This is a genomic window from Kitasatospora sp. NPDC029312, from assembly GCF_055569215.1.
Genome location: NZ_JBVHXY010000012.1, coordinates 54,125 through 108,381 on the forward strand (window position 1 = coordinate 54,125; position 54,257 = coordinate 108,381).

Here is a 54,257-nt window from a genome sequence, read left to right on the forward strand (position 1 = left end):
TCCCGGTAGAATCGCGACATGGCAGCGAATTTTGACGACGTCGACTGGGCGATCATCGACGAGTTGCAGCGCGAGGCACGCATCTCCCTCAGCGAGTTGGGGCGACGCGTGGGCCTCAGCCCGTCGGCCACCACGGAACGGGTGCGCCAACTGGAGGCAACGGGCGTCGTTACCGGCTACCACGCCGTGATCGACCTGGCCAAGGTCGGCTACCCCGTGCTCGCCGTCGTCCGCTTGAAGTACCCGGGCAACCACCACCAACCGTTGCGCCGCCTGCTCACCGAGCGACGGGAGATCCTGGAGTGCCTGCGCACCACCGGTGACGACTGCTACACCCTGAAGGTGTCCGCGACCTCCATGGAGCACCTGGAGACACTCATGGACGAACTGGCCGGCTTCGGCAGCACGACCACCAGCGTCGTCTACCGCCAGACGCTGCCCTACCGCGGACCTACCCGACCCTGACCGACAGCCGACCGACCGCCGCTTTCCCCCGCGTCAGCGGTGGAACGCAGTCGAGGTCTGGGTGCACCAGGCCCGACGACATCCGCAAAAGCCCACACCAGCACCCTGGGAACCCCAACCCGCCAAAGCCACACAAATCTGTCGCCTATTCCGAACTGCACCCGTCGAGGATCGCGGCGCCTGGCGGGCATGCAGGCCACGTCCGCGGAGTTCGCGGAGCAGGGCAGCCGGGCGTACCTCCCGCTCGCCGATTGACATGCGCTGAGCGCCGTCCCGAGGGCTTTCCAGTCTCGGGGCGGCGCTCAGCAGTCGTGTCATCGAGTGGACGTCGAGGCCGGTGCCGGCTCGGGCTAGGGCGATGACACGGCCTCCAGCGTGCGACGGATGACCGCCGAACCCTGCTCGACGGACTCGGCGATCGGTGTGGCCAGAGCGTCGGGCAGGACGTCGGTGTGCCACACGAATCTCGTCCGGCCGCCGGCCTCCGGAAGGGCCTGCATGGAGGCGTGGTGGTGGGACGGGTGGAGGCTGCCGCCGATGACCGTGTAGGCGACCCGCATCGCCTCGTGATCGAGGTCGACGAGCCGTTCGAGCACGATCGTGCCATCGGCGAAGGTGACGGTGCGGGTGTCCGAGCTCAGGCGGGTGTCGGTGACGAACCCGGGCGCCAGCCGCTCGTGCACCGCGCCGTAGTCGCTGAGCACCGCCCACACCGCTTCGGGGCGGGCGTCGATGACGAATTCCTTGTGGATCGAGGCCATGGGTGATCGACTCCTGGTCAGGCCGAAGTGATGCAGAACAGGTGACCCTCAGGGTCGGCGAGAACGGTCCACTCGCCTTCGCCGGGCTGGAACTCGGGCTTGGTCGCTCCCGCCGAGAGCAGTTCCTTGGCCGCGACCTCCAGGTCGGCGACCTTGAAGTCGAGGTGGGCATGCTTGGCGGTGTCGGGCCAGCTGGGTCCCCGATATCCGGCGACCCGCTGGAAGGCCAGCTGGACCGGCCCGTCGCCCAGGTGGACAAAGTCGTCGTCGGCCTGCGTGACGTCCCATCCGGTCACCTTCCGGTAGAACTCCGCGAGGGCCCGGGGGTCGGCACTGTCGATGGTGATCGCGGCGAGCTCGGCGTGGACGGCCATGTGATGGCTCCCTTCGTGTCGTCAGGTGAGCCCAAGCATCCGGGGCGGCGGCCATGAAGGTCTTGAAGATCCTTGCGGGCCGCACTGTCATACCCGGCGCGTACTGTCCGGAGCATGCTGTCCGTCACCACCCTCGCCGACCGGCCCGAGTTCACCGTGGCAGTGGTGGATGCCGCTCTGACCACACCCGGTGGTCTCAGCTGGAGACCCGGGAGGACTACCGCCTGGTGCTTGTGCGACGCGGCAGGTTTCGGCGATCGACCGACGGCACCGATGCCGATCTGGACCCGACCATGGCCTACCTGGGCGCGCCCGGTGAGGAAGAGCGCTTCGCGCACCCGGCCGGCGGCGATGTCTGCACGTCGGTCAGCTTCAAGCCCTCCGTCCTCGGACGCCCTCCCACGGCGACGACCGTGTACGTGGACGCGGCGTCGATCTCGCCCACCGGCGCCGCCAACGTCTGCCCTGACCCACGTCGACCGCACCATCACCCACGGCCTGCCCGCCTACGCCCACCCAGGCCCCGATCAAGCGCGAGCAGGCGCCGCGCCGGTCTGCGCCCGTGAGGGTGGTGGGCCGTTGGGCCGACACATGAAGAACAGCCGCCTGGTCAGCCGGCCAGGTGTGGGGCGAGGGCGGTGCGGTCGAACGGGCCGCCGTGTGCAGCGGCGTACGCGATGGCGTCGTTGACGGCATCGAGGCCGAAGGCCCGGACCCGTTCGGGGGCGAGGTCCAGGGTGCCCGAGGCGAGGAGCCGGATGATGCCGGCGTTCGCGGTGCGCGGGTACATCCACTGGCCGCGCACGGTGATCGAGTTGCGCATGATCCACGGGTACGGGAGTGCGAGGTCGTCGCCACCGAGCATGCCGATGCCGCCCATGAGGACGACGCGGCCGTACTCGCGCACGGTCATCGCCGCCGTGCGTGCCGCCGAGCTGGGTGCGCTCGGTGGGAGCAGGTCGATCACCATGTCGATCGGGCCGTCGGCCGCTGCGGACATCGCCGCCCGGTCTGCGGCCTCGTCCCCGGTCAGCGGGACCGGGCGCACCCGCGGGCCGAACCGGTCGGCGAGGAGGTCGAGCACGGCACGGTTGCGGCCCGGGGCGACCACGCGGCCCGCCCCCATGGCGAGCGCGACCGCGACCGCACTGCTGCCGAGGTTCCCGGTGGACCCGCTGACGAGCAGCGTCTCACCGGCTGCGAGCCCGCCGGCGAGCAGCCCGCCGTAAGGGATGACGTGCACGCCGAGCGCGGCCCAGCGGGCCGGGTCCTCCCCCGCCGCTGCGGGCAGCGGGTAGACGTTCTCCGTCGGGACCCGCATGAACTCGGCGAACGATCCGTCGTGCAGGTACCGGGCGAGGCGAGCGCCGCCCTCGCCGCGGGAGCTCCAGCCCTGGAGCGTGATGTCGGGTGTCAGGGCGTCGTCGCGCGAGCGCACCGTGGAGTCGCACCACACCAGGTCGCCGGGGCGCAGCCGGGTGGCGTCCGGGCCCGCGTGGACGACCCGTCCCACGCCGCCGATCCCGGGCACGACGGGAGGGACCAGGGGGTAGTTCCGCTCGCCGCTGAAGACCTCGGCCGCGTACGGGGCCACGTAGGCGGCGAGCACCTCGACCACCACTTCTCCGCCGCCCGCCTCGGGGTCGGGCACCTCCCGCACCGTGAGCGGGGCGCCGAATTGCGTCAATACCGCTGCTCGCATGTGCTGACCTCCCAAAGTCCGTCTGTGTTCGTCGAGATCGACACTAGGAGTCCGGCAGGCATGCGGGAAGCGACGATCTGGCATCTGTGGTATGCGTACGACGCATGGACATCTCCAGTACAGGTCTGCGGGTCCTGCGGCAGATCGCCGAGTCCGGCAGCTTCACCGCCGCAGCCACCCGGCTCGGCTACACACAGTCGGCCATCTCGCGCCAGGCCGCCTCCCTCGAACGAAGCGCGGGCACCGCCCTGTTCGAACGCCGCTCCGACGGGGTACGGCTCACCCCCGCGGGTCTGACCCTGCTGCGTCACGCCCGCACGATCCTTGACTCCGTCGCGGCAGCCGAGCGCGACCTCACCGGCACCGCCCCGCAGACCGAACTGGTGCGGCTCGGGGTGCTCCTGAGCGCGGGCGCGGCGATCCTGCCCGCCGCACTCGCCCGCCTCGCGGCAACCGACCCACACATCACGGTCACGACGATCGAGGGCACGACGCCCACCCTGAGCCGGGCGCTGCGTGCTGGCTCGATCGACCTTGCCCTGCTGACATCCCGTCCGCCCCACCGTCCCTCGGACGGGGAGTCGCCGCGCCTGCACGTCGAGACCATCGCGGACACCGAGTTGGCCGTCGCGGTGCAGTCGACCGGAGAGTTCGCCGGCCGCGCCACCGTGCACATCGACGAGCTGGTCGACGCCCCGTGGATCGCCACCCCGTCATCGAGCTCCGAGCCGCTGCTCGGCGTCTGGCCCGGCCTGCCCGGACGGCCGCGGATCGTCCACTCAGCGCGCGACTGGCTGACCAAGCTTCAGCTGGTCGCCGGCGGCTTCGGCGTGACGACGGTGCCGTCCCAACTCTCGCCCGCGCTGCCGTCCGGGATCAGCCTGCTGCACGTCGAGGGTGCACCCCCCGAAATCCGCCGGGTGCTCGTGGCGCGCCTCCCTGGCCGCCCCGCACCTGCGATCACGGCCGTCACCAGAGCGATCACCTCGACCACCTGATACGTGCTGCCGGGCCGTCGGATCCGGTGCCGTAACTCGTCCGGAACCGACACCAGTGCGGCCACCAACTGACGCTTGGTCGGAACCGGCAACACCAACGGGCTCAACTCCTTCGCGGCACGGTCCCGCTCGCACGTCGGGCACTCCAGCCGGTCCGGACCGGCCTTCTCCCACAACTCCAGCTCCGGGCCCGCCTTCCCGCCGATCGAGCCCCGACACGTCCAGCACGGGCACAGCGCAGCGTTCGCGGTACGGGCGGTCTCCAGCTGTTCTTCGGCCTCCCGTTCCAGGCGCTCCTCGCGGTCGTGGTGGCAGGGCCGGCAGCGGCCGCCGGGGCGGCGGGTCCACTCCTGGCTGCCGTACACCCAGGTGCTGTCCTCCTCGGGAACGTCGCCGCAGTCGATGCAGGCCAGGGAGTTCATCAGCTCCTGGTGGGCCTTGTGCTGCTCGTCCTCGCGGGCGGCCTGGCGCTGGTCGTAGGCGGCCCGGTTGTTCGGGTTGTCGAATGCGTCGATGAGGGAGTGCCGGCCGGGGCGGCCGAAGCGCCACCACACCGGCCCGAGCGGCCCGTGCTCGGCCGGCAGCTCCAGGGTGGTCACGAACGATGGGCACGGCGTCGTCGTACTCGCGCCACCCGTCATCGTCGTTGTCGTGGGTGCGGATGGTCCACCAGCTACCGCCCCAGGCGTCGCGCGCCGAGATCGTCCGCGCGATCCCGTCGTACGTGGGCGGATGGGTTCATCGACGCGGCTCCAGTTGGTGGACCTTGTGTGCGTCGCGCAGCAGGCCGGGCGCCAATCGGCGGTGTATCGTGCCGATCTACAGCGCGCTGGCCGCGGTCTGGCGGCACCGGGAAAGTTCTGTGCCGGGCCAGCCGGACCTGCCGGAGCCGGTCGCCGCGACCACCGTCGCGCGTCCGCCCTCCTTCACCTCCCGCACCGCGGTCGCCACCGCGTCCTTCTGAAACCAGTGCAGCGGCAGCGGATTCGCCACGGCGGCGCCGGACGGCTGCGCCGGGACGGCCGGCGTGCCGGTCCGTACGTCCTGCCCAGCGGTGGCGGTGGTGGTCTACACGGCGGGTGGATCTCCTTGGGATGCTGGGACGGCGAGACGGTGCGCTCGGGGCTGTAGGAGGGTCAGGGCCGGCGGCCTCTCCCCGGGGCCAAGTCATGGACGGGGAGAGGCCGACTGTGACTGAGCGCTTCAGTTGGCGAGTTGAGCGTTGACTGGGGGGCGGGACCGGTCTGGTCGCGTACTTGCTCGTTGGGTGGTCTTCTGGTTCCTTACGAGATCCCTGCCCAGGCGGTCGAGCGGCTCGGGGCGACCGAATGTCGGCGTTTCGACCGGTGTCGTGCCGTCGCCCGGCGGTTGGGGATTGCTGGTCAGGCGAGTGCCGTGCGGGCCAGGGCGCACAGTTCGGCGCGGTCGTCGATCACTTCCGTCGGGACGCTGTAGTAGGTGCGCACCACTATCTCGCGGCCTGCGGCGTGGTAGGTGAACGGTGTGGCCCCGGCCTTCTCGTAGGAGGGGCGGGCCGAGCCGTCGACGCGGAGATAGAGGGTGTCCATCACGATCGCGAACTGGATGGCGTGGCTGCGCAGTGCCCAGCCGCCGAAGTAGCGGTGGACGGTGACCTCGCCGAGCGGCGCCAGCTGATCTGCCAGGTGCTCGGCGAGGCTGCGGGATCCGCTCACGCGGGCAGGAAGAACCCGGTGATGTCGGCGAGCCGGCCGTCGCGGTGGAGCGCGGTGCTCACGCCCGCCATGGCGGGCTCGCCCTGCTCGCCGAGCTGGGTCCACCGTGCGAGCGACCGGTCGTGGTGCTCGAGTACCTCGTCGATGTGGAACCGGTGGCCAGGGAAGGCCCCGGCGAAACCGGCCATGTAGGTGGCCAGCTCGGTCAGCCCGCCGACCTCCGTGCCCGGGTCCCGGTAGGCGACGTCTTCGACCGCGACCGCACCGAGTGCGGCAAGCCGCTCGCCAGGGTCGGCCGACCAGCACGCGGCATAGTCCGTCCAGAGCTGCTGTGAGTCACTCATCGCTGTCCCTCTTTCTCGGAGCCGATCGACGCCATCGCGCCGTCGGTGATCGTGTGCAGTTTCGTGACGGGGGTGCCGGCCCGGACCAGCACCAGCAGGCCCTGATAGAGCGCCAGCAGATGGGCTGCCGAAACCTCGACGTCCAGATCCGCGGACAGCAGGCCCAGGGTGCGGGCGCGCGTCAGTGCTTGGGTGAAGCCGGACTCGATCGTCTCCAGCCCTCGGCGAACCGCGTCGGCGGCCTGCGGAACGGTGAAGGACTCCACGGCGGTGTTGGTGAGCAGACATCCCGGATCGGGATCGAGGCCGGTCTCGAACGTCGAGGTGAAGAACGACCGGATGCCTGCCACAGGGTCCGCCGGTTCGAGGAGATGGGCCCGGACGCGGCCCTGCACCACCTGGTCGTTGTAGGCGTCCAGTGCCGCGCAGAACAGGCCGTCCTTGCTCTGGAAGACCCGGTACAGGCTGCCGGGGTGCAGCCCGGTCGCCTCCTCGATGTCCCGCAGTGAGGCCCCGAGGTAGCCGCGGCGACGGAACAGCCGCATGGCGGAGGCCAGTACCTCCGCCCGATCCCAGAGCTGCTTGCGTCCCACCGACACTCCCATAGTTGAACGATCGATCACAAAAATAGCATGCCGGCCCGCCCTGCCGCTCCCATGGCTCCGCCAGACCCTGCACCAACCGATCCACGAGGATCGCAGTCCCCGGCAATCGGGACTGAGCACGCGACCTTTCCTGGGGCACACCGACCCGCACGTTCGCGGTGAAACACCTTCAGAAACAACGAACTTGCGGCGGAGTCGCTGACACCGGCTGGGAGCCGACCCGGACGTACGAGCATCTCGACCGGCTCGAGCGCGACGTCGCCCAGCCCGCCGGGATCCCCCTCCTGCGCGCGTGTAGGCCACCCCGAACGAGGGCAGCAGCCGTTATCTGCGCAATCACTTCCCCCTGCTCGACCTATCCAGCCCCACCGACGCCGGCCGTGGCTGGTCCCGCGCCAACTCCCAGCGCGACATGTGCAACCACGGCTGGGAGAGCACCACGAAGTCCGCGCGCATCGGCTGCCCGTTCCACGACGCCGCCGCCTGGTGGGAGCTGCCCGACTACCACCGCGCTGAGTGGGCCGACGCCCACATGCTCAACCCGCCCGCGTAGCGCCGCTGCGGCACTCGAGGCGGTGCACGGCGTCGACCTCGACCCCCTACGCCGCGCTCCTGACCCGGCTGCGCCTGGTGGTGTGTGACTGAGCGTTCCACTCGGCGGATGTGCACTTGATTCGGCGGGGCTGGTGGCGGGGGGTGAGACTGTCAGTCGCCGGGTCGCGGCCGGTCGATGAGGTAGAGGTAGTGGGTCCGGTCATCGGCCGGGTTGTCCGGCTCCAGGTCTCCGACCCCGACCCGGTGCAACCCAGCCCGCTCAAGCGTTCGCCATGAAGCGCGGTTGGCTGCCACCACTGGGACGAGAATGCACGGGGCGGCCGGGTGTTCGGCCCAGGTTCGCACGATGGCGGAGTGGATCATCGCCGTCCCGATGCCCTGGCCGGTCTGGCGGGGATCGCCGATCAGGTAGTCGATGGTCATCGCGCCATCAGGTACAGGGACGATGGACGCCAGCTCGGCCAGGTACTCGGGGTAGTCCCGCAGCCGTGAGCGCTGTACCAGACCGACCGGAAGGCCATCGAGGAATGCGAGGAGATCCTCCGAGGGCTCCTCGCCCCGGGCAGCGGGGCCGAAGTCGCGCGACACCGCCTCCGCCGTTGTCTCGTGATTCCACCAACGCTTCACGTGGCGCTGCTGCAGCCACGTCCGCAGCAGCGGGAAGTCCCGCTCGTCGATCCGACGCCACGTGATCACCATAAGCCCGCTCCCGGAATACTCCGCCGCGCCTGCGCACTTCCCTAGGAGGCTACGTGCGGCGCCGGCAAGTCCCAAGGCCCCCGCCAACCCAAGCGCTTCATCCGCCAAGTGGAGTGCTCAGTCACATGGTGATGGCCTCGGCAATCCTGCGCGCCGACGGAGGACGCCGGGGACGGGCCGTGCCCAGGCCGTGCGAGGCCGCTCCGCAACTCGGGGCCGGACAGGACGTCAGAGCGCCGTAGTGCCTCGGCAGAGGCTGTTTGTGAACAATGCGCGACAAGACAAGGAGGCATTTCGACAGGGTGTTTGGTGTTTGGGAGCCCTCTCGACATGTGGATCACGACCCACTACTGAGCCGTTCAGGTGGGTGACGTGACGGCGTGCCCGTGATCGGCAGAAGAAAACTGAGCCAGCCCGATCGGGTGACATGAGGCCGGTGTTGGCGCGGGCGTCTCGGACCGTGGGGAGCAGGCGGATAGGTTGAGCAGCGACTACTGGAAAAGTGATGCCGACGAGGCCAGATCGCCGGCCGCCGCAGTCCACTCGCAGCAGGGGAGCGCCACCATCAGCATGGACGTTCTCTTCGTCACGAGCGTGGCGGTGGTCGTCGCCGACCCGCCGCAGAGCCGCAAGCTTTTCATCGAAGCTCTCGGTCTCCCCCTGGAGGGGGAAGGCAACGGCTACTACTCGAGCGGGAACATCCCTGGCAGCAAGCACTTCGGCCTGTGGCCGCTCTCGCAGGCAGCCGAGGCATGCTTCGGCATGGCTCAGTGGCCTGCCGACCGGGTGGTCCCGCAGGCATCGATCGAGTTCGAGGTGGCGAACGCGGAAGCCGTCGCAGCCGCCGGTGCCGAGCTTCAGCGCGCGGGCTTCGAGCTGGTGCACCAAGCCCGCACCGAGCCGTGGGGGCAGACCGTGGCCAGACTTCTCACGATGGACGGCTTGATCGTCGGCATCTCCTACGTCCCCTCATTGCACGACGACCAGCCAGCCTGAAGGGGCCGTCCGTGATCCCTGCCGTCCTGGACGGGCCGGGCCCGGCCGGGCCGTCCAGGGTCCCGCCGGGGGCGAGGTAGGCGAGGAGGCGCCGGTACGAGCGGTTCCAGTCCGGCTCCAGGCGCCACAGCTCATCCAGCGCGTCCAGCTTGGCCGGCTGGGCGGGGGTGAGGAATCTACGATTTCCGCGACAAGACCGTCGGGCACAACAGCAGTGGAGCGAGGAAGACACGCATCAAGGTCGTCGTACGCCACGGCAGGGTCGTCACCGCATACCCGTATTGACAGCAACCCGCAGGTCACCATGGGACTGGATGTCTTCTGGCATTCGGAACGCCCCGATCCGACCCGATGGGAATCACTGCAGAAGACCAACCCGACACCGGCTGAGAACCCCTCAAAGCCAGGGAGAACACGGCCCGTGCGGCCAACGACCCGGGCCCGACACCCGACATGACCTGCGAATCATCCCGAGATCGCTTCGCGAGCGGTGACGGAAGGGCGGGTGGCCGGGCGCCGGGGCTCGGGGCGCCAGGTGGCGATCAACGCGGCGGCCAGGAGCAGTTCGGCGATGTCGCCGCCGTAGTACATGATCTCGGCGCCCGTCTGGACCTGGGGGACGGGGGCGTGGATGTCGACCCAGAATCCGCCGTACATCAGCTGCGAGATGACCGCATGGGCCGCGATGGCGACGCCGAGGTAGACCAGCCGTGCGCGTACGCCGGACCGGGAGGGGGCGGGATCGGGGCCGGCGATGACGTGGGCGAACAGGTACCCGGACAGCAGGAAGTGGGTGTGCAGCAGCCAGTGCGCTGCCGGGGTGCTCATCGTCGCGTTGTAGAGGGGGGTGAAGTAGAGGATCGCGAGGCTGCCCGTGGACAACGTCAGTGCGACCGCGGGGTGGGTGAGGACGCGGGCGGGCGGGCTGTGCAGCACCGCGGTCAGCTGCCTTCCCCGGGCTGCGGGCAGGGTGCGCAGCAGGAGGGTGACGGGGGCGGCCAGGACGAGCGCGAGCGGTGCGTACATGCCGATGAGCATGTGCTGGGCCATGTGGCCGCAGAAGTTCTCATGAGCGAAGGGCGCCAGGGGCGGCAGCAGGGCGGCGCCGAGCAGGGCGGTGCCGGTCAGGAAGCTGGTCGTCCGCAACCTGCTCCAGCCCAGGGCTGGGTTGCGGCGGCGGGCCCGGCGAGCGAGGAGCAGGTAGGCGCCGATGGAGGCCAGCAGGACGAGTGCGGGCGGCAGCCACTCCAGGATGCTGCTGCCCGCGTCGTGCCCGCGAGTGGGCATGTCATGGTCCATCAGGCGCGCCGACCCTCACTCCGCCCGGCCGGGGTGCCCGGGTCGAAGGTCTGGCCGCCGCGTTGGAGCAGGTACCCGCCGATCAGGAGCAGGCCGCCCAGGATGAGGAAGCCGGCGTCCCACCAAGCCTGGTAGGGGCCGTCGTGGACGTGGTGGATGCCCAGGATCTGGTGGTCCAGGAGTCCCTCCGCCAGGTTGAACAGCCCCCAGCCGGCGAGGATCCATCCCCACAGGACCCGCGAGGTCCACACCGCCCGCCGATTGTGCGTGACGCGGGAGTACAGGATGGCAAGGCCCGTAAGGACGGCGATCCAGCACACCGCGTGGAAGATGCCGTCCCACACGGTGTTCATCTCCAGTCCGGAAACCGTGTGGGGGTTGTAGTACTTCACCCCGATGCGGTCGTGGTTGGTGCTGCTGAGCATGTGGTGCCACTGCAGCAGCTGGTGCAGCAGGATGCCGTCGACGAACCCGCCCATCCCCACGCCGAGCACGATGCCCGGGAACCGGATGCTCGCCGGCTGTGCCATGCCGGCCCTGGCCTCGCCCATCGTGGTGGCCATCACCCGTCTCCGCTCCTGGTGCTGGGACTTCGCTGCCTCAGCCGCAGGTTCCCCTCTCTGCCGCACCCATGCTCGTGTGAGCCCTCCATCCGGCCCAACCGCAGCCGCGGCCTGGGATAACGCCATGGCGTCCTTCCGGTGGAAGCAGCCCGTCATGTCTCGTTCGACGGCGTACCGGGGCCGGGCGCGGGTTGGGCCGTTGCGAGTGCCCGCTCGAGCCCGTCGAGGATCAGGTCGAGCCCGAATACGAACTCGTCGCCGTAGTCGTAGCCGGGGCGGAGCACATGCCCGACCGTCAGCTCGGCCAGGTGCGGGTACTGGTCGGCCGGGGCCTGCGCCAGGATGGCCTGCGCGAGTTCAGCGGTGTCGGCGGGAGTGTCGAACGGCAGGCCGCGCTCCTGCAGGGCGAACCCGTAGATGTAGCTGTCGAGTGCCGAGTACGCGTGTGCGGTGAGCGCGAGGGAGAAGCCGGCCGCGCGGAGGCAGCCGAGGACGGCATCGTGGTGGCGCAGCGTCGCCGGACCGGGCGAGGCCCGCGATTCCATCAGCCCGATCGCCCAGCGGTGGCGGGAGAGTGTCGCGCGGACCGACATCGCCCGCCGGCGCATCGCCGTCTTCCAGCCGTCCTCGCCGGACGGCAGGTCGATCTCGCTGAACAGGATGTCGACCATGCCGTCGAGCAGGTCGTCCTTGTTGGCCACGTGGGTGTACAGCGACATGGCCTCGACTCCGACCGCCTGGCCGAGCTTTCGCATGGTGAGCGACTCCAGTCCACTCTCGTCGGCCAGGGCGACCGCGGCGCGTAGCACTCGGCCGCGAGTGAGCGGCACACGGCGCGCCCGGGCGCGCGAGGCGGGCGGGGTCATCTGGAGTCCTTCCGTCGTCGATCTTGACAACCTTACGCCGTAAGGACAACCTTACGGCGTAAGGGTCGGCTGCACCGAAGGAGAACACATGAGATCGATCGTCCAGGACCGGTACGGGCCGCAGCCCGAGGACGTCCTCCGGCTCGCGGAGACCGCCATGCCCACGATCGGGCGCGACGAGGTCCTGGTGCGGGTGGGGGCGGCCAGCGTGGACCGGGGCACCTGGCACCTGATGGCCGGCCTGCCCTATCCCATCCGGATGGCGGGCTTCGGCGTCCGCCGTCCGAAGAGCGCCAACCCCGGTCGCTGCCTGGCCGGCACGGTCGAGACGATCGGCGCGGAGGTGACCGGGGTCGAGCCGGGTGACGAGGTCTTCGGTGTCTGCGCCGGCTCGTTCGCCGAGTACGCGAGCGTCAGGGCGGACAAGCTCGCAGCGAAGCCGGCGAACCTCACCCTCGGCGAGGCGGCCGCCGTGCCCGTCTCCGGACTGACCGCCCTTCAGGCCGTGCGCGATCAAGGCCGGGTCCGCGCCGGGCAGAAGGTGCTGGTCGTCGGCGCGTCGGGGGGCGTCGGCACCTTCGCCGTGCAGATCGCCAAGGCGTACGGAGCCGAGGTGACGGCCGTGTGCAGCACCTCGAAGCTCGACACGGTCCGCGCGATCGGCGCCGACCACGCGATCGACTACTCCCGGGCGGACTTCGCCGACGGCCGCGAGCGCCACGACGTCATTCTCGACATCGGCGGCACCCGCCGGCTGTCGGATCTGCGCCGTGCCCTCACCCCCACCGGCCGGCTCGTCATCGTGGGAGGCGAGACCGGGGGACGGTGGCTCGGCGGCATCGACCGCCAGCTGCGGGCGCACCTGCTCTCGCCGTTCGTCGGCCAGACACTCGGCACCTTCGTCGCCTCCGAGAACGCCGCAGACCTCACGGCCCTCGGCGGCCTCATCGAGTCCGGCAAGATCACACCCGTCGTCGACCGGACCTTTCCGCTCGACGGGGTCGCCGCAGCCGTCCGCCACCTGATGGACGGGCGGACCTGCGGCAAGCTCGTGATCACCGTCTGAAGCGCCCCCGACCGCCGACGGCCCCCACCATCAGCCGGAGCGGGCCACCCCGCAGCACACCGACGTCAGCGAACGCACCGCCGACGACCGCAGGCTCACGAAGCCCATGCACGAGAAATGCATCCTGCCCCGTGCGTGCTCCGTACCGACTCCGGACCACGGCCGAAGCGGGCCGGGCGGGCGGCCGGTTTCGGCGGGAGTCGCCTCTTGCGCCGGCCGATGGAAGGCAGACTGGAGGCAGGACCCGAACGGTGGTGACGCGACCCATGGGATTGACCAGTCACACACTCCTCGCACTCTCGGCGATGACGGCGGTGCTGTCAGTGCTCGGAACGCTGTGGATCTGGCCCCGCCTCGCCTACCGGAGCTGGCCCGCCGTGTTCGGCCGACTCGCCACCGTCGTGACCACCCGGTACTGCTGCTCTGCACGCTCGGTCTGCTGGCGAACGACTACTTCGTGTTCTACAGCAGCTGGGCCGACCTCCTGGGCCACGACCGCGGACCTGCCACCATCCAGGGCTCCGGCCCATCTCCCGCCACGGGCGGCACCAACGCCGCCACCGCGGCAGCCGGCCTCCAAGTGCTCGGCCATGAGGACGTGCCTTCCACCGGCGGTCTGCGTCAGGACCCGGCCCAGGTCGGCAGGCTCGACCGGGTCCGGATCCAGGGCCGCTCCACCGGCCTGTCCACCGACGGGTACGTCTACCTTCCGCCGCAGTACTTCCAGGACGCGTCCAAGGACAAGCACTTCCCAGCTGTCGTCGTCATGACCGGCTTCCCCGGCGATGCCAAGAATCTGATCACCAAGCTCCGCTACCCGGCGATCGAACTGCAGCTGATCAAGAGCGGTGCCATGCAACCCACCATCCAGGTGCTGATGAGGCCCTCGCCATCGATGCCCCAGGACAGCGAGTGCGAGGACGTTCCCGCAGGCCCGCAAGCGCAGACATACTTCACCACGGACGTGACCCAGGACATCAGAGCGGCCTACCGGGTCCTCTCCGGTCCCGGCAGCCTCGGGGTGATGGGCGACTCCACCGGCGGGTACTGCGCACTCAAACTCGGCATGGAGCACCCCGACGTGTTCTCCGCCGCCGTGTCACTGTCCGGCTACTTCAAGGCAGCCGAGGACCTCACCACCGGCGACCTGTTCGCGGGCAGCCAGCAGCGCCGCGACCAGGCCGACCTCAACTGGCGCCTGGCCCACCTTCCCGCGCCGCCCGTCGCCGTTCTGCTCGCCGACAGCAAGGAGGACGGCAGCACCTACGCCGACTCGCGCGCGTTCGCCGCCACCGCGCGCCCTCCGATGACCGTCGCCCAGGTGACCGTCGACACCGGGGGCCACAACTTCACCACCTGGGTCCGGCTGCTGCCCCCCTCCCTCAGCTGGCTCGGCACCCACCTCGCCGCCCCCGCGTGAGCCGGCCCTGGCCATACGGCCGTTTCGGGGTTTGAGAGCTGCGTTTTCGCTGGTCAGGCGAGAGGGATCGGTGGCTTCGGGCGTGGTGACAGGCCGAACCGTCACTCCGGTGGAGAGCCCGTCGGCCGCGCAGGGCCGGGGCGGGCGCCGTAGACGGGGTCGAAGCCCTCGGCGGCGACGTGCCGGCGAGCGGGTTCGGCCGCGTCCAGGACCTCGGCCGCCGTGAACTCCCCGCACGCCGCCAGCTCGCGCACCAGGACAACGGCCTGCGCCGGGTCACCGCGCCATAGCTCGGCGACCTTGTCACCGGCGCCACCCTCGCCGCGCTCGTCCGCCGGGCCTGCTCCCGTTCCCGCGCGACCGCGGTCGGCCACCGGGCCTCGCCCTCGGCGGCTGCCTCCAGAAGAGGGCCGGCCGATATTGCCCGGCGTGCCGCCGCCGGTAACTGACGGTCCGTCAGTTAGGTTACTGACGACGGCAGCGAGTGTGAGGCCGTATGCGTGGTACCTCACGGACGCGGATGCGGACCCCCGAGGAAAACTCCTTCGCGTGTGAGGCCGCCATGCATGGGCGGAGGCAAGAGGTGCGCGGTAGCGCCCTGGCACCCCCGGCCGAAATTGAAGGTTGGATCATGCGTAGCTGCTTGAGCCATAACTTCTGCGGCCCACGACGCATGCATAAGGGCAATAATTTCATTCAACCTCCTCACTTACAGGAGTCCAAAATGCTTCTTGGTGCCGCTGTAACCGCTCTGTTGAAGTCCCTCGGCATTCTTCTCGGCACCGTCATCGCGATCCTTTAACGTCAGCCAATCCTGACCAATCGCGTTTCCGCGGACGAGTGTGTTCGCGTAAGGGATTGGCGGGCCTCCTTCTTGTGGGGCTTACTTCCCCGACAGTCAGCGCGTCGCCGGGGTCGGACCTCTTGCGGGAGCCCGCGTGCCGGTCGCGGTACCGGGCAGCGGCCATCGAGTGGAACACCTGCCGCCGCCGCTTCGCCGCCCCCAGAGTGGCAGCACCCACGAGGTCTCGACCGAGTGAAGGACAGGCCAGCCTGTGGGGCGGCGGGCAAACGGCCCCTCAAGCGGCCGGCGGTGCTGCCCCCTCTTCTGCGGATGGGGAGACCTGAGCCGAAGCAGCTGACGCCGCACCATCCGTGGGGCCGGCCCGGGCCGGGCGGGAGCCAGGGTGCCTGCGACTACGGCGCGTCTGGTGCATTCCAGCCGGTCGCCGAGAATTGGATCGAGGCGGGGCTGGAGGTGACCGAGACGACTTTGACCAGGACGACCGCCTTCGGGAGGGTCGTGAGCTCGCAGTACTCGTTGCCGGGGCGCAGCTCGGTCAGGTTGACGTCGAGGGTGTTCTTCGGCGAAGCGGCGGCGGCGTCTTCACACGCCTTGACGTCGGGCTGGCCGTTGACGGGTGCGGTGTGACCGTCGAAGCGGATCTTGGCGGGGGATCCGATACAGCCCGAGAAGAAGCTCAGGTCCGACGTCTGGCCGTAGAACACCCGTGGGCCGTCCGAGGTCGAGAGATTGGCTGAGGCCGGGACGCAGCCGCCGCCGGTCGCCTTCTTGTCGCTGACCGTGAACGTCTGGTCGGTGTAGAGCGGGGCGCCGGCCTGCGCGTGCGTGGGATCCGGCTTCGGGACGGCCCACGTGGTGAAGGACCAGTCGAGTTTCACCGGGTCGTTCGTGGACGCGTTCGTGAGCTGCATGAGGACGACCCGGCCGGCGTCCTTGTCGTCCTCGCAGAACTCGTCCCCCGCGGCCAGGGACCGCAGGCTCACCGCAGGGAGAATGGAGCCGTCCCGCTTCGCCTGCTCCACGGCCTTCTGGCAGCTCTCCTGAGTCTGTGTCCCGGAGACCTTCGTCACCCCCGAGTGGTCGAAGGTGATCTCCTGGGTCATGCCGGAGCAGGGCGGCGCCCAGCTGATCCCCGGCGGGCGGATGCTGCCTTCCTCATGCACCTCCCTGACAGCCAGCCTGGGCCCGGTGTCCTCGAGGGTGATGTTGATGACGGTGGGACAGCCCTGTTCAACGGCCCAGACGGCGCTGAGCGACGCGGGCTTCGCGGAGTACAGCAGGCCGGCCGCGGGCGAGGTCGACGCCGTGGCGGCAGTGGTGGCCTCCGTCTGCGGTGCGCTGGTGGCGGAGGGAGCGTTCTGGTCGCTCGAGGTGGACGGGCTGCTGCTGCAGCCGGCTGATGTGAGCAGAAGTACGGCGGCGCCGCACACAGAGGCGATGCCGCGATGCCGACGGGTGCTGATCATCGGTTCCCCCAAGTGCGCCGAGTGACAGCCTGGTGACTAACGCCCGCAAGCTACCAGCCGCGGTTTCCCCGGACAACGGTCTCTCGGACAACACCCTGACGCGGTGCCAGGTGCAGCAGCTCAACGGCGCCGTGGTCGGCTGTGGAGAACAGGGGGAGGCGGTCTTCGGCGTCGACGAACGTGCCATCGACCATGACGCCCCCGTCCGGACCGCCGATGCCCGTCCCGCTCGGTGGTGGCGATGCGGGGCCAAGCGGACCGGCCTCGCGGACCAGGCCGTCACCGAGGGCGGTGTCGAGGTCGGGATCGCCGAGGCCTTCGGGAGAGAGCGCGCTGGGCCGGATGTCCAGGACAAGGCGCGGCTCCGGCGGTGCGGCCGTGGTGTGCGTTCGACAGCGCGGCTCCGGAGCGGCCGCGGTCGCCGAATCTATGCAACGGGGTGTCAAACGGTCGCTACCTTCTGCGATATGAAAGAGATCACCACCGCGGCTGCCCCCCTCCATGCTGCAGGCCCGCCCTGCGGAGCCGCTGTCGGAGACACCGCTCCTCGGCAGGAAGCTGTGGTACGCGGCGTACGGGTCGCACATGCACGCGGACCGGCTTGCTCACTACATTGTCGGCGGCAGGCCGCCTGGCCGCGCCCGCACCTACCCGGGCTGCCGCGACCGCCGGCCGCCCGCACGGACGCTACCGGTGCTGCTGCCCGGCGCGCTGTACGTCGCCCTGGAGTCGAAGGTGTGGACTGGCGACATGGTGGTGTCATCCGCACAGCATGCCGCGCGAAGCCTGAAAAGCCGGGCCGAGGCGGCGCGGTGACACCTTCAGGTTCCCGGCGCACCGGGTGCCGGGAACCCGTCAGGGGGCCGTGGACAGGCGGGGGTCGTTCGCGTAGACCGGGTTCCCCTCGCGTTCGTACTGCGACAGCGCCAGGCCCATGCAGAAGAAGGTCGGCGCCCACTCCCCCACGAAGATCCCCCACCGGTCGGCGCGCTCCACGCCCGCCGCCTCCGCCTTCACCGACACCATCCACGAGACGACCGACAACCCGATCGACGCCATGCCCGCCAGGTAGGCATGCTCGGACTTCACACCCGCGTCATGCAGCTTCTTGATGATCATCACAGACCTCCAGGGGCGGTTTCGGCACCCGGTCATGACGCCTGCCCGATCATCCGCGTCTCACGCGGTGCGGCGCCGAGGTCTCGCCCGGACGGCAGGCGCGCCCGTCACGGTTCGCCGTTCGCATGCGCACCCCCCCCGGGCCGTCTCGCCGCTGGCGGGCCCGGCGGGCTGCTCCAGGGCGTCCAAGTCCGACACGCCGAGAGTGACCGAGCGTGTCGGTTCGGCTACTGGTAGGGATGGGCTGTCCGATTCGGAATGGAGCCCGCATGACCATCCTCACTGACGACGGCGTCCCGCCCGCCCCCAGCCCCAGCCCTCCCGCCGACGCACGGATCTGGGCCAGGCGGGGCAAGGTGATCGTGGACTGGCTGACGACGACCGATCACAAGAAGATCGGCAGCCTCTACCTGATCACATCGTTCGGATTCTTCCTCGCGGGCGGCGTGATGGCACTGCTGATCCGCGCCGAGCTGGCCCGGCCCGGCCTGCAGATCCTGTCGACCGAGCAGTACAACCAGCTGTTCACCATGCACGGCACCGTGATGCTGCTCATGTTCGCCACGCCGCTGTTCGCCGGCTTCACCAACTGGATCATGCCGCTGCAGATCGGCGCTCCGGACGTCGCCTTCCCCCGGCTGAACATGTTCGCCTACTGGCTCTACCTGTTCGGCTCCCTCATCGCCATGTCCGGCTTCCTCACCCCCAACGGGGCCGCCGACTTCGGCTGGTTCGCCTACACCCCCCTGTCGGACGGCATCCACAGTCCGTGGGTGGCCGGCGACATGTGGATCATGGGCCTGGCGTTCTCCGGCTTCGGCACCATCCTCGGCGCGGTCAACTTCATCACCACGATCATCTGCATGCGCGCACCGGGCATGACCATGTTCCGGATGTCCATCTTCACCTGGAACGTCCTGCTGACCTCGGTCCTGGTCCTGCTGGCCTTCCCCGTCCTGGCCGCCGCGCTGCTCGCCCTGGAGGCCGACCGCAAGTTCGGCGCCCACGTCTTCGACCCCGCCAACGGCGGCCCCATCCTGTGGCAGCACCTGTTCTGGTTCTTCGGCCACCCCGAGGTCTACATCATCGCGCTGCCGTTCTTCGGCATCATCACCGAAGTCATCCCGGTCTTCTCCCGCAAACCGGTGTTCGGCTACAGCGGCCTGATCGCCGCCACCATCGCCATCGCCGGCCTCTCGGTCACGGTCTGGGCGCACCACATGTTCGTCACCGGACGGGTGCTGCTGCCGTTCTTCTCGTTCATGACCTTCCTGATCGCGGTCCCGACCGGGGTCAAGTTCTTCAACTGGATCGGCACCATGTGGAAGGGCTCGCTGAGCTTCGAGACGCCGATGCTCTGGGCGGTGGGGTTCCTGGTGACCTTCCTCTTCGGCGGTCTGACCGGGATTCTGCTGGCCTCCCCGCCGATCGACTTCCACGTCTCGGACTCGTACTTCGTCGTCGCCCATTTCCACTACGTGGTCTTCGGCACCGTCGTCTTCGCGATGTTCGCCGGCTTCCACTTCTGGTGGCCCAAGTGGACCGGCAAGATGCTCGACGAGCGCCTCGGCCGCATGTGCTTCTGGACGCTGTTCATCGGCTTCCACACCACCTTCCTGGTGCAGCACTGGCTCGGCGCCCAGGGCATGCCCCGCCGCTACGCCGACTACCTCGCCTCCGACGGCTTCACCACCCTGAACACCCTCTCCAGCATCGGCTCCTTCCTCCTCGGCCTGTCGATCCTGCCGTTCCTCTACAACGTCTGGAAGACCGCCAAGTACGGCGAGCGCGTGGCCGAGGACGACCCGTGGGGCTACGGCCGCTCCCTGGAATGGGCCACCTCCTGCCCGCCGCCACGGCACAACTTCGTCACCCTGCCCCGCATCCGCTCCGAATCCCCCGCCTTCAACCTCCACCACCCCGAGATCCCCGACGAACTCCAGGACGCCGGCCGCCAGGGCGGCACCCTTGTCAGCAGCGACGACCGCGGACACTCCACCGATGGCTAACCCCCAACCCCAGCCCCGCCGCCCGCCACTGCCCGCTCCCACGACCACAGCACGTGACGAAGCCGACCAGGGCACACGAAAACTGGAGGGCTACCTGTACTGGCAGGCCGAAAAGGTGCGGGCCGCCCAGGCCGCCCGCACCTTCACCAGCCTGCTGCCCTGGCTCACCACCGCCCAAGCCGACGAAGTCGAACACCACTACATCCACACCGACCTGCAGAACACCCGCCGACACCTCGAACACCTACGCACCCACATCACCACCACCCGCGCCCAGTACGAAGCCCGCTACCACCAACTGCGCACCCGCTGCACCGCAACCGCACTCACCGCCACGGCCATCGCCCTCGCGAGTACCGCCTACACCCTCCTGCACACACGCTGACCACCAAGCAGAACCACCGATCCCGACCGGGGCGCATCCGCCCGAAGGCCGACCCACCAGACGGTGGCGGCCGGGCAGGCGGACGCCGCCAACGTCTGCGGTGGGGCGGTCGGCGAGTACACCGCTTCCCTCCTACTCGACCAGCCGTTCCCGTCAAGACACAGAAAGGTCCAGGCCCCTCTCGGCGAACCGGGACTGCTGGCGGCAGCGTGCCGGCGCGCCTTCGGGGTAAGCGGTGCACCTGACCGCAGCCGGATCGTTGGCAGACCACATGCCGAAGAACGCCGTTGAGCTGATCACCGCGGACCACCGCGAGGTGGAGAAACTGTTCGAGCGCTTGCGGGCGGCCGGCGAAGACCCGGTCGCCGTGCTTGACCGGGTCGGGGCCCTGCTGACGCCCACTCGCGGGCCGAGGAGAAGTGGGTGTACCCGGTCGTCACCAAGCAGGCGCCCGGGGAGAAGGCACAGGTGGCCCACGGCCAGGACGAGCACGAGCACGAGCAGGCGGAGCGCCTGATCGAGCGCCTGCAGGCCACCGATCCGGAGCCGAAGAAGTTTCGACGCCCTGGTCGCCGAACTCGTCGAGGCGGTCAATCACCATGTCGAGACCGAGGAGGCCGAGATCCTGCCCGCGCTGCGGGAGGCGGTGGATGAGGAGAGGCTGCGGGAACTCGGCGCAAAGTTCCAGGAGCGGCGCGAGGAGGCGCTCGCCGAGGCGCAGCGGGAGGCGGCCGAACGCGACGGGCCAGGACGGTACTCCCGTCAGGTGGGGCTCGGGGATGGCGGCGTGGGGCGGGTGGGTCATGGGCCTTCCAGGGTGAGCTGGGTGGGGGCTTTCCCGGTGCTGTGGGGCTTGGTGCGGCTGCCGGGTGGCTGGGCCGGCCGTAGGCCGTGGGCGTGGGCGAGTTCCTGCACCTGGTGGTGGATCCGGTCCTGGTACCACTGGGGGGCGTAGGCGCCGGCGGCGTAGAGCTGCTGGTAGCGGTGGACCAGGTGGGGGTGGTGCTGGTGGAGCCACTGGGTGAACCATTCGCGGGCGCCGGGGCGCAGGTTGAGCACCAGCGGGGTCACGGAGGTGGCGCCGGAGGCGGCGATCGCGGCCACGGTGGTGCGCAAGTGTTCGGGCTGGTCGGCGAGGAAGGGGATGACCGGGGCCATGACGACGCTGCACTCGAGGCCGTGGTCGGTGAGTGTGCGCACTGCCTCCAGGCGGCGTTGGGGGGCGGGGGTGCCGGGTTCGAGGGTGTGCCACAGGTCGGGGTCGGTGAAGCCGGCCGAGAAGGCGATCTCGACGTCGGTGACGGCGGCGGCCTGCTTGAGCAGGGGCAGATCGCGCAGGATCAGGGTGCTCTTGGTCAGGAGCGAGAAGGGGTTGGCGTGGTCGCGCAGTGCCGTGAGGATGCCGGGCATCAGGCGGTAGCGGCCCTCAGCGCGCTGGTAGCAGTCCACGGTGGTGCTCATGGCGATGTGCTCGCCCTGCCAGGCGGGCGCGGCAAGACGGCGGCGCAGCAGTTCGGGGGCGTTGGTCTTGACCACGATCTGGGTGTCGAAGCCGAGGCCGGCGTCGAGGTCGAGGTAGGTGTGCGTCTTGCGGGCGAAGCAGTACACGCAGGCGTGGGAGCAGCCCCGGTAGGGGGCGAGGGTCCACTGGAAGGGCATGCGGGAGCGGGAGGCGGCCGGGATGCGGTTGAGGATCGACTTGGCCCGTATCTCGTGGAAGGTGATCCCGCGGAAGTCCGGTGTGTCGAACGTGCGGGTGGTCACCGTCTCGGCGTCGAAGAGGGCCGGGTCGCCGGGGCGGGTGGTCAGGTGGTCCCAACGCACGGGGTTCTCCTTGGGGGATGGTGCGGTGACGGTGGGTCGTGACAGGCAGGCCGGGCGCGTTCAGGTGGCCGCGGCGCGCTCGGCCCGGCGGGCCAGGAGCTTCAGGTGGGCCCGTACGTCGGGGTCGGCGTCGAGGGTGTAGTCGGCGTCGATGGCGGTCAGGAAGGTCGCGATGCGGCGCAGGCTGTCGCCGGAGAGATCGACGGTGCAGCTGTGTTCGTCGAGGGGGGTGATGGCGCCGAGGATTTCGCCCCGGGTGCGGGCGCGCACGGTCGTGGCCGGTGCCTGGACGGTGGCGATGGCCCGGTAGCGCGCGGGGGCGCTCGCGATCCGGCTGATCACGAACGCCGCCGGATCGGCGGCCGGCAGCTCTCGTGGCGGGGTGCGGTGGCCGGTGGGGGCGGGGTCGGTGAGCCGGTCCAGGCGGTAGACGCGCCAGTCGGCGCGGTGGGTGTCGTAGGCGACGAGGTACCACAGGCCCACGGCGGTGACCAGGCTGTGCGGCTCGACCCGGCGAGGAGCCGTGGTGCCGTGGCGCGTGGCGTAGTCGAACGTGAGGATCTCGTGGTCCCGGCAGGCCGCCGCCGCCACCGCCAGCACCTCCGGGGCCACCGCGGCGCGCCGGTAGGGGTGGCGCACCGCGGTCACCGTCTCCTGCAGGGCGGCGACCCGGCCGCGCAGCCGGGCGGGCAGGATCTGTTCGAGTTTGGCCAGGGCCTGCAGGGCGGTGTCCTCCATGCCGGCCAGCCCGCCGGCGGTGGCGGTGCGCAGGGCGACGGCGACGGCGATCGCCTCGTCGTCACCGAGCAGCAGGGGCGGCAGGTCGATCCCCGAGGTCAGGCGGTAGCCGCCCGCATGACCGGGATCGGAGTCGACCGGATAGCCCATCTGGCGCAGCCGGTCGACGTCCCGGCGCACCGTGCGAACGGTGACCTGAAGGCGTTCGGCGAGTTCGGGGCCCTGCCAGGTGCGGCGTGTCTGGAGCAGGGAGAGCAGGCGCAGCAGGCGGGCGGGGGTGTCACTGGTCACGCCTCACACTCTGCCCGCGTTCCAGGACAGGTTCTGTCCTGGAAGCCTCCTAACGTGGAACACATCGAGCGAAAGTCCACATCAGGTGACAAAGGAGACCAGTCATGGTGAAACCGATCCCCGACGGCTACCCCCGCATCAGCCCGTTCCTCGTGGCCACACCCGCCGCCGAGGCCATCGCGTACTACAAGGACGTCCTCGGCGCGGCCGAACGCCTCGTCATCCCCCAGCCCGACGGCAAGATCAACCACTCGGAACTCCAGATCGGCGACTCGGTGATCTTTGTCGTCGACGAGAACCCCGACTGGAAGATGAGCGACCCTTCCCGTACCGGCGGCACTCCCGTGCCGATCCACCTGTGGGTGGAGGACGTGGACGGCGTTTTCGCCCGCGCGATCGCAGCCGGGGCGAGTGAGGTCAAGCCGCCGGCCGACATGTACCAGGGAGACCGGGCCGCGGCGTTCACCGATCCCTTCGGCCACACCTGGTGGGTCGCCGCCCGCATCAAGGAATTCACCGCCGAAGAGATGGACCAGGCCATCGGCCACGCCCTCGGCGACGCCTGAACCCACCACCGAGAACCAGCGGAAGCAGAGGAAGACGACCATGACGCACTGGCAGAACACGGCATACCAGCTTGTCATCCCCTGGATGGCCGTCACCCCCGCCGACGAGGCGATCCCCTTCTACCACGACGTGTTGGGAATGACCGAGCGCACCCGCATCGAGGCCGGTGGCAAGCTCATCCACTCCGAGCAGATGATCGGCGACAACGTCATCATCATCAGCGACGAGATCCCCGAGATGCGCGTCCTCAGCCCCCAGAGCACCGGCGGCACCCCCGTCACCCTCTGGATCCAGGTACCCGACTCCGAGGCCGTCTTCGCCAAGGCCGTGAAGGCCGGCTGCACACCGACCTTCCCGATGACGACCATGCCCTACGGAGACCGTGCGGGCGGCTTCACCTGCCCCTACGGCCACAACTGGTACGTCGCCAGCCACATCGAGGACGTCTCCCCCGAAGAGCTCCAGCGACGGATGCAGAACACACCGGGCATCTGACCCACAGCGATCGACACGGCTGTCGGGGGTGTCGCCTCACCCGGCAGCCGCACCTCTACCCGAACACCGCGGGCCTGACCGCCGGACGGATCCGGGTCGGCCCGCGCCCGACTCTCCCAAACGGTCCTTCGCCCGAGCAGGATCCGACAGGGTCGCGTGGAGACCACGGACCCCAGGTGCGGTTCGCCGAACTCGTTCTCACTCAAAGGCGGGTTCGGGGTACTGCTTCGATCAGGGGGTGCCGGCCCGGGCGGCCGAAGCGCCACCAGACGGGCCGAGCGGGCCGTGCTCGGCGAGGAGTTCCTGCCTGGTGGCGACGACGGGAGTCGAATGGACGGCGCGCGAAGTCCGAGGGCGAGGATCGGGTTGTAGTCCGGACGGGCGCCGACGGGGTGGCCGGCGAGAGAGCAGGCGCTGACCGCGACGACGCCCCCGGGCGGCGCGGGTGCCGGTCGAACGCGCGACGCAGGGTGCCGGCGCGTCGGCTATTCGCTGGATTGTCCCGGTGAGATCTCATTCGCCGACGATTGATTGCCGATGGTGCAAGTGCCGCGGCCGCGGCCGCGCCCACCGTCGCAGCACAGGAGGCGATAGAGCCTGGGTGATCCCACCCGCGGTCAGGCCCGCGGCCGATCTCTCACTCACGGAGGCTCACCATGCACATCGCCAGACGGCGGCCCTCAGCCCTCACAGTGCTGCTGGGCCTTGTCTCCGCACTCCTTCTGATCGGCCTGCCGACAGCACCTGAAGCTCGTGCAGCCGCCAAGCTCAAGCACCGCCCGATCGTCTTCGTTCACGGCTACCATTCCGATTCCGGTGCGTGGAGCGGGATGATCGGCTACGCCCAGTCCTACGGCTACAACTCGGACGAGCTCTACGCCTTCGACTACAGCGCTGACACTCCCGGCGACACCTCCATCACGACGCTCGGCCAACAACTTGCCGCCTACGTGAAAAACCAATCACTCACCGAAAAGTCCCCCGACGGAAAGATCGACATCGTCGCCGAATCCATGGGCGGCCTGGTCGCCCGCACATACCTCAAGAATGAGGGCGGCACCTCCATCACCAAGTCGTTCGTCTCCCTCGCCTCCCCGCACCACGGCACCCTGGCCGCCGGCCTGCCGGGGGACCTGTGCGGAAAGGTCGTCGACAGGCAGTGCAACGAAATGGCCGTCGATTCCGACTTCCTCAAGAATCTCAACTCCGGCAGCGAAACACCCCCGCCCACCCGCTACGCCACCTTCCGATCCAACATCGGCGACGAACCACTCAATGCCGTCGACCTGTGTGACGGCGTCGTGTTCAACGGCCAGACCTCCGCTTTGCAAGGCGCCGAGAACTACACCACCACCTGCCTGGCCCACGGCAACTTCTCCAATGACGACTGGACACGCGAGAAGTCCCTGGACTTCCTCCAGGAATCCACCGGGCCCGGCCTCAACGTCGACCTCACCCCCAAAAACGTCAGCACCTCCTGCAACTCCCTCCGACAACTCCAAGGCCCGGGCAATTGGAACGAGGCCTGGGTCCAGATGTGCATGACCGCCCATGGCCGCGGCCCGACCGCGACCGCCGAAGCCGAGATCCGCGTCCGCGGCTGCGGATTCCGTCGAACGGATCTCAAGGACCTCAACTACGCGGGAACCCCGAGCGCGTGGGCGCAGTGCTCCTTCGAGAGCACCATGCAACTCGTCAAGAACAGCGCCGTCATCCAATCCGGGCCACTCAACCAGAGCATCACCGCCCGTGCCTTCAACCTCCCCTACACAAGCCCCGACGCCAAGGGTGGAACCGCCGAGTACAGCGCCAAGCTGGTCGACTTCAAGATCACCGCCGACGGCAACACAGCCGACAACCAGGCCATCAAGCGACAAAACTGGTACGCACCCATCGTCTACGTCTCGTAGCGAGGGCGTGCGGGTGCCCAGACCACCCGGGACCAGCGTTCGCTCGCAGTGGTGTCACCCCCGACGTTGACGCCACGACACCGGTTCTCGCCCGCGTCCGGACTCATGAAGGCCCCGTCCCGCCGGCCGCCGCGTGCGCGGGGGGTGCGTGGCGTTGCGTGGCGTTGCCGGCCGGGGCGGGGGTCCCGGCGGCTCGGTCAGGTGGCGGCCCGCGGCAGCCGGCGGACGGGCCGGACGGCGAGCAGGGCGAGGGCGCAGCCCAGGGCGACCACGGCCCCGAGGAACAGCAGTCGGTGCACGCCGAGGAGATCGCTGACCGGCCCGGCGACCGCCTGGCCGAGCGGGACGGCCAGGATGGATCCGGCGATCTCGTACGCGGCGACCCGGTTGAGTTTGTCCTCGGGGATCTGGGTCTGGACGGAGGTCGCCCACTGGACGCCCCAGAACGCCCATCCGGTGCCGCTGGCCAGGTAGCCGAGCATCAGCAGCGGCACCGGCGGGACCAGCGCGGCGGACAGCGGCATCAGGGGGAAGAGCAGCATCGCCACCGCCCCGCCGAACAGCGGACGGGCCGGGCGCAGCCGGATCGCCACCAGGCCGCCGAGGACGCAGCCGACGCCGAAGGAGCTCTCCGCCCAGCCGAAGGCGGCCTTGCCGTGGGCGCCGATGATGGAGGCCGCACCGACCGGGGTGATCGGGCCCCAGACCGAGACGCCGAGGACCCACCAGATCAGGATCACCGACCACAGCCAGGAGCGGGAGCGGAAGGCCGTCCAGCCCTCCCGCAGGTTCTGCAGGGTGGAGGCGGTGCGGTCGGGCTCGACGTGCGGCAGCCGTAGGGCCGCCAGGCAGAGCCCGCTGACGACGAAGGTGGCCGCGGTCGCCGCGAAGACCGAGGCCGGGGAGACCGCGGCGACCAGGGTGCCGGCGAGGGCCGGGCCGGCCATCGTGGCGACGCCCTGGCTGACCCTCAGCACGCCGTTGGCCTGCTGCGGATCGGCGGCGACCCTGGGCACCAGGCTGGTCAGGCCCGGCTGGAACATCGCGGTGGCGAGCCCGCCGAGCACCGAGCCGACGACGAGCAGCCACAGCGGCGGGTGGCCGAGCCAGAGGCAGACCGCGAGGCCGGCCTGGACCGCGCAGCGCAGTGCGTCCGCGGCGATCATCTGCGGCCGGGGCTGGAACCGGTCGGCGAACACCCCGCCGAACACCACGAACAGGGCGAACGCCCCCATCCAGGCGCCCAGCGCGACGCCGACGGCGCCCACCCCGAAGCCGAGGGCGAGCATCGCCACGGTCGTCGCGACCGGGATCATGGTGTCGCCCAGCACCGCCACGGTGCGGGCGGTGAAGTAGAGCCCGAAGTTGCGGGTCCACAGGCGGGCGGGCGGGGCGGGTGGCGCGGCGACGGTCGCGGCCATGGGGCTCCTTCGGGAGGGCGGTGCGCCGCGGGTCGGCACGGGTCGGCGGGGGCGTCGTGGCGGGGGGTCAGAGGTCGAGCTCGACCCGGTAGGCGCGCAGCCAGGCGTCGATCTGAAGGGCGGTCTCCAGCGCGGCCCGGCCGACGCCCTCGACCAGGGCGTCCGCGCCGTCCCGGGCCACCGCGGCCCGCAGCGCCGGGGCGAGCAGCGGGGCGACCGGGCTGTCCGGGTCCAGCGCGACCCGGGCCAGCCGCTCCCGCAGCACCCGGTCGTAGCGGGCGTCCCGCAGGTTGGGGTACGGGGTCTTGACTCGCATCGCCACCGGGTCCGGCAGCAGATCCCTCATCGCGGCCCGCAGCAGGCTCTTCTCCCGGCCGTCGAACGCCTTCATCGCCCACGGGATGTTGAAGGCGTACTCGACCAGCCGGGCGTCGGCGAACGGCACCCGGATGTCGAGCCCGGCGGCACTGCCGAGGCGGTCGAGCCGGTCGAACAGGACCCGGGTGTGGCGGGTGTGCGCCAGGTAGGTGACCTCGCGGTAGCGGGCCTCGACCGGGTCGTCGACCGCGTCGGCGGCGGCGATCTCGGCGACGGCGGCGCTGTGGCAGTCCCGCTCGTAGCCGGCCAGGTCGAGCTTGCCGAGCAGTGCGGCGTCGAAGACGACGTCGGTGCCCAGGAAGCGCGGGCGGCCCTCCGCCACCCAGGGGAAGGTCGGTTGGGCGATCCACTCGGGCAGCCGGTTCCAGTTGTAGCCGCCGAAGACGTCGTCGCCGCACTCGCCGGACAGCGCGACCGCGGCGTGCCCGCGCGCCTCGCCGAACAGCAGCCGCAGTGAGGCGTACTGGTCGCCCTTGTTGATCGGGAGGTCGTAGGCGGCGAGCACGGAGGCCCGCAGCCCGGGGTCGAGCAGGTCCAGGCCGGCGAGCGAGATCTCGCCGTGCTCGGTGCCGGCGTGCTCGGCCATCAGGCGGGCGTAGTGGTGGTCCTCGTTGCTCCGCGCCGCGGCGCCGTCGGCTCCCGCCTCCTGGTCGTTGACGGCGAGCGAGCGGATCGGGCCGCGGCCCTGGCGGCGGGCGAGGGCGGCGGCCAGCGCGGTCAGCGAGCTGGAGTCGAGGCCGCCGGAGAGCAGCGAGCAGGGCAGTTCGTCGCCGTCCAGGTGCGGGGCGACCGCGGCTTCCAGGAGGGTGCGGACGGTGGCGACGGTGGTGTCCAGGTCGTCGGGGTGCGCGGCGACCCGAAGCTGCCAGTAGCGCCGTTCGGTCGCACCGGAGCGGCCGACCCGCAGCAGCGCGCCGGGCAGGACCTCGCGCAGGCCCCGGAACACCGCGTGGCCGGGCACCCGGGCGACGGAGAGGATGTCGCGCAGGCCGTCGGCGTCGAGGGCGGGACGGAAGCGGGGGTGGGCGAGGACGGCCTTGGGTTCGGAGCCGAAGAGCACGCCGTCGGGGGTGGGCGCGTAGAAGAGCGGTTTGACGCCCATCCGGTCGCGGACCAGCAGCAGTTCCTCGCGGCGCGGGTCCCAGAGGGCGAGCGCGTAGCTGCCCTCGATCCGGGTGACGAACTCCTCGCCCCAGGCCAGGTACGCCTGGAGGACGGCCTCGGCGTCGCCGCCGGTGACCGCGCGGTGGCCGGTTTCGGTGAGCCGCTCGCGCAGCTCACGCGGGTTGGTGAGGTGGCCGGCGAAGGAGAGGACGGCGCGCGGGCCGGTGTCGCCGGGGGCGGTCAGCGGCTGTGGGTGCGGGTCGCGGGCGGTGCGGCGGTGGCCGAGGGCGGCGTGGGCGGAGCTCCACAGCCCCTCGCCGTCCGGTCCGCGCCCGGCCAGCGCGGTGGTCATGGCCCGGAGGACGTCCGGCCCGTCCGCGGTGTCATGGGAGAAGGCGACCCAGCCGGCTATTGCGGACATGCGGTGCTCCATGGGGCGGTGGCGGCGGATGGGGGTGACGGGGGTGCGCGGGCGGCCGGCGGCGCCGGACGGGGCGCCGCCGGACGGGCTAGCGCGGGTCGGGGACGGTGTAGTCGCCGTGGATGTCGCAGGCCCACCACTGGGCGAGGGCGCGCATGCTCTCGCGGAGCACCGCCGAGGCGTGCCAGTGGAGTTCGTTCTCGATCAGACCGGTCGCCATGGTCCAGCGCTCGACCGTCGGGTCCTGGACCCACTCCCAGGGCGTGCGGCGCGAGACGTCGGCCAGGAGCCCGGCGAGCTCCTGCTCGTCGAAGGCCGCGGAGGCGACGTTGAGCACCGGCTGGGCGGGCGGGGCCGTCAGGACGGCGCGCAGGGCGTCGGCGAGGTCGCGGTGGTCCAGCACCTGGTGGCGGCCCAGCGGGTTCAGGGAGAGCGGGCGCCGGGTCCAGGCCAGGTTCACCCACCGCACCAGCGGGCTGTCGGCCGGCGCGTAGGGGCCGACCGGGTCGGCGAGCCGCAGTACCTGGACGGGGACGCCGTGCTCGGCGCCCCAGGCGCGGGCGGTCTGCTCCTCGCGCCACCAGGCCAGCGCCACCTGGTCGGCGGGAGCGGCGGCCGGAGCCTGCTCGGTGACGGTCCGTTCGCGGCTGCCCCGGTAGACGGCCGAGGAACCGGCGTAGACCAGGCGCTCCACCCCGGTCTTGGCCGCGGCGGCGAGGACGTCGGCCAGCAGGCCGTCCTCCTCGGGGCGGCCCAGGTGCACCAGGTAGCGGACGCCGTCCAGGTCCTCGGCGGAGGGGCGGACGGCCGGGTGGCCGGGGTCGTAGCCGGTGTCGCGCCCGTCGCCGTGTCCGGTGCCGTCCCCGGCGCCGTCCCCGGCGTCGTACCCGGCGTCGGCGAGCAGCCGGGCCAGCTGACGGGCGAAGGCCGGGTGGCCGCCGGTGACGGCCGCCCGGGCGAGCGGCGCCGGGCGGGGCGTGCGGGCGGCCGGGTCCGTGCCGGCGCGGCGGCCGGCGGCGAGCGCGGTCAGGGCGACGTCGCGCACCGCGGGGGCCATGGCGAGCAGTTCGGCGGCGGTGAACTCCTCGCACAGGCCGCCGGGCCCGAGGGTCTCCATGACGGCGGCGGCGACCCGGGGGTCCGGCTCCGGCGCGTCGGCGGTGACGGTTCCGAGGGCGAAGGCGGTCAGCCACACGGCCCGGCCGGCGCCGTCCGGGAGTGCGGCCGCGGCGTCCGGACCGGCGGCCCGGAGGGCGGCCAGGCAGGCGTCCAGCAGGCCTTCGCGGGCGAGGTGCCGCTCGGTCTCCAGGTACTCCCATTCGGTGCCGCGGAGTACGGCGCAACGGGCGTCGCCGTACTGGTAGAAGGGCACCACCGGGAAGCGCGGGCACGGCCCGCCGGCGTCCGCCCGGCCCGCGCCGCCGGTGAACAGGGTGGCCTGGCGGAAGCCGTGGTAGGTGTTGCCGGCCAGGCTCGGCAGGTCGTCGTGCTGCACCGTGCTGGGGGTGCAGAAGCGCACCGGCATGCCGATCGCGTTCAGGTAGCGCTGCACCACCACGTCGTACGGCCAGCCGCCGCCGTGGGCCTCCTGGTAGGCGGCGTACCCGCGGGCCGCGTCGGCGGGCAGCATCAGCGCCTGGCAGGGCACGTGCTCCTGGAGGGTGTACGCCCAGGGTTCGCCGGTCAGCGCGGCGAGGCGGGCGACGGCGCCGTTGCGGGCCTCCCAGCCCGCGTAGAGGGCGATCGCCTCGCCGGGGGCCGCCGCGGCGGCGCGTTCGGCGTGCTCGTAGAAGCCGTCGGCGAGCACCACGTCGTCCTGGAGCACCAGGTGGTGGGTGGCGTCGGGCGCCACGCAGGACCAGGAGAGCGGCGCCACCCGCAGGGCGGTCGGGCGGCCGTCCGGCTCGGGGTCCATGACCACGCGCACCCGGCCCCGGGGGTCGGCATCGGCGAGCCGCCGGGCCTCCGCTGCGCGCCTGGGGTGGCTCATCACCGCGCCGCTCAGCCGCACCTGCGCCGGCTCCTCGCTGACATCCTGTTCGTTCCTGGCATCCATCGGACTACCTCACTGTGGGGGGGCGGGGATGGTGGGGACCGGTGCGCAGGGGTCAGTCGGCGGTCCGGTCGGCGTCGGTGTTGCGGACCTTGCGCTCGTTGACGTTCAGGCCGTGGTCGGCGCCCTGCTCGCGCTCCAGCCGGACCATCGCCGCGGGACGGTAGTTGAGGATGTACGCCCGCCGCACCCGGTCGCTGGTGTTGCCGCGGGAGTAGTGCAGGGTGCTGCCGGAGTGCGCGACGCCCTGCCCGGCCAGCACCGGCACGGCGGTGGCTCCGGCCTCGTCCTCCGAACAGTCGCACTCGATGTTCTTGCCGTCGCTGGTGGGGCGGTGCGGGCGCAGCGGCCGGGTGTGCGAGCCCTTCACGTACCACATGCAGCCGTTGTCCGGCCCGGCGTCGTCGAGGGCGACCCAGATCGAGACGGCCCGGGTGTCCGGCAGGTCGATCCAGTAGGCGGCGTCCTGGTGCCAGGGGGTCGGTACCGCGGTGTGCGGCGCCTTGTGGATCAGCATGTCGAAGTCGAGCGTCGCGTCGTCGCCGATCAGCGCGCGGGCGAGGGCCAGCCCCCGTTCGTGCAGCGGCAGTTCGAGGATCGGCGGGTGGAGGGCGGAGGGCCACATGATCTGGGTGATGTTCTCGACGCCGGCTTCGACGCCGTCGGCCCGCGGCGCGTGCGAGCCGAGATCGGAGCGCTTGTCGCCGCTCTCGATCTCACCGGCGAGGAACCGGTCGTAGATCTCCCGGTACGCCTCGGTCTCGTCCTCGGAGAGCAGGGTCCCGGCGAAGACGAATCCGTCCTCCTGGAATGCGGTGGCCAGATCGAGGTGGGCGTTCACTGTCATGGTTCGGTCCTTTCCCGTGGACGGTCCCGAGCGGCTGGAATTCGCCCCGGTCGGGGCGCGCGAGCATGGCGGAGCACGGCGGGGAGGGGGCGATGTCGCGGCCGCATCTCGGAATCCGCTGCCGCTCCGGTCGTCGGACGGCATGCGCTCCTGGTTCCTCAGGGGGCGGTGTTCAGCCCGCGTCGGCGATCCGCAGCCGGTCGCGGCCCTCCACGCCGCGGCGGGCGGCGGCGTCCAGGACGGCCAGCATCCAGGCGGCCAGGTCGCAGTTGGCGCGGTCCGCGGCGTCCTCCCAGAGGCCGCGGCGGGCCTGGGTGACGGCGAGCCTGAGTTCGACCGAAACCGGTCGTGCGCCCGTGCCCGGCGTCGTGGCGGCGCGGATACGACGGCGGAGTTCGTTGCGCGACCAGCCGCCCTGCTGGGCCCGGTCCAGCCAGTTGTCCTGCACTTCGGGATCCAGCGAGGCGACCTCGGCGTGGTGCTGCATGCTCAGGGCCGGCCGTCGGCGGGCGGGTGGGAACTTCCGGGCGATCCAGGCGTAGTTGCGCAGGGTCTGGTAGTCGAGCGCGGTTTCGTCGACGGCCCTGCGGTAGCGCTCCGGATACCGGTCCTGACCGTAGACGAGCCAGTCGCCGAGCCACCAGGTGACGGAATCCGCGGCGGCCCCGAGGTCCTGGCCGATGCGGGTCCACACGTCGATGGGGAGCCTCGCCGGGAGAGCGAGCGAGGTCTGGTCCCGGGAGAGTTCGGAGTTCCGCCCGGCGCGCCTTGCCGCGGTCCTCACACGATCCTGCCGATCCGCCCCTCGCATCCTCGCCTCCCCGTTGTTCAGCAACAGTCGATCAGTCTGGGGAGCGGAACCGTTCCGCTTCAAGGTCTAGACCAGCCATCGGGAACCGTCCGCCCGGGTGCCGGGCCGCGCCGTCCCGTCCCGTCGTCACGTCGTCACGTCGTCACGTCGTCCCGCCGGCGGGACATGGCCGCGTCAGAAACCGCGAGGCAGCCGGGATGCGGCCCGCCCGCCCGTCGCGGGATCTGGCGGCCCGTCGGGCGCCGTGGTCAGAATCGCACCGCCCGGCCCTGCTGGAGGGGCGCCGCGAACTGCCGAAGGAGCCGACGTGACCATCCGGGAGAGCGTCTCGGAGCACGGCCTGACCGTGCGCGCCCAGCACCGGCACAACCCCTACGACCACCTCTTCGACGACGCGGACTTCGCCGGGCTGCTGCTCGGCCTCGGTCTGCGGCGGGCCGCCAGCATCTGGCGCAACCACACCGCCTCCGCCGGCGCCGCGCCGCGCGAGCCGTACCCCCGGGCGAGCATGGGCTTCGTGCTGCTGGACCCGACCGCCGGGCCCTGGGTGCCCGAGGCGGAGGCGGTGATGGCGGTGATCACCGTCGGCGAGGACGCCCAGCGCTTCCTGCCCAGGGCGGCGGCCAAGGCCGCGGGCCACCGCCGGCTCGGGCGCAACTACGGCGAGGCGGTCCTGACCGATCCCCACCTGTGCGCCGGCGGCGGGTTCCGCTACGGGCACTCGGCGGGGATCCGCGGCCAGATCGTCGGCGCCAGCTCCCAGTCGACCGACCAGGACCTCTTCGAGGCCGGGCGGCTGGCCACCGAACTGGTCGACGCGATCGCCGCCGCGCAGCTGGCCTGGGAGGAGCGCACCGGCCCCGGCGACTGGTACTCCGCCGACGACGCGCCGCACCCGGTCTACCGGGAGATGGTCGCCTTCGCCCTGGACCGGGACTGAGGAGGGTCCGGGCGCGTCAGAAAGCCTCGTCGGGGATGTCGACGGCGGTGCGGTCGAGGCTCTCCAGCGGCCGGAACCGGAATCCGGGTTCTCGTCAGACGAAGAAGGCGTTCATGCCGGGGACGTCGGACAGGTAGGTCTCGATGTCGGCGATCCGGCCGTCGCGCAGGCGGCAGACGGTGGTGAGGTACTCGTCCAGGACCGCGTCCGGGCGCTGGGCGGTGTTGTGCAGCGACAAGGCCATGTTCTCGCGGCTGACCAGGACGTGCAGCAGTTCGAAAGAGACACCGTAGGAGGCGATCTTCCGGGCACGCTCGACCACGGCGTCCGCGCCGAGGACGGTGCCGCTGATGGTGTTGTCGCCCGGCAGGGTCCAGGTGGCATCGTCGTGGAGCAGGGAGCGGATGGCCGACCAGTCGCCGGCAGTGAGAGCGGCGTGGAAGCGCTGGCCGAGGTCGCGGGCAGTGGTGGTCATGGCAGTCCCCTCCGGAATGATGGCGAGAGCCCAGCTAAAGCAGAGCGATTTGCTTTAGCGAGAGTAGCGCCCCTCCGGGACTAAAAGCAATCCGCTCTGCAATAACCTGGGAGGCATGAACGCCGACACCCCCGCCAAGCGTCCAGGCGGCCGCAGCGCCCGCGTCCAGACCGCGGTCCACCAGGCGGTCACCGACCTGGCCGCCGAGCGCGACGCGGCCCAGCTGACGATTCCCGCGGTGGCCGAACGCGCCGGGGTCAACCCCACCACCATCTACCGGCGCTGGGGCACGCTGCAGGCCCTGCTGGCCGAGGTGGCAGTCCGGCACGGAACCGACGCCCAGCCCCCCTCCAGCGGCGATCTCCGCACGGACCTCGAGGCCTACGCGGTCCGCACGCTGGCCGATCTGACCCGCCCCGGCGGCATCGCCTTCTTCCAGGCAGAGGTCTCCCCCGACATCGACGAGCGACGCAGCGGCCTCCGGGAGTGCCTGCAGCGCGCCACCGCCGGCCTCGACGCAGTCCTCGAAGCCTCCCGTGGCCGGGGCGAAACACCGCCCTCGCTGGAACGGCTGCTCGACCGGATCGTCGCCCCGCTCTACTTCCGTGTCGTCTTCTCCGTGCCGGACACCGACGACGCCTACGCCCGCACCCTGGTCACCGACCTGTTCGGCGACCCCTCCCGACCGCAAGGCCGACCCTCGACGGAACGCCGGCAGGCGTAGCGCCCGGCGATGACGTCGTGATCACCACCTCGTCCAGGCCGTCGCCGCCCTGCATCCGCGTGCCCGGAAGGCAGTTCGGTTGACCACCGATTTAACTGCAACTAGCTTGGTTCCAGTTGATCGGTGGAGACGACAGGAGCAGGAGTTGGCGGGGCTCAGCAGCAGGAGCGCGGTGGCGATTCACGCGCTTGCGATGCTGGCGCACCGGCGTGGAGGCTCGTTGACTTCCGCGGAGATCGCGGACAGCCTCGACAGCAACCCAGTCCTCGTACGGCGCATCCTCGGACGCTTGCGAGACGCCGGCCTGGTGCGGTCCACCGAGGGCCGAGGGGGCGGCTGGTCCCTTGCTCGCAGCCCGCGGGACATCACGCTCTATCAGGCGTACGCCGCCGTCGAGGAGGGCCGGATCTTCTCGCGGCACACCCGTCCGCCCAGTGGGGGGTGCGCGGTCGGACGCAACATCGGCGACCTACTCGACGCCGAGTTCCAGAACGCGGAGCGAGCCTTGGAGCAACAGCTCGGCAGGACGACGATCGCCGGCCTGCTGCAGCGGATCCTGGCCTGCGACAACGAAACGAAGGGTCACTGATCAAGCGGTGGCGCAATGTCATCCCGCGCCACGGCACAGTTCGTTGGGGCGGGTGTTCGGGCCCTCCCGGCCCCGGCTCCCGAGGCCTGCGGCCGGCGTCCGGTGGCCGGCGGCCGGCGGCTGCGCGATGCGTGCATCGCGGCCCGAACACCCACGTGCCAGAAGGAGAGCGATGCCTCAGGAGTCCGAAGCAGTCGTGAGCGCCGAGGCTCGCCGCCGCGCGACCTACGACCTCGTGATCAGGCGGGCACATGTCTTCGACGGCCGCCAGGCGCTCGCCGGTCTGTACGACGTCGCCATCAACGGCGCGGAGATCACATCCGTCTCGGCCGAGCCGCTCAGGGGCAGACACGAGGTGGACGCGGCAGAAGGGTGGGTGATGCCGGGCCTGATCGACACTCATATCCACTTCTACGACGTGCGCGCGGTCTCCGATCCGGCATCGATGCTGGCCTTCGAGGAGATCGGGCTTCCCGAAAAGCTCGGGCTGTTCCTCGACCACGGGATCACCACCATCAAGTCGGTGGGCGATCCGACGGACGGAATCCTGGACACGCGGGCCGAAATCGCCGCGGGCACGCTCAGAGGCCCGCGGCTGTTGGCAACCGGATGCGGCATCACCGGACGCGACGGGCACCCCGCCGCCACGGTCTTCAGCGACAACCCCTGGGCGCGCGAGCGCTTCACAACCGAGGTCGACAGCGTGCAGCAGATCCGCGACCTGGTGCACCACCTCGCCGACCGCAAGGTGGACGCGATCAAACTCCTGTCGGAAGGCGCGTGCGCACACTCCGGCGGACCGACGTACCTCTGGCGGAATCCCGCCTTCCCGGATGCTGTCGAGCTGGAACGGCTCCCCCTCGATCTCCTGCGGGCGGGGATCGAGACCGGGCACGAGCGGGGCCTTCGGGTCACCGTCCACACCACCCAGCAAGCCGCGGCACGCGAGGCGATCGAGGCCGGGGCGGACGGCCTGGAACACGGTGTCACCATCGAGCCCCTCACCGACCACTCACTCATCGACCTGATGCTCGAACACGACATCACCTACACGCCAACCCTCTGGATCGACGATGCCCACCCGGACGCCCGTGACAATCTCAAGAAGGTCGCCGAGGCCGGCGTGCACATCGCCCTGGGCAGCGACACCTTCAGCGGTCGGGGCCTGTTCGGAGCCAACACTCTGGAAGAGGCCGGACTCATGGTGGCGGCCGGGATGACGCCCACGCAGGTGCTGGCCGCAGGCACCAGCGGCGCGGCGCCACAGTGCGCCCGACCCGACCTCGGCACCGTGGCCCCCGGCAAGCGCGCCGACCTGCTCGTGCTGAACGCCGACCCCACCGCGGACATCGGCAACCTTCACGACCTCGGCATGGTGATCCTGAACGGCGAGCTCGCCGTCGACAAGCGCTAGCCGGGTTCGAACGCATCGACGTCTTCCCGCTGAACGTCCGCCACGAGTGCCGCCCCCGGCATGTCGGCCTCGCGGCGCCCCGGCGGTCCTTGGGCGAACGGGTGCCCACGTTGAGCGCCCGTTCTGTTCGGAAGGGCAACGAACTCTACCCTCGGGCTGGATGCGCGGCTCTGGCCGGTGCACCGAGCACGATGGAATCCTGGCGAGTGGGGATCGGTACGTTGAGGACGAATCCGGGGGCGGGCATGTTCCAGAGCGGCAAGCGGACGGACGTTGCCGACGACAAGGCGAGCGGACGGAGTCGGCCGCGCGGCACCGAACCGGCGCCGCAGCCCCTGCAACTCCTGCAAGGCACTGCCGGAAACGCCGCGGTGGTGCGGATGCTCCAGCGCGCCGGGCACCTCCCGGCGGGGAACCGGCTCCCACTCCTCGCCGACGACGGTCGTCAGGACGAGCAGCCGCAGGTGCAACGCTCCACCGTGCACGATGTCCTGCGCTCCCCCGGCCGCCCGCTGGACAGGGCGACCCGCGACGACATGGAGTCCCGCTTCGGCGCCGACTTCTCCGATGTCCGCATCCACGACGACCATGACGCCGGGATCTCCGCCGCCGAGATCGGCGCCCGCGCGTACACTTCGGGAAACCATGTGGTGATCGGCGAAGGCGGGGGCGACCGCCACACCCTCGCGCACGAACTCACCCACGTCATCCAGCAGCGGCAGGGCCCGGTGGCGGGAACGGACGACGGCACGGGGCTTCGGGTCTCCGATCCGTCGGACCGCTTCGAGCGGGAGGCCGAGGCGAACGCGACCCGCCTGATGTCCACGGGTGCGCGGCACACGGCGGAAACGGCGCGGCCCGGCCATGCGGTGAAAAAGGCTGCACAGCCGTCCTCCGCGGCGACCGTTCAGGGCGCCTGGGAGATGCGGGACGGCACGTACCAGTTCGTCGAGGACGACGACTCCGTGTTCCGGGCTTCGCTGCGCGAGGCGACGGGCGACCCGGAGAAGCTCAGGCCGGAGCGCGCCAAGAAGTGGCTTGCGGAGGCCGGCCTGGGTGAGAACGACAAACAGTCGGTGTACTACAAGAGCACCGCGTACCGCTCTCTCGACACCTTCCTGAAGTCAGGGCAGGAACGCGAGTACGGGCCGGGCGAGCAGGCGCGGTTCATGAACGAACTGGCCGCCTTCAGCGCGGGCAAGGACGCCGAGAAGCAGGACGAACTCCTCACTTCGGTCGTGGAGTTGGGCGACTGGATCGAGAAGACGTACCCGCCCGACAAGTTCGTCTACGTCGGGCTGGGGCGCAGCCCGGCCGCTGTCATGGCGCACCTCCAGAGCAGGAACCCCCGCATCACCTACTCGATTCCGTTGTCGAGCTTCCGGCCCGGGCCGGAGGAACCGTATTCGATCCTCGGGAAGGTGCTCACCACCGAGTCGCGGGAGAAGAACTGGTTCGGCCGTGAGTCCGCGGTGAACCGGCCGAGCGCCCCTCCGTCCGAACAGCAACAGGCCATGCTCGACGCCCACTTCGCCGAGTTCCTGCCGAAGGACCTGCCGGGTGAGGTCCTCCTCGTCGACTACACGCAGTCGGCGCAGTCGCTGGTCTCGGCTCAGCACTACCTGCAGCGCTACCTCGGCAGGAAGACGCCTGTGTACGCCCTCGCCCTGCACGAGGACCGGCACGAGGCGCAGGTGCGGGCCGTGTACGAGGCCGTCACCGTCGACGAGGAGGTGCCGACCCCGTACAGCCCCACCGATCTCGACGTCATCGAGGACCTTGCCGACGAACGCGCGACCTGGGGAGAGCGGTTCGCCTCCCGGAACGTGGGGGACAACACCCCGCTCGCGGAAGCGTTCCGGCGGGAGTTGTTCGACGAGTACTCCCAGTACGGCTCCTACAAGCTTCTGGAACAGGACCTCGAGTCGTTCGAGGCGGGGCGGCCCCGCACAGGCGACGAACGGGAGGCCTACCAGGTCCTCAAGGAGGAGATCGAGAAGCTGGACGCTGCGCGCGGCTCGCGTTCCTGACACCTGACGGCCACGACGAGCACGTCGGCCGGACCGCAGCTTGGAGGAGGCCGCACGTGTCGGTGCCGGCCGGGGAGCGCTGGGTGCCGGGCTCCGGCCGTGCCGTCCTGCGACGGGGTGGGCCGTGTCCACCCAGCAGGATCCGGCCGCCGCCGACCCGGTCACAGCCGCTGCGGCGCCCTCTCGTCGGAGCCGTCGGAGGCGGTGCGCGCGGCCCACCCGTCTCAGCCGGCCGGGGGATTCCGGGTTGCTCAACTCTCCGGCAGGAGCGGGGCGAAGACCGCGAACCAGAGGGCCGCGAAGGTGGCCACCGTCATCACGGGCACGAAGAACCGGGTCTCCAGCTTCCCGCCGGTCCGCCGGATCAGCACCAGTTCGAAACGCCTCCGGTACGGCCAGAGCAGCGGCGCACCCCGGCGGGTCAGGCAGTCGCCGAGCAGGTGGGTCAGCGCCCCCAGGCAGACCGTGTAGGGCAGCCAGACGGCGATGTCGGCGAACCGGGCGGCCACCGTCGCCGTCCCCGCGCCGGCCAGACCGACGGAGGTCACCCATGCCGTGGGCCCGTGTCCGGGCGGGTGCAGGTGAAGGGCCCGCACCGCGAGCGCGAAGAGGACGAAGGTCGTGCCGAGGGTGAAGCCCTCGCCGAGGCGGGTGACGCCCGCCCAGGTGCCCCAGCTCGTGAGCGCCGCGAACACCAAGGAGTGGGTGGCGTGGCGGTGGCCTCCGCACAGCCGGGCCACCAGGCGGCACAGGCCCCTCGACAGGGGGCCCAGCAGGTGTGCGGGCGTCGCGTCGTGGTGGTCCAGGTCGGGCAGCAACGCGGCGCCGGCGCACAGCAGCGTGCCGACCAGGACCTCACCCGGCCGCGGCGTCGTACCGAACAGTGCCTGCGGCAGGATCGGTGCCGTCGCGGCGTAGACCAGTGCCCCGCTGATCGCGTGTGACTGGCCCAGCATGACGTCCCGTGCCCTCCCTTCTGCTGTCCCCTCCCGGACGCCGTCCGCTCGACCCGGCACCGGGCCGGGCGGAGATCGGTCTGCTACCCCGCGCTGCCTCGCCCATTCCCGCGGCGCCGGGAGAGGGGGGCCGGCGGGGCGATCATGTACCGGGCGTGTGCGGAAAGCGCCGCCGCCGGTCCTGAAGCTGAGCGTTGCGGGTCAACGGGGACAGTGGGGGGAACGGTGAACGCCGCCGCTGAACGGCGACCAGCGATCGGTCAAGTGACGGCCGGCCGGGAATCGGTGTCGGCGGTGAACTGCCTGAAGGCGCCCAGCCCCGGATCCCCGACGCGCCCGCGGGACCTGCTCGACCGGATCGGCGGCAAGTGGGCGGTCCTCGTGCTGGGTGAACCGGCCGGAACGGGAAGAGCCTCCCGGTTCAGCCAGCTCCGGCAGGCGCCGGCGGGCGTGGGCGAGAAGATGCTCACCCGGACGCTGCGCACACCCTGGAACGCGACGGGCTGGTCAGACGGCAGGCCGGGCTCCTCAGCGCCGAGCCGGAGGATGCCGCCCTTGAGCCGGTGGGGTCCGGGATCACGAGTGGCGCCACTTCGAGGTCTGCGGCGTCGAGCTCGGCGCGCTGGGCGACTTCGCGGGGTCAGGCCCAGGGCAGGCGGCTCGCCGCCTGCCGGACGGTGGCGCGCATCTGCTCCATGGGGCGCTGCTGTTCGCCGTGCAGGGCGTTGAGGACCACGAGGGTGCCGGTGAACACGGGCACGGCCCACTGCGCGCACCGCAGCCGGCGGTGGGCACGGTCGAGGTCCACCGGGTGCTCCTCGGCCCGCTCGCGCTTGTCCGGGTCCGAGGAGGCCGCCAGCCCCACCTTCGCCCCCAGGACTCCCGCCCACACCGTCGAAGCGAGCGCGGCCGCGGTGCACACGGTCTTGGCGACGGTCGAGGCGGCGAGGCCCTTCTGGACCGGGACGCGGGCCGCGTTGACGGCCAGCAGACCGCCCGTGCCCACCATGTGCGCACCGATGGCCACCAGGTTCACCGGCGCCCAGCGCGCCCACCCCGCCGCGGCGACGCGGTCCGCCATCTGCCGGCTGCCGCCCTGCGACGTTGCCGCGCCGTTCAACCCCACCGCCCCCATCAGCGAGCCGCCGAACCACGCGGCGAGTCCCACATCATGCATGCTGCGCACGACGGTGTTGCGTTTCGACATCGTTTCCCTCCGCTCCTCGCCCGAGACGCCACGGGCGGGGCGCCGCCTCCACGCTTCCCGGCGGTGCCGGCGCGCCACCACCGGGGCTGCGCTGTTAGGAGCAGACCGGGACCGTGTCCCGAGGCCGACGAGGGGATGTTCCACGGGGCCGGGCGCCCGGGTCCAGCAGCTGCGGCTGGTGACGTCCCGCCGTCAGTAGATCCAGCCGGTGTAGTGGGTGCCGCCGCTGCTGTTCTTCCCGCTCTCGGTGGAGTAGGAGACGCCACGCAGAGGCGTGTCGCAGAACAACCACACGTCGCCGCTGTGCGCCTGGTAGTCGTTCCAGTCGCCGCTGTTGGAACAGCCGCCGCCGCTTTGGAGCGTGAAGTACAGCCGCTCGTCCGTGCTCGCGCGGGACGTGTCGACCGTCCAGTGCAGGTAGCCGCCGGACCGGTCGGAGAACGTGTTCAGGCACATGCTCACGGTCGCCCCGTGGGTGGTGCTGTAGTACACACAGGTCGTGTTCGCGCTCGCCGACCCAGCCCCTGTCACGAGGCCGGCACCGGCGAGGCCGAGCGCCGCCGCGCCGGCCGCGAGTCGCTTTCCGATGGTCATGCTGATCCCCCTCCCGGCCTCCGACCGCCGGAGGCCCAGCAGCAGTGTGAACACCCGGCCGGCGGGAGCGCAGCCTGCTGACGCCAAGTGATAGCCGCGATTCCTGTTCATCAGCACTTCGCGAGGTGGTCGGCACGCTGGTCGCCCCCCATGGCCGGCTCCCCCGGCGGCTGGGTCTGCCGTTACCACCAGTTCAGGCCGAGGCCGACGCCGGCGTGGGGGGTGTCCTGTCCCAGGCCCCGGCGGATCGCGATCTCCACGGGTGAGTACGCTCCCTCGGCCCGCTCCAGTTCGTACGGCGCGGCCGGCATCAGCGGCGGCTGGGCCATGAAGCGCGGCCGCGCCCCGTGGTGCGGTTGCGCGGCGTGCACCAGGAACGGGTGGCACAGGAAGACGTCGCCCGGGGATCCGGTGGCGAGGGCGAGTGGCCGGTGGTCGGAGGCCGCCACCAGGTCGGGCGCGAGGGTCAGCCCGCTCGCCCCGTCCTCGCCGTACGTCTCCAGCACCTTCGGCACGTCGAGGTGTGAGCCGACCCTGATCCGCGTGGGGGCGTCGTCCTCGCCGACCTCGCTGAACAGGAACAGCATCAGCAGCGCCCGGCCCCGGGAGCGCAGGTTCGTGAAGTACCAGCTCTCGCCCTCCGGCAGGTAGCTGCCCTCGATGTGCCAGCCCGCGTCGGCCGGCTCCTCCTCGTGCGGGAAGCGCAGCGGGAACGTGCCCAGCGAGTAGCGCGGCTCCCAGCGTCCCGGGCCCACGAGCAGGTCGTACGCGCGGTGCAGGGACGGGGAGTTGGGGGCGGCGGCGAACGGTCCCTGCGCCATACCGCCCACCCAGTGCACGGGCTGGGTCCACGTCGACGGGTCGTCCGGGTCGCAGTCCGTCTCCCGCCACAGCAGCCGCGCGCAGTCCGCGGCCACACGCGGCGCGACGGCGCCCTCCAACTTCACGAAGCCGTCGCGCAGGAAACGGGAAACCAAGGTGGTGTCATCCATGCCCCCATCGTGCGGCGGTTCCCAACCCGACCACCCGACATTGCCCGTACCACCTTTATCGGGTGATCACGGCTGCTGGAGGGCGGTGTCGTGGTCGGGGTCGGGCCGTTGCGTTCTGTGGGGGCGGGAGGTCCGGGCGTCCGTCGAGCGCCACCGCCCCGGCGTAGGCGAACGGACCGCCGGCGCAGCTGGCGGGCGTCCTGGTGGCGGGCAGGCCGGTGAGGACGGGGTTCGGGGCGGGCATGAGAACGGCGCTGGGGCCCCTGGTGGTGCGCACGGCGGTTGCCGCCCGTTAGGTGAGGCGGCGGTCAGGGTGTGTCGGACGGGTGGGCGGGGCGCAGGCGTGGGGCCGGTGGCAGTGGTTCGGGTGGTTGGGGCCCGGGGCCGGCGCGGAAGGCTTCGATGACGTAGGCGGCGAAGCGGCGGGAGGCCGTGAGCCGGGTGGCGCGCGGGGCGTCGTGGATGCCCTGGTGGGCCATGAGCATCAGCATCAGGTCGTCGACGACGAATCCGGAGCGCAGTCGGCCGGTGGCCTGGGCGCGGCGGGCGAGGTCGGTGACCGCGTGCAGAGCCCGCTGTCGGTCCGCGGCGAAGTCCTCGGCCCCGGGGAAGGCCGTCATGTAGGCGTCGGCGAATCCCCGGCTGTGGGCGTGGAGTTCGCAGATCTGCTCGACCAGGCTCTGGAATCCGCGCCACGGGTCGGGGGCCGCGAGGGCGTCGCGGACGAGGGTGTGGCAGGCCCGGCGCTGTTCGGCGTAGGTCTGGGCGATCAGGTCCCGCTTGGTGGGGAAGTGGCGGTAGAGCGTGGCGGGGCCGACGCCCGCGTGCCGGGCGATCTCCCGCATGGGCGCGGCCAGGCCCTCTTCGCCGAACACCGTGCGGGCGGCGTCCAGGATGCGGGCCCTGTTGCCGCGGGCGTCGGAGCGCGAAGCGTGAGGCAAATGCTGGGTCACGGCTTCTCACTTTAGCCAGACGGACTGGTTTGACCGTTACGGTCGGGTGGCGGCGGCAGCCCCGCCCCCGTCCCGGCTCCCTGCCGGTGATGTCGGGGAGAGTGGGGCCGGCTCGTCGCCCGCAGGCGCGGCCGCGGTGACTGGCGTCCGTGTGTTCAGCGACCCCGAGGAGCCGGGATGAAAGCTGTTGTGATCAGGGAGTTCGGGAATCCCGGCGGTCTGGAGGTCGTCGACGTGCCCGTGCCCGTCCCCGCACCGGGGCAGGTGCGCATCGCCACGGAGGCGATCGGGGTGGGCGGGGTGGACGCCGTGATCCGCCGGGGGACGCTCGCCGGCTACGGCTTCCGGGAGGGGCATCTCCTCGGCAGTGAGGTCGCGGGACGTGTCACCGCGGTGGGAGAGGGCGTGGACGCTTCGTGGATGGGGCGGCGCGTATGGGCGTTCACCGGTGTGGCCGGTGGGTACGCCGAGCAGGCCGTCGCCGCGGTCGATGAGGTCCTCTCGCTGCCCGACGGCCTGAGCGGCGTCGAGGCGGTGACCCTCGGCAGCTCCGGTGTGGTCGCCCACTTCGCCCTGGACCGCGCCCGTTTCTCGCCCGGTGAGACGGTGCTCGTACGCGGCGCGGCAGGCAGCATCGGGATCACGGCGCTCCAGCTCGCAGCCGCGCGGGGCGCGGGCGCGGTGGCAGTCACCACCTCATCGCCGGAGCGCGGCGCCCGTCTGCGCGGCCTGGGCGCCACCCACGTCCTCGACCGCTCCGGTGAGGGCGCCGCCGACGCGCCGTCGGGCTTCGACGTGGTGATCGATGTCGTGGGCGGTGCGCAACTTCCGCGCTTCCTGGACAAGTTGAACGCCAACGGACGGTTCGTGGCCGTCGGTGTGGTCGGCGGGCTGCCGCCGGCCGACTTCGGCATGCGGCTGATGGGCGCCTTCCGCAGCTCGCTGTCGTTCGCGACCTTCAGCGCCGACACCGTGCCCGTCCCCGACCGGCAGGCCGTGCGCTCCTCCCAGTTCGCCGATGCCGCCCGCGGTGGGCTGCGCACGGTCGTGCACGAGGTGCTGCCGCTGGAGCGGGCCGCGCTGGCGCACCAGGCGATGGACGAGGGCCGGGTGTTCGGCAGGGTCGTGCTGGTCCCCTGAGCCGGACGCGCAGGGCGTTCGGAGCGTCACCGCGCAGGGGCTGCCGACGGCCTTCGCGTCGTCCGGACGCTTTCCGCCGTCTCCGGTCCGCGACCGGGCCCGCATCCGGTGAGGAATGCGGGCCCCGGGCGTGGTGATCGGGACAGGCTCCGGTCAGGATCGGCGGCCCACCGCGACCCGGTAGAGGGTCAGGATGATCAGCGAGCCGACGACCGCGGCGATCCAGGTCGAGAGGTGGAAGAAGCCGTTGATCGAATGCACGCCGAAGATGACCTTGCCGAGCCAGCCGCCCAGCAGACCTCCGACGATGCCGATCAGCATGGTGACGATGACGCCGCCCGGGTCCCGCCCCGGCATGATGGCCTTGGCGATCGCTCCCGCCAGCAGGCCTATGAGAATCCACGCGATGATGCCCACGGGTGCCGCCCTTTCATGAAGTGCCGATTTCCTGCCGTCCGCTTACTCGCATCGACGGTTTCCAAACCTTCCGTTCGAAGGCGCCGGCGGCGGAACACGCTCGGGGACGCCGGCAGGCCGTCGTGGGCGGCGAGGGCGGCGATGGCGGCGATGGGGGCTGTGACCGGGCGTCCTTCAACAGACAGGTAAGTGGCGGTGGGAGGCAGATCGGGATTCCCCGCCGGTCGGTCGACCGGCCGTGTCCGCCGAGCCGCCCGCTCGGGCTCGTTTTCGGGTCGTCAGCCCGGGCCGCACAAGGTGGGCTCAGCGGCGCAGTCCGCCCAGTGAGCGGGGTGGCTCGTCCCACCCAGGTCGTACAGGATCCGCTGCGTCAGGTGGGCCGGCCGTGCCTCCACCGTGAACGGCTTGCCACGGTCGTCCACCTTCGCGGTGAACTTGCCCTCGGGGGTCAGGTAGTCGACTTGAAAGGCCCAGGAGCAGACCTGCCCGGCGACGCCACCGACCTGGACGGCGATGTCCCCGGGCGTCGTGGCCTGACCGAGGTCGAGCTTGTGGTGGGCGAAGTAGTCCGTGTTGACGGCGCCCCCGTGGTCGTCCAGCTCCACGGCGGGGGTGCCGGGCGGTACGGCCACTGACAGGAAGACGTTCGGCACGCCGCTCTGGCCCGCCGACGGGGCACGCACGGAGCTGACGGCCGGACTGGGTCTGCAGGAGACGTCGGTGATGCCGATGTTCTCGACGGTCACGGAGGAGGAGCGGTCGCTGGTGAAGTGCAGCCGGTAGGTGTCACCCCCCACCATGCCCTGCTGCTCCCGCTTCTCGATCGCCTTCAGGGCCGGGTCCCGGGTGTCGGCCGGGATCTGGGGCGGGTCGCCCTCGGGCAGCAGCCGGGCGCCCAGCGGCTCCAGGTAAGCCCGCACCCGGGCGAGGTCCTCCGGCTTGAACCGCGCAAGCCCCGCCTGCTCCGCCCGGGTCAGCGGCTGGTCCAGCACGAAGGTCCACACACTGTGGCGACGGAGGTCCGGGCCGTCCACCAGCACCTGGAACGGGACGGTCCGCTGGTCGACGGACTTCTCCGCCTGGCGCTGGACCGCCGCGTCCCCCACCGCGGTCCGGCCGCTGTACCAGTGTTGGCCCACCACCACGGCCACCGCGAGCGCCAGCGCGAGGGCAGTGCCTCCGGCTGCGCGGGCGGGCGTGATCCGGCGCCCGGGGCCGCTGCCGGGTCCGTTGTAGTAGGTGACCGGCGCATTGACGTCCCGGCCGGCCCGGTACCGGACGGAGACGGCACTCGCCGCCCGCTCCCGTAGCTCGGCCACCTCCCAGCGCAGCGCCCCCAACTCCCACTGATCCTCCGCGAGCTGCTCCCCGTGCCCCGCGAGCGTGGCCTCGGTCCGCGCCAGGGCCTCGACCGCCGCGGCCAGCCGCCGCTGGACCTCGGCGGCAGCACGGTCGTCCCGCACCTGGGCGATCTCGCTCCTCAGCCGTGCCAGCTCCTCCGCCACCCACGCCAGGGGCCGTGCGGCATGAGCGGCCTGCGCCAGCTTCTCCAAGTCCGCCCGCGCGTCGGCCTGCTGCTGCTCGTCCAGCCGGTCGGCGACCATCGCGAGGAACCCGGGCAGCATCTGTAGGGGAGCGGTGATCCGCAGCCTGCCGTTGAGGAACTTGCTGTACTTCTCCTCCGACCAGCCGAGCCGCTCGGCCTGGTCCCTCTGCAGCAGCCCGGTCTCCCTGAGCCGTCCGGACCAGTGCTTGAGCGCCTCCGCCAGGTCGAGGTCCGCCTTGGACACACTGCTGCCAGGATCGTTCTGTCCCACGGTCACTCCCAGGAATTCGGGTTGCTCAAGCTTCGACAACTCTTGCCCCTGTCCGCAACTACGCTGGTCGGCTTTCGTGTTGACTATGACTCAGCCGAAATCGCGGCGCCGGTGGCGCCGGAACCCCCCACCGCCGGCACTGGTTCAGGCCGCCGGAGCCGTTCCGCTCCTCACCTCGGCTCCCTGGTGGTGTGCCGCTCTCGCCATCGTCTGCACGACCCTGCTCGGACTGGCGACCGCGCTCTTCCCCCAGGACAGCGCGGACCGCCGTGCGGTGCTCCAGAGTTGGACCGACGCCAGGCGGCGTAAGGGCGGCCCGGCCAAGACGCCTCCAGCGCCCCGCGCAGCCGGGCCCGGTTCCTCGAGGAGCGACCGGACAGCTCCTGCTCCGTCCGCCAGACGGTAGCGCCCGGCCCTGCGGCAAGGCCCCCGAGGTGATACACGGTGCGGTGCACGCACCGTGGCACCTGGGCGGCCACGGCCCCGACCTCCGATACTGCGAGCATGCCGAACTTCCACGCCGGTGAGGTCACCTCGCCACCGAAGGGGCCACGAGTCGTCAAGCGTGTCGCGGCCGTCGCATCCGCCCTGCTGCTCGGCGCCGGACTCGCCCCGGCCGCCGGCGCCGCAACGCCCGGCCCGGGCGAAGCGGACGCGGAGCAGCTCGGCGCGTACTGGACCCCGGAGCGGATGGCGGCCGCGCTGCCCGGCGACAGCGAACGCGCCGCGGCGGCGACGACGGTGGACGGTCCACGGCCCGGCGAGTTCATCCCCGCGAGCAGGAGCTTCGACGGCATCCCGCAGGCCGGCACGTTCTTCTGGACCGACGCCGACGGCACGGGCCGAACCTGCAGCGGCTCCGTGGTGCGCAGCCCCGGCCGTGACCTGGTGCTGAGCGCGGCTCACTGCCTGATGGGGTACGCCGGCTCCGCCCCTCGGCGGCACTTGGGGTTCGTTCCGCAGTACCACGACGGGCTCATGCCGTTCGGCATCTTCCCGGTCGGGGAGGACGGCGTCTACGTTTCGCAGGAGTACTACGACCGGGGTGTGCACGCCGGGGCCGCGTACGACTTCGCCTTCGCGGTGACGGGGTCCAACGGGGAAGGCAGGCGGGTCCAGGACGCGGCCGGCGCGGTGGAGTTGCTCACCGGCTCGGGTTACGTCCACGCTCCGGTGCGGATGGTCGGGTATCCGGGCGGCGCGCGGAAGCCGCTGGAGTGCCTGAGCCGGACCACCCGGTGGGTCAGTGACGACCCCGCGGATCCGGGCACCTTCGAGCGCATCGCGTGCGACGGCTTCGTGGGCGGGACCTCCGGCGGGCCCATGCTGGTGCCGTGGCCGGGCGGCTGGGCGGTCGTCGGGGTCATCGGCGGCTACCACACCGGCGGCAACACCCCCCAGATCTCCTACAGCGCGTCCTTCGGCTCCGCCGCCCGGGCCCTGTACGAGGCCGCGACCACCGGCGCGCCGCCGGCCGGGCCCCCGCTCCGGTCGGCCGGCGACGTCCGAGCGCCGCGCTGGGACGACCGCCGGGGCGGAGGTCGGTGACGCGGGGGCGCGGGGGTCGGCGAGGTCGGTGATGCGCAGTGGCGCGGATCACAGCGGGGTGGGGCCGGTCGGCGAAATGCGCGGGGCCGCCGAGGTGGTTGGCACGGGCAACTGTTCCCGCCCGGCGTTCCACCGTCACCGTGAGGATTCCCATGACCGTCACCGAGCCCGCCGCAGCCGTCGAGCCGTCCGCCTCCCGCGCGGCCGAGATCCTGTCCCGGCCCGTCACGATCAACGGGCTGACCGTGCCCAACCGCATCGTGATGGCGCCGATGACGCGCATGTTCTCCCCCGGCGGGGTGCCCGGCGAGGACGTGCGCTCCTACTACGCCCGCCGCGCCGCCGCGGGTGTCGGCCTGATCGTCACCGAGGGAACGTACGTCGGCCACGAGTCCGCCGGGCAGAGCGACGACGTCCCCCGCTTCCACGGCGAGGACCAGCTGGCCGGGTGGGCCCGCGTCGCCGAGGACGTCCACGCGGCGGGCGGCACCATCGTGCCGCAGCTCTGGCACATCGGCATGGCGCGCAAGCAGGGCGACCCGCCGTTCGCCGACGCCCCCGCCGTCGGGCCGTCCGGCATCCGGCTGGACGGCACCGAGGGAACGGGACGGGCCATGACCCGGGCCGACATCGACGCCGTCATCGGCGCCTTCGCCGAGGCCGCCGCGGCCGCCGAACGGATCGGCTTCGACGGCGTCGAGCTGCACGGCGCCCACGGCTACCTGCTCGACCAGTTCCTGTGGGCGGGCACCAACCGCCGCACCGACGCCTACGGCGGCGACCCGGTCGCCCGGACCAGGTTCACGGCCGAACTCGTCGCCGCGGTGCGCGAGGCCGTCTCCCCCGGATTCCCGGTGATCTTCCGCTACTCGCAGTGGAAGTCGGAGAACTACGACGCCCGCCTCGCCGAGACCCCCCAGGAACTGGAGGCGATCCTCGCCCCGCTCGCCGAAGCCGGCGTCGACGCCTTCCACGCCTCGACCCGCCGCTACTGGGTGCCCGAGTTCGACGGCTCCGACCTCAACCTGGCCGGCTGGACCAGGAAGCTCACCGGCCGGCCCGCCATCACCGTCGGTTCGGTCGGCCTCGACGGCGACTTCGTCCGCGCCTTCGCGGGCGAGGGCGCCCCCGTCCAGGGCATCGACAACCTGCTCGAGCGGCTGGAGCGCGACGAGTTCGACCTGGTCGCCGTCGGCCGCGCCCTCCTGCAGGACCCGCAGTGGGCCGCCAAGGTCCTCGCCGGCCGCTTCGCCGACCTGCGGCCCTACGACGCCGCCGCGGTCCGCACCCTGAGCTGACCGGCGCGTCCGGGCCGGCCGACTTCACTCGTGCCGACCGTGCCCACCGGCGTTCTCCCCTTCGGGCGGCCCGTGCGGCGGTCGCTGCCGCTGTCCGAGGGTGAGCATCGCCTCGGTGACCTCGGCGACCGCCGTGTCGGGGATCGCGGTGGCGGCCTCCTCGAGGACGAGCAGCCGTGCCCCGGGGATCTCGCGCGCGATCGCTTCGCCGTTGCCGACGGGGAAGAAGCGGTCGCGGCGGCCGTGGACGACCAGCGTGGGGAGGTGGATCTCGGGCAGGCGCTCGCGCCAGCGGGGTCGGCAGTCGAGCCTCGAGAACACCAGGCCCAGCTGGTTGGCCAGCTGGACCGGGGGTGCGGTGCCGGCTGTGCGGTCCCAGATGCGCGCGGCGATCGCGCGGGCGGTGACGGGGTCGTCGCCGCGGATCCGCGCGCCGGTGGCGGCGAACTCCGCGACCGCCTCGCGGTCGGCCCAGTCGGGCATCGGCCGCGCGAACAGCCTGCTCATCGTCGCCTGGTCATGGCCGGGGAGGTCGTCGTCGGGCGGGCCGGGGGCGACCGGGCGGGTGCCGGCCACGGTGAGCGCCGAGAACGCGCCCGGGTGGTCGAGCACGGCCACTTGGGCGACCATCCCGCCGACGCCGATCCCCGCGAGGTGCGCGGGTGTGCCGCCGAGCGCGTCGGCGAGGGCCGCCGCGTCGGCGGCGAGGTCGCGCAGGGTGTAGGCGGGCGCCTGCGGATCCGCCGTCGTCGACTCCCCGCTGTCGCGCAGGTCGTAGCGCACCACTCGGCGTCCACCGGCGGCGAGGCGCTCGCACAGTGCGTCGGGCCAGGAGAGCATCGTCGGCCCTCCCGCGAGCAGGACCAGCGGCGCGTCGTCGTCGCCGAACGACTCGATGCCCAGGGCGATCCCCTGGGCGTTGACGGTCGTCATCGGATCACCGGGATTCCGTCGTGGGGCGGATGAGTCGCCGCGGGCGGTGCCGGGATCCCGCTGCGCGCCGCGCCAGGGGGCGTGGCGCTTCGCCGATGACCAGCGGGATGCCGGCGCCCGGGCCGCCAGGGCGGGCGCTCCGTCATGGCGCCGGCGTCTCGGTGTCCCAGCGTCTCGGTGTCCCAGCGTCTCGGTGTCCCGGCGGGCCGGCGGGCCGGCGGGCCGGCGCCATGACGGAGCGGCGTCAGTCGGCGTGCCCGAGGCCGCGGTCGGGCGCGCTCATGTCGCCCGTGCGGGGCGTGCCGTCGGCGAGCCCGTAACGCAGGAACACGGTGCCCTGCGAACCGGCCACGGGCGGTTCGAGGAGCGTGAGGTTGGTGGGCACCGCGCCGCCGTCGAACACCTTTTTCCCGACGCCGAGCATGATCGGGTGCACCCAGAGGTCGAGGCGGTCGAAGAGCTTCTCCCGCAGGAGGGTCTGCACCAGGTCCAGGCTCCCGACGACCTTCACGTTCTCGTGCCGCTCCCGGATCTCGCGCACCGCGCCGGCCAGGTCCGGGCCGAGCTGGGTGGAGCCGGCCCACGGGAGGTCGGGCGTGCCGCGGGAGGCCACGTACTTGGGGACGCGGTTGAAGAGCTCGGCGATCTCGCCGTCCTTCTGGTGCGGCCAGTAGGAGGCGAAGATGTCGTACGTGCGCCGGCCGAGCAGGAGGGCGTCCGTGCCCTCGTACGCGGCACCGATCTGCGCTCCGGTGGCCTCGTTCATGAGGGGCGCCTGCCAGCCGCCGAACGGGAACCCCACCGGGTCCTCGTCGGGTCCGCCGGGTGCCTGCCCGACGAGGTCGAGGGTCGCGAACAGCTCGATGTGGATGAGGCCCATGTCTGTACTCCCGATGAGAGGTGTCGGTCCCGGTCGAAACCCTGTCGAGATGTAGACCTGCCGGCGCCGGAAAACTCATCGCCGCGCCGACACCCGATTTCCGTACCCTCGATCGCCTCGATCGCCTCACCAGGCGCACTGCGACCTTGCCGCCCATGCCAGCGGCCGTCGTCCCCGGTCCGCCGTCGGGCGTCGGGGAGGCGGGGCGGGAGGGCGGGGAGCGTCTTTTCCGGAGCGGCCGCCGGGTCGGCGTGCTGCCGCGGACGAGGCCGAGGGGCCCGGTGCGCGTGGTGTGCGCACCGGGCCCCTCGGCTTGGGACCCCGCTCGGCCCTGGACTCGGCCTGTGGCGTCCGTCGTGGATCGTGGGGTGGGTGGGTCGGCCGGCGGATCGGCGGGAGTGGCCGATCAGCGGGTACGGCCGGTCCGGCCCGGTCAGTAGTTGTGGTGGACCTGCCAGTAAGCCCAGGCCTGGTTCGGGCTGCCGTAGCGGCCGTTCATGTAGTCGTAGGCCCACTTGATCTGGGTGGTCGGGTTGGTCTTCCAGTCGGCGCCGGCCGAGGCCATCTTGTTGCCCGGCAGCGCCTGGCCCAGACCGTAGGCGCCCGAGGACGGGTTGGTCGCGGTGACGTTCCAGCCGCTCTCGTGGGAGATGATCTGGTCGAAGGAGGCGAGCTGGTCGGCGGGGACGATGCTCGCGGCCAGCGACTGCGGCGTGGCGGCCGAGGCGGCGGTCGGGACGATGGCGGCGCCGATCCCGGCGATGCCGACGGCGGCGGTGAACAGGGCGGCGGACTTGCGCATGCGGGTGGAGAGCACGGGCATGGGGGAGTTCGACCTCAATCGTGGGGGTGCGTTGCCCCGCGGCTGAGCGGGCCCTGGAAGGCCGGCGGGCGGGAGTCGGCACCGGGGCGGTCACGAATGGTGACCGCCGAGCGGGAGTCGCGGCAGCGGATCGAACCGCCGCCGCAACTGGCGACTGAGCCATTGTTAGCGGGGGCGGCGGCCGGTTCCAAGAGGTGCCTGCTACGACGCGCCGTCGTAGCCAAGTCGGCGCACGTACCCCGTCGGAGGCGGGGCCGGGACCCGCCGACCGGCAGATCAAACCTGGATAAACCGGACTTTTTCTGCGATTTGCACCCGTTTGATCTGCGAAAACAATGGGAGTCCGGCCCCAGTCGCAGAAGCGCGGCAGCGGCGCCGCCCTGCCAGGTGAGCGCGGCCGACCGGATCGGCGAGCGACCTACGAGGAAGGGTAGGAGGCGGGCGGAACACGTGAGAACCGTCACGGGCCACCCCGGGCCGGCACCCGGTTCGAAGCGATCCAGCTCACACCATGGTGACTTTCCGTGACGATTCCGTGGCGCTGGCGCGGCCTCGAAGTCCCCACGCCGGGGCCCGGACGTGCCGCACCTACGGCTGGACCCCTGGTGATCGATGCCGACTACTCCCCCACGCCCTGGTCACCGGCTATACGGTCGCGGTATGGCCGATGTGACGATCAAGGTTTCCCCCGATACGCGTGACCGGCTGGCCGCTCTCGCGGCGGCCCGCGGCACCACGATCGGCGCCCAGGTGGCTCTGCTCGTGGAGCAGCTGCCTACCGCGGAGCAGATCGCCGAGCGCGTGGCCGAGGGCCGCCGGCTGCTGCGGGAGCACTTCGGGATGACCCTCTCCGACGCGGAGCCGGACGAGGGCCCGGACCTGCTGCAACGGTTCTACGACATCGCCGCGGCCGACGCGCGCGCCAAGGCACTCCCCGGCGCAGCGCGTGATCATGGTTCGGGCCACGGTATCTCGGGTGACTGAGCCGCACTGAGATGTGCCCTCGTGTGTGACGGCGGGGTGAGCCGGGAGCCGCCAGGATGATCTCGCGCCCTGGCCGCCCGCTCCGGCTTCGACCCGAAGCCGTACGGGGCCTGGTCCTGCGGGTGGGGCCTGGACGGCAGGGGTGCGGATGCGGGGGCGAGTCAGCCGGTGGCGGTCTCGGCGTGCCGGTGGAGGGCGTCCAGGAGCGCGGTCTGGTGGTCGGTCAGCTTCCCGTCGGTACGGGCTTTGTCCTGCTTGCCCAGCCAGGTGCCGGGCCGGAAGGCGGGGTCGTCGCCGAAGCCGGTGCGGTTGGCGGGGCCGGTGAGGGTGCCGCCGGCGGCGAGGTAGGCGAGCAGGCGGCGGTAGGAGCGGTTCCAGTCCGGCTCCAGGCGCCACAGCTCGTCCAGCGCGTCGAGCTTGGCAACCTGCTCGTTCGTCAGGTCGTCGGCCTTGCGCTGGCGGCGCATCCACGCGCCCACGGCATAGTCGTCG

Annotated in this window: 55 protein-coding genes (1 of these 55 cut by a window edge); 23 read left to right on the forward strand and 32 right to left on the reverse strand. The window is 71.4% G+C overall.

From position 1 onward, the window contains the following. Positions 1-18: 18 nt before the first annotated feature. Positions 19-465: an Lrp/AsnC family transcriptional regulator gene (locus ACZ4WV_RS12770; RefSeq protein WP_465745725.1), complete on the forward strand. Its 447-nt coding sequence runs from the start codon at positions 19-21 to the stop codon at positions 463-465. A 350-nt stretch (positions 466-815) separates the two neighbouring features. On the opposite strand, the gene ACZ4WV_RS12775 is transcribed toward ACZ4WV_RS12770, so the two are convergent. The 3 genes from ACZ4WV_RS12775 to ACZ4WV_RS12785 form a co-directional block, all read right to left on the reverse strand. Then, positions 816-1,226, reverse strand: a complete 411-nt coding sequence (locus tag ACZ4WV_RS12775; RefSeq protein ID WP_465745727.1) for an SRPBCC family protein — start codon at positions 1,224-1,226, stop codon at positions 816-818. 17 nt (positions 1,227-1,243) lie between these two features. Next, positions 1,244-1,600 carry a VOC family protein gene (locus ACZ4WV_RS12780; RefSeq protein ID WP_465745729.1) on the reverse strand — a complete coding sequence of 119 codons (357 nt, stop codon included), beginning with the start codon at positions 1,598-1,600 and terminating at the stop codon, positions 1,244-1,246. Positions 1,601-2,210: 610 nt separating this feature from the next. After that, positions 2,211-3,302: an alcohol dehydrogenase catalytic domain-containing protein gene (locus ACZ4WV_RS12785; RefSeq protein WP_465745731.1), complete on the reverse strand. Its 1,092-nt coding sequence runs from the start codon at positions 3,300-3,302 to the stop codon at positions 2,211-2,213. 104 nt (positions 3,303-3,406) lie between these two features. Here ACZ4WV_RS12785 and ACZ4WV_RS12790 point away from each other — a divergent pair, with 104 nt between their 5' ends. Both ACZ4WV_RS12790 and ACZ4WV_RS12795 read left to right on the forward strand, forming a co-directional pair. After that, a complete protein-coding gene (locus ACZ4WV_RS12790) occupies positions 3,407-4,300 on the forward strand; it encodes a LysR family transcriptional regulator (protein WP_465745733.1) in 894 nt (297 codons plus the stop codon). Between the two features lie 811 nt (positions 4,301-5,111). Continuing rightward, positions 5,112-5,264: a hypothetical protein gene (locus ACZ4WV_RS12795; RefSeq protein WP_465745735.1), complete on the forward strand. Its 153-nt coding sequence runs from the start codon at positions 5,112-5,114 to the stop codon at positions 5,262-5,264. A 418-nt stretch (positions 5,265-5,682) separates the two neighbouring features. Here the strand turns inward: ACZ4WV_RS12795 and ACZ4WV_RS12800 are convergent, their stop codons facing one another. Genes ACZ4WV_RS12800 through ACZ4WV_RS12810 form a run of 3 tightly spaced genes read right to left on the reverse strand, consistent with a single transcriptional unit; the run spans position 5,683 to position 6,931 of the window. Further along, a complete protein-coding gene (locus ACZ4WV_RS12800) occupies positions 5,683-5,994 on the reverse strand; it encodes a TfoX/Sxy family protein (protein WP_465745737.1) in 312 nt (103 codons plus the stop codon). Beyond that, a complete protein-coding gene (locus tag ACZ4WV_RS12805) occupies positions 5,991-6,338 on the reverse strand; it encodes a nuclear transport factor 2 family protein (RefSeq protein WP_465745739.1) in 348 nt (115 codons plus the stop codon). Before ACZ4WV_RS12805 ends, ACZ4WV_RS12800 begins: the two co-directional genes overlap by 4 nt. Continuing rightward, complete coding sequence (locus ACZ4WV_RS12810; protein ID WP_465745741.1) at positions 6,335-6,931, reverse strand: TetR/AcrR family transcriptional regulator; 597 nt, start codon at positions 6,929-6,931, stop codon at positions 6,335-6,337. The genes ACZ4WV_RS12805 and ACZ4WV_RS12810 overlap by 4 nt, the downstream gene beginning before the upstream one ends. A 424-nt stretch (positions 6,932-7,355) precedes the next feature. Between ACZ4WV_RS12810 and ACZ4WV_RS12815 the strand changes: the two genes are divergently transcribed. Next, on the forward strand, positions 7,356-7,496 hold the full coding sequence (locus ACZ4WV_RS12815) for a hypothetical protein (protein WP_465745743.1): 141 nt from the start codon (positions 7,356-7,358) through the stop codon (positions 7,494-7,496). A 152-nt stretch (positions 7,497-7,648) separates the two neighbouring features. Here the strand turns inward: ACZ4WV_RS12815 and ACZ4WV_RS12820 are convergent, their stop codons facing one another. Beyond that, positions 7,649-8,197: a GNAT family N-acetyltransferase gene (locus tag ACZ4WV_RS12820; RefSeq protein ID WP_465745745.1), complete on the reverse strand. Its 549-nt coding sequence runs from the start codon at positions 8,195-8,197 to the stop codon at positions 7,649-7,651. Positions 8,198-8,677: 480 nt separating this feature from the next. Between ACZ4WV_RS12820 and ACZ4WV_RS12825 the strand changes: the two genes are divergently transcribed. Next, positions 8,678-9,193: a VOC family protein gene (locus ACZ4WV_RS12825; RefSeq protein WP_465745746.1), complete on the forward strand. Its 516-nt coding sequence runs from the start codon at positions 8,678-8,680 to the stop codon at positions 9,191-9,193. Positions 9,194-9,658: 465 nt separating this feature from the next. Here ACZ4WV_RS12825 and ACZ4WV_RS12830 read toward each other — a convergent pair whose 3' ends face one another. The 3 genes from ACZ4WV_RS12830 to ACZ4WV_RS12840 all read right to left on the reverse strand — a co-directional run bounded on the left by ACZ4WV_RS12830 (position 9,659) and on the right by ACZ4WV_RS12840 (position 11,921). Continuing rightward, positions 9,659-10,480, reverse strand: a complete 822-nt coding sequence (locus ACZ4WV_RS12830) for a cytochrome c oxidase assembly protein (protein WP_465745748.1) — start codon at positions 10,478-10,480, stop codon at positions 9,659-9,661. An 11-nt stretch (positions 10,481-10,491) separates the two neighbouring features. Next, positions 10,492-11,055 (reverse strand): DUF2243 domain-containing protein, encoded by a 564-nt coding sequence (locus ACZ4WV_RS12835; RefSeq protein WP_465745750.1) that lies wholly within the window; start codon positions 11,053-11,055, stop codon positions 10,492-10,494. A 152-nt stretch (positions 11,056-11,207) separates the two neighbouring features. After that, the gene (locus ACZ4WV_RS12840) at positions 11,208-11,921 is read right to left on the reverse strand and encodes a TetR/AcrR family transcriptional regulator (protein ID WP_465745752.1); all 714 of its coding nucleotides are present in this window, start codon (positions 11,919-11,921) and stop codon (positions 11,208-11,210) included. Positions 11,922-12,009: 88 nt separating this feature from the next. Between ACZ4WV_RS12840 and ACZ4WV_RS12845 the strand changes: the two genes are divergently transcribed. Then, positions 12,010-12,987: an NAD(P)-dependent alcohol dehydrogenase gene (locus tag ACZ4WV_RS12845; protein WP_465745754.1), complete on the forward strand. Its 978-nt coding sequence runs from the start codon at positions 12,010-12,012 to the stop codon at positions 12,985-12,987. Between the two features lie 337 nt (positions 12,988-13,324). After that, complete coding sequence (locus ACZ4WV_RS12850; RefSeq protein ID WP_465745756.1) at positions 13,325-14,407, forward strand: alpha/beta hydrolase; 1,083 nt, start codon at positions 13,325-13,327, stop codon at positions 14,405-14,407. A gap of 101 nt (positions 14,408-14,508) precedes the next feature. Here the strand turns inward: ACZ4WV_RS12850 and ACZ4WV_RS12855 are convergent, their stop codons facing one another. Then, positions 14,509-14,781 carry a hypothetical protein gene (locus tag ACZ4WV_RS12855; protein WP_465745758.1) on the reverse strand — a complete coding sequence of 91 codons (273 nt, stop codon included), beginning with the start codon at positions 14,779-14,781 and terminating at the stop codon, positions 14,509-14,511. Positions 14,782-15,604: 823 nt separating this feature from the next. Further along, positions 15,605-16,678: a hypothetical protein gene (locus tag ACZ4WV_RS12860; protein WP_465745760.1), complete on the reverse strand. Its 1,074-nt coding sequence runs from the start codon at positions 16,676-16,678 to the stop codon at positions 15,605-15,607. A gap of 501 nt (positions 16,679-17,179) precedes the next feature. Here ACZ4WV_RS12860 and ACZ4WV_RS12865 point away from each other — a divergent pair. After that, positions 17,180-17,494 carry a hypothetical protein gene (locus ACZ4WV_RS12865; protein WP_465745762.1) on the forward strand — a complete coding sequence of 105 codons (315 nt, stop codon included), beginning with the start codon at positions 17,180-17,182 and terminating at the stop codon, positions 17,492-17,494. A gap of 39 nt (positions 17,495-17,533) precedes the next feature. Here the strand turns inward: ACZ4WV_RS12865 and ACZ4WV_RS12870 are convergent, their stop codons facing one another. Continuing rightward, positions 17,534-17,797 carry a hypothetical protein gene (locus ACZ4WV_RS12870; RefSeq protein ID WP_465745764.1) on the reverse strand — a complete coding sequence of 88 codons (264 nt, stop codon included), beginning with the start codon at positions 17,795-17,797 and terminating at the stop codon, positions 17,534-17,536. A 269-nt stretch (positions 17,798-18,066) separates the two neighbouring features. On the opposite strand from ACZ4WV_RS12870, the gene ctaD reads away from it, so the two are divergent. Further along, entirely contained in the window at positions 18,067-19,806 is a 1,740-nt protein-coding gene (gene ctaD / locus ACZ4WV_RS12875; RefSeq protein ID WP_465745766.1) for an aa3-type cytochrome oxidase subunit I, read from the forward strand. Then, on the forward strand, positions 19,799-20,191 hold the full coding sequence (locus tag ACZ4WV_RS12880; protein ID WP_465745768.1) for a hypothetical protein: 393 nt from the start codon (positions 19,799-19,801) through the stop codon (positions 20,189-20,191). Before ctaD ends, ACZ4WV_RS12880 begins: the two co-directional genes overlap by 8 nt. Before the next feature lie 801 nt (positions 20,192-20,992). Here the strand turns inward: ACZ4WV_RS12880 and ACZ4WV_RS12885 are convergent. Together ACZ4WV_RS12885 and ACZ4WV_RS12890 are read right to left on the reverse strand one after the other, a co-directional pair. After that, a complete protein-coding gene (locus ACZ4WV_RS12885) occupies positions 20,993-22,015 on the reverse strand; it encodes an Rv2578c family radical SAM protein (RefSeq protein WP_465745770.1) in 1,023 nt (340 codons plus the stop codon). A gap of 60 nt (positions 22,016-22,075) precedes the next feature. Next, positions 22,076-23,044, reverse strand: coding sequence for a helix-turn-helix transcriptional regulator (locus ACZ4WV_RS12890; protein ID WP_465745772.1), 969 nt, complete (start codon positions 23,042-23,044; stop codon positions 22,076-22,078). 104 nt (positions 23,045-23,148) lie between these two features. Here ACZ4WV_RS12890 and ACZ4WV_RS12895 point away from each other — a divergent pair, with 104 nt between their 5' ends. The 3 genes from ACZ4WV_RS12895 (at position 23,149) to ACZ4WV_RS12905 (ending at position 26,016) form a co-directional block, all read left to right on the forward strand. After that, a complete protein-coding gene (locus ACZ4WV_RS12895; RefSeq protein WP_465745774.1) occupies positions 23,149-23,610 on the forward strand; it encodes a VOC family protein in 462 nt (153 codons plus the stop codon). Between the two features lie 40 nt (positions 23,611-23,650). Next, on the forward strand, positions 23,651-24,106 hold the full coding sequence (locus tag ACZ4WV_RS12900) for a VOC family protein (RefSeq protein WP_465745776.1): 456 nt from the start codon (positions 23,651-23,653) through the stop codon (positions 24,104-24,106). Positions 24,107-24,762: 656 nt separating this feature from the next. Continuing rightward, positions 24,763-26,016, forward strand: coding sequence for an esterase/lipase family protein (locus ACZ4WV_RS12905; protein ID WP_465745778.1), 1,254 nt, complete (start codon positions 24,763-24,765; stop codon positions 26,014-26,016). A gap of 197 nt (positions 26,017-26,213) precedes the next feature. On the opposite strand, the gene ACZ4WV_RS12910 is transcribed toward ACZ4WV_RS12905, so the two are convergent. The 5 genes from ACZ4WV_RS12910 to ACZ4WV_RS12930 form a co-directional block, all read right to left on the reverse strand. After that, on the reverse strand, positions 26,214-27,437 hold the full coding sequence (locus ACZ4WV_RS12910) for an MFS transporter (RefSeq protein WP_465745780.1): 1,224 nt from the start codon (positions 27,435-27,437) through the stop codon (positions 26,214-26,216). Between the two features lie 67 nt (positions 27,438-27,504). Next, complete coding sequence (gene asnB / locus ACZ4WV_RS12915) at positions 27,505-29,340, reverse strand: asparagine synthase (glutamine-hydrolyzing) (protein ID WP_465745782.1); 1,836 nt, start codon at positions 29,338-29,340, stop codon at positions 27,505-27,507. 88 nt (positions 29,341-29,428) lie between these two features. After that, positions 29,429-31,396, reverse strand: a complete 1,968-nt coding sequence (locus ACZ4WV_RS12920) for an NAD-dependent epimerase/dehydratase family protein (protein ID WP_465745784.1) — start codon at positions 31,394-31,396, stop codon at positions 29,429-29,431. A gap of 52 nt (positions 31,397-31,448) precedes the next feature. Next, entirely contained in the window at positions 31,449-32,240 is a 792-nt protein-coding gene (locus ACZ4WV_RS12925; protein WP_465745786.1) for a phytanoyl-CoA dioxygenase family protein, read from the reverse strand. 172 nt (positions 32,241-32,412) lie between these two features. Continuing rightward, positions 32,413-33,024 (reverse strand): LmbU family transcriptional regulator, encoded by a 612-nt coding sequence (locus tag ACZ4WV_RS12930; RefSeq protein WP_465745788.1) that lies wholly within the window; start codon positions 33,022-33,024, stop codon positions 32,413-32,415. 334 nt (positions 33,025-33,358) lie between these two features. Between ACZ4WV_RS12930 and ACZ4WV_RS12935 the strand changes: the two genes are divergently transcribed. Next, on the forward strand, positions 33,359-33,991 hold the full coding sequence (locus ACZ4WV_RS12935; protein ID WP_465745790.1) for a hypothetical protein: 633 nt from the start codon (positions 33,359-33,361) through the stop codon (positions 33,989-33,991). 94 nt (positions 33,992-34,085) lie between these two features. On the opposite strand, the gene ACZ4WV_RS12940 is transcribed toward ACZ4WV_RS12935, so the two are convergent. Next, positions 34,086-34,466 (reverse strand): nuclear transport factor 2 family protein, encoded by a 381-nt coding sequence (locus ACZ4WV_RS12940; RefSeq protein ID WP_465745792.1) that lies wholly within the window; start codon positions 34,464-34,466, stop codon positions 34,086-34,088. Between the two features lie 115 nt (positions 34,467-34,581). Here ACZ4WV_RS12940 and ACZ4WV_RS12945 point away from each other — a divergent pair, with 115 nt between their 5' ends. The 4 genes from ACZ4WV_RS12945 (at position 34,582) to ACZ4WV_RS12960 (ending at position 39,223) form a co-directional block, all read left to right on the forward strand. Further along, entirely contained in the window at positions 34,582-35,190 is a 609-nt protein-coding gene (locus tag ACZ4WV_RS12945; RefSeq protein ID WP_465745794.1) for a TetR/AcrR family transcriptional regulator, read from the forward strand. A 145-nt stretch (positions 35,191-35,335) separates the two neighbouring features. Continuing rightward, positions 35,336-35,779: an Rrf2 family transcriptional regulator gene (locus ACZ4WV_RS12950; protein ID WP_465745796.1), complete on the forward strand. Its 444-nt coding sequence runs from the start codon at positions 35,336-35,338 to the stop codon at positions 35,777-35,779. Positions 35,780-35,951: 172 nt separating this feature from the next. Further along, positions 35,952-37,193, forward strand: a complete 1,242-nt coding sequence (locus ACZ4WV_RS12955; RefSeq protein ID WP_465745798.1) for an amidohydrolase family protein — start codon at positions 35,952-35,954, stop codon at positions 37,191-37,193. A gap of 245 nt (positions 37,194-37,438) precedes the next feature. After that, positions 37,439-39,223 (forward strand): eCIS core domain-containing protein, encoded by a 1,785-nt coding sequence (locus tag ACZ4WV_RS12960; protein ID WP_465745936.1) that lies wholly within the window; start codon positions 37,439-37,441, stop codon positions 39,221-39,223. Positions 39,224-39,474: 251 nt separating this feature from the next. Here the strand turns inward: ACZ4WV_RS12960 and ACZ4WV_RS12965 are convergent, their stop codons facing one another. Next, positions 39,475-40,179, reverse strand: a complete 705-nt coding sequence (locus tag ACZ4WV_RS12965) for a metal-dependent hydrolase (protein WP_465745800.1) — start codon at positions 40,177-40,179, stop codon at positions 39,475-39,477. 144 nt (positions 40,180-40,323) lie between these two features. On the opposite strand from ACZ4WV_RS12965, the gene ACZ4WV_RS12970 reads away from it, so the two are divergent. Next, positions 40,324-40,908 (forward strand): winged helix-turn-helix transcriptional regulator, encoded by a 585-nt coding sequence (locus tag ACZ4WV_RS12970; protein WP_465745802.1) that lies wholly within the window; start codon positions 40,324-40,326, stop codon positions 40,906-40,908. Here the strand turns inward: ACZ4WV_RS12970 and ACZ4WV_RS12975 are convergent. The 4 genes from ACZ4WV_RS12975 to ACZ4WV_RS12990 form a co-directional block, all read right to left on the reverse strand. Beyond that, entirely contained in the window at positions 40,820-41,386 is a 567-nt protein-coding gene (locus ACZ4WV_RS12975) for a hypothetical protein (RefSeq protein WP_465745803.1), read from the reverse strand. The two genes, ACZ4WV_RS12970 and ACZ4WV_RS12975, sit on opposite strands and share 89 nt — an antisense overlap. Before the next feature lie 192 nt (positions 41,387-41,578). Then, entirely contained in the window at positions 41,579-41,980 is a 402-nt protein-coding gene (locus ACZ4WV_RS12980; protein WP_465745805.1) for a hypothetical protein, read from the reverse strand. A gap of 182 nt (positions 41,981-42,162) precedes the next feature. Continuing rightward, positions 42,163-42,972, reverse strand: coding sequence for a phytanoyl-CoA dioxygenase family protein (locus ACZ4WV_RS12985; RefSeq protein ID WP_465745806.1), 810 nt, complete (start codon positions 42,970-42,972; stop codon positions 42,163-42,165). A gap of 308 nt (positions 42,973-43,280) precedes the next feature. Next, positions 43,281-43,925: a TetR/AcrR family transcriptional regulator gene (locus tag ACZ4WV_RS12990; protein ID WP_465745808.1), complete on the reverse strand. Its 645-nt coding sequence runs from the start codon at positions 43,923-43,925 to the stop codon at positions 43,281-43,283. Between the two features lie 177 nt (positions 43,926-44,102). On the opposite strand from ACZ4WV_RS12990, the gene ACZ4WV_RS12995 reads away from it, so the two are divergent. Then, positions 44,103-45,065 (forward strand): zinc-binding dehydrogenase, encoded by a 963-nt coding sequence (locus tag ACZ4WV_RS12995; protein WP_465745810.1) that lies wholly within the window; start codon positions 44,103-44,105, stop codon positions 45,063-45,065. 153 nt (positions 45,066-45,218) lie between these two features. On the opposite strand, the gene ACZ4WV_RS13000 is transcribed toward ACZ4WV_RS12995, so the two are convergent. Then, positions 45,219-45,482 carry a GlsB/YeaQ/YmgE family stress response membrane protein gene (locus ACZ4WV_RS13000; RefSeq protein WP_465745812.1) on the reverse strand — a complete coding sequence of 88 codons (264 nt, stop codon included), beginning with the start codon at positions 45,480-45,482 and terminating at the stop codon, positions 45,219-45,221. A 278-nt stretch (positions 45,483-45,760) separates the two neighbouring features. Then, complete coding sequence (locus ACZ4WV_RS13005) at positions 45,761-47,299, reverse strand: hypothetical protein (RefSeq protein WP_465745814.1); 1,539 nt, start codon at positions 47,297-47,299, stop codon at positions 45,761-45,763. A gap of 504 nt (positions 47,300-47,803) precedes the next feature. On the opposite strand from ACZ4WV_RS13005, the gene ACZ4WV_RS13010 reads away from it, so the two are divergent. Beyond that, the gene (locus ACZ4WV_RS13010; RefSeq protein WP_465745816.1) at positions 47,804-48,847 is read left to right on the forward strand and encodes a trypsin-like serine peptidase; all 1,044 of its coding nucleotides are present in this window, start codon (positions 47,804-47,806) and stop codon (positions 48,845-48,847) included. A 152-nt stretch (positions 48,848-48,999) separates the two neighbouring features. Further along, positions 49,000-50,145, forward strand: a complete 1,146-nt coding sequence (locus ACZ4WV_RS13015) for an NADH:flavin oxidoreductase (RefSeq protein WP_465745818.1) — start codon at positions 49,000-49,002, stop codon at positions 50,143-50,145. 24 nt (positions 50,146-50,169) lie between these two features. On the opposite strand, the gene ACZ4WV_RS13020 is transcribed toward ACZ4WV_RS13015, so the two are convergent. The 3 genes from ACZ4WV_RS13020 to ACZ4WV_RS13030 all read right to left on the reverse strand — a co-directional run bounded on the left by ACZ4WV_RS13020 (position 50,170) and on the right by ACZ4WV_RS13030 (position 52,781). Then, positions 50,170-51,078: an alpha/beta fold hydrolase gene (locus tag ACZ4WV_RS13020; RefSeq protein ID WP_465745820.1), complete on the reverse strand. Its 909-nt coding sequence runs from the start codon at positions 51,076-51,078 to the stop codon at positions 50,170-50,172. A gap of 244 nt (positions 51,079-51,322) precedes the next feature. Further along, complete coding sequence (locus tag ACZ4WV_RS13025) at positions 51,323-51,958, reverse strand: dihydrofolate reductase family protein (RefSeq protein ID WP_465745822.1); 636 nt, start codon at positions 51,956-51,958, stop codon at positions 51,323-51,325. A gap of 433 nt (positions 51,959-52,391) precedes the next feature. After that, complete coding sequence (locus ACZ4WV_RS13030) at positions 52,392-52,781, reverse strand: aggregation-promoting factor C-terminal-like domain-containing protein (RefSeq protein ID WP_465745824.1); 390 nt, start codon at positions 52,779-52,781, stop codon at positions 52,392-52,394. Between the two features lie 660 nt (positions 52,782-53,441). Here ACZ4WV_RS13030 and ACZ4WV_RS13035 point away from each other — a divergent pair. Further along, entirely contained in the window at positions 53,442-53,765 is a 324-nt protein-coding gene (locus ACZ4WV_RS13035; RefSeq protein ID WP_465745826.1) for a hypothetical protein, read from the forward strand. A gap of 161 nt (positions 53,766-53,926) precedes the next feature. On the opposite strand, the gene ACZ4WV_RS13040 is transcribed toward ACZ4WV_RS13035, so the two are convergent. Further along, positions 53,927-54,257 carry the 3' portion of a helicase associated domain-containing protein gene (locus ACZ4WV_RS13040; RefSeq protein ID WP_465745828.1) on the reverse strand. 2,024 nt of this gene lie beyond the right edge of the window, so 331 of the gene's 2,355 nt are visible here — the last part of the coding sequence; the start codon falls outside the window, past its right edge; it ends in the stop codon at positions 53,927-53,929.

Excerpts from the sequence above, each read along its gene's own strand:
- ACZ4WV_RS12985 (WP_465745806.1), bottom strand. The coding sequence starts at position 42,972 with ATGGATGACACCACCTTGGTTTCCCGTTTCCTGCGCGACGGCTTCGTG.
- ACZ4WV_RS12835 (WP_465745750.1), bottom strand. The coding sequence starts at position 11,055 with ATGGCCACCACGATGGGCGAGGCCAGGGCCGGCATGGCACAGCCGGCG.
- ACZ4WV_RS13015 (WP_465745818.1), top strand. The coding sequence starts at position 49,000 with ATGACCGTCACCGAGCCCGCCGCAGCCGTCGAGCCGTCCGCCTCCCGC.
- ACZ4WV_RS12780 (WP_465745729.1), bottom strand. The coding sequence starts at position 1,600 with ATGGCCGTCCACGCCGAGCTCGCCGCGATCACCATCGACAGTGCCGAC.
- ACZ4WV_RS13010 (WP_465745816.1), top strand. The coding sequence starts at position 47,804 with ATGCCGAACTTCCACGCCGGTGAGGTCACCTCGCCACCGAAGGGGCCA.
- ACZ4WV_RS12770 (WP_465745725.1), top strand. The coding sequence starts at position 19 with ATGGCAGCGAATTTTGACGACGTCGACTGGGCGATCATCGACGAGTTG.
- ACZ4WV_RS12805 (WP_465745739.1), bottom strand. The coding sequence starts at position 6,338 with ATGAGTGACTCACAGCAGCTCTGGACGGACTATGCCGCGTGCTGGTCG.
- ACZ4WV_RS13025 (WP_465745822.1), bottom strand. The coding sequence starts at position 51,958 with ATGGGCCTCATCCACATCGAGCTGTTCGCGACCCTCGACCTCGTCGGG.
- ACZ4WV_RS12995 (WP_465745810.1), top strand. The coding sequence starts at position 44,103 with ATGAAAGCTGTTGTGATCAGGGAGTTCGGGAATCCCGGCGGTCTGGAG.
- ACZ4WV_RS13035 (WP_465745826.1), top strand. The coding sequence starts at position 53,442 with ATGGCCGATGTGACGATCAAGGTTTCCCCCGATACGCGTGACCGGCTG.
- ACZ4WV_RS12820 (WP_465745745.1), bottom strand. The coding sequence starts at position 8,197 with ATGGTGATCACGTGGCGTCGGATCGACGAGCGGGACTTCCCGCTGCTG.
- ACZ4WV_RS12845 (WP_465745754.1), top strand. The coding sequence starts at position 12,010 with ATGAGATCGATCGTCCAGGACCGGTACGGGCCGCAGCCCGAGGACGTC.
- ACZ4WV_RS12945 (WP_465745794.1), top strand. The coding sequence starts at position 34,582 with ATGAACGCCGACACCCCCGCCAAGCGTCCAGGCGGCCGCAGCGCCCGC.
- ACZ4WV_RS12910 (WP_465745780.1), bottom strand. The coding sequence starts at position 27,437 with ATGGCCGCGACCGTCGCCGCGCCACCCGCCCCGCCCGCCCGCCTGTGG.
- ACZ4WV_RS12940 (WP_465745792.1), bottom strand. The coding sequence starts at position 34,466 with ATGACCACCACTGCCCGCGACCTCGGCCAGCGCTTCCACGCCGCTCTC.
- ACZ4WV_RS12925 (WP_465745786.1), bottom strand. The coding sequence starts at position 32,240 with ATGACAGTGAACGCCCACCTCGATCTGGCCACCGCATTCCAGGAGGAC.
- ACZ4WV_RS12865 (WP_465745762.1), top strand. The coding sequence starts at position 17,180 with ATGCTGCAGGCCCGCCCTGCGGAGCCGCTGTCGGAGACACCGCTCCTC.
- ACZ4WV_RS12790 (WP_465745733.1), top strand. The coding sequence starts at position 3,407 with ATGGACATCTCCAGTACAGGTCTGCGGGTCCTGCGGCAGATCGCCGAG.
- ACZ4WV_RS12895 (WP_465745774.1), top strand. The coding sequence starts at position 23,149 with ATGGTGAAACCGATCCCCGACGGCTACCCCCGCATCAGCCCGTTCCTC.
- ACZ4WV_RS12860 (WP_465745760.1), bottom strand. The coding sequence starts at position 16,678 with ATGATCAGCACCCGTCGGCATCGCGGCATCGCCTCTGTGTGCGGCGCC.
- ACZ4WV_RS12840 (WP_465745752.1), bottom strand. The coding sequence starts at position 11,921 with ATGACCCCGCCCGCCTCGCGCGCCCGGGCGCGCCGTGTGCCGCTCACT.
- ACZ4WV_RS12880 (WP_465745768.1), top strand. The coding sequence starts at position 19,799 with ATGGCTAACCCCCAACCCCAGCCCCGCCGCCCGCCACTGCCCGCTCCC.
- ACZ4WV_RS12830 (WP_465745748.1), bottom strand. The coding sequence starts at position 10,480 with ATGCCCACTCGCGGGCACGACGCGGGCAGCAGCATCCTGGAGTGGCTG.
- ACZ4WV_RS12785 (WP_465745731.1), bottom strand. The coding sequence starts at position 3,302 with ATGCGAGCAGCGGTATTGACGCAATTCGGCGCCCCGCTCACGGTGCGG.
- ACZ4WV_RS12905 (WP_465745778.1), top strand. The coding sequence starts at position 24,763 with ATGCACATCGCCAGACGGCGGCCCTCAGCCCTCACAGTGCTGCTGGGC.
- ACZ4WV_RS12775 (WP_465745727.1), bottom strand. The coding sequence starts at position 1,226 with ATGGCCTCGATCCACAAGGAATTCGTCATCGACGCCCGCCCCGAAGCG.
- ACZ4WV_RS12920 (WP_465745784.1), bottom strand. The coding sequence starts at position 31,396 with ATGGATGCCAGGAACGAACAGGATGTCAGCGAGGAGCCGGCGCAGGTG.
- ACZ4WV_RS13030 (WP_465745824.1), bottom strand. The coding sequence starts at position 52,781 with ATGCCCGTGCTCTCCACCCGCATGCGCAAGTCCGCCGCCCTGTTCACC.
- ACZ4WV_RS13020 (WP_465745820.1), bottom strand. The coding sequence starts at position 51,078 with ATGACGACCGTCAACGCCCAGGGGATCGCCCTGGGCATCGAGTCGTTC.
- ACZ4WV_RS12815 (WP_465745743.1), top strand. The coding sequence starts at position 7,356 with ATGTGCAACCACGGCTGGGAGAGCACCACGAAGTCCGCGCGCATCGGC.
- ACZ4WV_RS12955 (WP_465745798.1), top strand. The coding sequence starts at position 35,952 with ATGCCTCAGGAGTCCGAAGCAGTCGTGAGCGCCGAGGCTCGCCGCCGC.
- ACZ4WV_RS12975 (WP_465745803.1), bottom strand. The coding sequence starts at position 41,386 with ATGTCGAAACGCAACACCGTCGTGCGCAGCATGCATGATGTGGGACTC.
- ACZ4WV_RS12965 (WP_465745800.1), bottom strand. The coding sequence starts at position 40,179 with ATGCTGGGCCAGTCACACGCGATCAGCGGGGCACTGGTCTACGCCGCG.
- ACZ4WV_RS12900 (WP_465745776.1), top strand. The coding sequence starts at position 23,651 with ATGACGCACTGGCAGAACACGGCATACCAGCTTGTCATCCCCTGGATG.
- asnB (WP_465745782.1), bottom strand. The coding sequence starts at position 29,340 with ATGTCCGCAATAGCCGGCTGGGTCGCCTTCTCCCATGACACCGCGGAC.
- ACZ4WV_RS12960 (WP_465745936.1), top strand. The coding sequence starts at position 37,439 with ATGTTCCAGAGCGGCAAGCGGACGGACGTTGCCGACGACAAGGCGAGC.
- ACZ4WV_RS12970 (WP_465745802.1), top strand. The coding sequence starts at position 40,324 with ATGTACCGGGCGTGTGCGGAAAGCGCCGCCGCCGGTCCTGAAGCTGAG.
- ACZ4WV_RS12870 (WP_465745764.1), bottom strand. The coding sequence starts at position 17,797 with ATGATCATCAAGAAGCTGCATGACGCGGGTGTGAAGTCCGAGCATGCC.
- ACZ4WV_RS12980 (WP_465745805.1), bottom strand. The coding sequence starts at position 41,980 with ATGACCATCGGAAAGCGACTCGCGGCCGGCGCGGCGGCGCTCGGCCTC.
- ctaD (WP_465745766.1), top strand. The coding sequence starts at position 18,067 with ATGACCATCCTCACTGACGACGGCGTCCCGCCCGCCCCCAGCCCCAGC.